General features: G+C 63.4%; 43 protein-coding genes (2 of these 43 only partly in view). 18 read left to right on the top strand and 25 right to left on the bottom strand.

Annotated elements, in window-relative coordinates; translation table 11 throughout:
- The 8 genes from ACIPO9_RS23460 to ppsA form a co-directional block, all read right to left on the bottom strand.
- Window positions 1–525, bottom strand: the 5' portion of a protein-coding gene (locus ACIPO9_RS23460) for an OmpA family protein (RefSeq protein ID WP_274133398.1). It extends 510 nt beyond the left edge of the window; only the first 525 of its 1,035 coding nucleotides appear in the window; the start codon lies at window positions 523–525; the stop codon falls past the left edge of the window.
- Window positions 526–632: 107 nt separating this feature from the next.
- Window positions 633–1,223, bottom strand: coding sequence for an RNA polymerase sigma factor SigX (gene sigX / locus ACIPO9_RS23455; protein ID WP_274133399.1), 591 nt, complete (start codon window positions 1,221–1,223; stop codon window positions 633–635).
- 87 nt (window positions 1,224–1,310) lie between these two features.
- Window positions 1,311–2,135: a mechanosensitive ion channel family protein gene (locus ACIPO9_RS23450; protein WP_274133401.1), complete on the bottom strand. Its 825-nt coding sequence runs from the start codon at window positions 2,133–2,135 to the stop codon at window positions 1,311–1,313.
- 2 nt (window positions 2,136–2,137) lie between these two features.
- The gene (locus ACIPO9_RS23445; protein ID WP_274133402.1) at window positions 2,138–2,389 is read right to left on the bottom strand and encodes a CrfX protein; all 252 of its coding nucleotides are present in this window, start codon (window positions 2,387–2,389) and stop codon (window positions 2,138–2,140) included.
- Between the two features lie 77 nt (window positions 2,390–2,466).
- Window positions 2,467–3,462, bottom strand: a complete 996-nt coding sequence (locus ACIPO9_RS23440) for a zinc transporter ZntB (protein WP_400783805.1) — start codon at window positions 3,460–3,462, stop codon at window positions 2,467–2,469.
- Window positions 3,463–3,499: 37 nt separating this feature from the next.
- Window positions 3,500–3,988, bottom strand: coding sequence for a ribonuclease E activity regulator RraA (gene rraA, locus ACIPO9_RS23435; RefSeq protein WP_274133404.1), 489 nt, complete (start codon window positions 3,986–3,988; stop codon window positions 3,500–3,502).
- A 222-nt stretch (window positions 3,989–4,210) separates the two neighbouring features.
- Window positions 4,211–5,203, bottom strand: coding sequence for an alpha/beta fold hydrolase (locus ACIPO9_RS23430; RefSeq protein ID WP_400783804.1), 993 nt, complete (start codon window positions 5,201–5,203; stop codon window positions 4,211–4,213).
- A 115-nt stretch (window positions 5,204–5,318) separates the two neighbouring features.
- Entirely contained in the window at window positions 5,319–7,694 is a 2,376-nt protein-coding gene (ppsA, locus tag ACIPO9_RS23425) for a phosphoenolpyruvate synthase (protein ID WP_400783802.1), read from the bottom strand.
- A gap of 198 nt (window positions 7,695–7,892) precedes the next feature.
- On the opposite strand from ppsA, the gene ACIPO9_RS23420 reads away from it, so the two are divergent.
- The gene (locus ACIPO9_RS23420) at window positions 7,893–8,711 is read left to right on the top strand and encodes a pyruvate, water dikinase regulatory protein (RefSeq protein ID WP_274133407.1); all 819 of its coding nucleotides are present in this window, start codon (window positions 7,893–7,895) and stop codon (window positions 8,709–8,711) included.
- A 147-nt stretch (window positions 8,712–8,858) separates the two neighbouring features.
- Here the strand turns inward: ACIPO9_RS23420 and prpF are convergent, their stop codons facing one another.
- The 5 genes from prpF to ACIPO9_RS23395 all read right to left on the bottom strand — a co-directional run bounded on the left by prpF (window position 8,859) and on the right by ACIPO9_RS23395 (window position 15,836).
- Window positions 8,859–10,049 carry a 2-methylaconitate cis-trans isomerase PrpF gene (gene prpF, locus ACIPO9_RS23415; RefSeq protein WP_400783800.1) on the bottom strand — a complete coding sequence of 397 codons (1,191 nt, stop codon included), beginning with the start codon at window positions 10,047–10,049 and terminating at the stop codon, window positions 8,859–8,861.
- A gap of 127 nt (window positions 10,050–10,176) precedes the next feature.
- A complete protein-coding gene (acnD, locus tag ACIPO9_RS23410; protein WP_400783797.1) occupies window positions 10,177–12,768 on the bottom strand; it encodes a Fe/S-dependent 2-methylisocitrate dehydratase AcnD in 2,592 nt (863 codons plus the stop codon).
- A 163-nt stretch (window positions 12,769–12,931) separates the two neighbouring features.
- Window positions 12,932–14,059 (bottom strand): 2-methylcitrate synthase, encoded by a 1,128-nt coding sequence (gene prpC / locus ACIPO9_RS23405; RefSeq protein ID WP_400783795.1) that lies wholly within the window; start codon window positions 14,057–14,059, stop codon window positions 12,932–12,934.
- Window positions 14,060–14,226: 167 nt separating this feature from the next.
- Window positions 14,227–15,117: a methylisocitrate lyase gene (gene prpB / locus ACIPO9_RS23400; RefSeq protein WP_274136729.1), complete on the bottom strand. Its 891-nt coding sequence runs from the start codon at window positions 15,115–15,117 to the stop codon at window positions 14,227–14,229.
- Entirely contained in the window at window positions 15,114–15,836 is a 723-nt protein-coding gene (locus ACIPO9_RS23395) for a GntR family transcriptional regulator (RefSeq protein ID WP_400783793.1), read from the bottom strand. Before ACIPO9_RS23395 ends, prpB begins: the two co-directional genes overlap by 4 nt.
- A 265-nt stretch (window positions 15,837–16,101) precedes the next feature.
- On the opposite strand from ACIPO9_RS23395, the gene ACIPO9_RS23390 reads away from it, so the two are divergent.
- From ACIPO9_RS23390 to pabB, 4 genes are all read left to right on the top strand, one after another.
- Window positions 16,102–16,647: an ATP-dependent zinc protease gene (locus ACIPO9_RS23390; protein WP_400783791.1), complete on the top strand. Its 546-nt coding sequence runs from the start codon at window positions 16,102–16,104 to the stop codon at window positions 16,645–16,647.
- 4 nt (window positions 16,648–16,651) lie between these two features.
- Window positions 16,652–18,202, top strand: a complete 1,551-nt coding sequence (locus tag ACIPO9_RS23385; protein WP_274136732.1) for an inactive transglutaminase family protein — start codon at window positions 16,652–16,654, stop codon at window positions 18,200–18,202.
- On the top strand, window positions 18,202–19,170 hold the full coding sequence (locus tag ACIPO9_RS23380) for an alpha-L-glutamate ligase-like protein (protein WP_274136737.1): 969 nt from the start codon (window positions 18,202–18,204) through the stop codon (window positions 19,168–19,170). Before ACIPO9_RS23385 ends, ACIPO9_RS23380 begins: the two co-directional genes overlap by 1 nt.
- A gap of 204 nt (window positions 19,171–19,374) precedes the next feature.
- Window positions 19,375–20,721, top strand: coding sequence for an aminodeoxychorismate synthase component I (gene pabB / locus ACIPO9_RS23375; RefSeq protein WP_400783788.1), 1,347 nt, complete (start codon window positions 19,375–19,377; stop codon window positions 20,719–20,721).
- A 97-nt stretch (window positions 20,722–20,818) separates the two neighbouring features.
- On the opposite strand, the gene thrH is transcribed toward pabB, so the two are convergent.
- Window positions 20,819–21,436 (bottom strand): bifunctional phosphoserine phosphatase/homoserine phosphotransferase ThrH, encoded by a 618-nt coding sequence (gene thrH / locus ACIPO9_RS23370; protein WP_400783786.1) that lies wholly within the window; start codon window positions 21,434–21,436, stop codon window positions 20,819–20,821.
- A 169-nt stretch (window positions 21,437–21,605) separates the two neighbouring features.
- Between thrH and ACIPO9_RS23365 the strand changes: the two genes are divergently transcribed.
- A complete protein-coding gene (locus tag ACIPO9_RS23365) occupies window positions 21,606–22,340 on the top strand; it encodes a phosphoadenylyl-sulfate reductase (RefSeq protein ID WP_274136735.1) in 735 nt (244 codons plus the stop codon).
- A gap of 116 nt (window positions 22,341–22,456) precedes the next feature.
- On the opposite strand, the gene cysB is transcribed toward ACIPO9_RS23365, so the two are convergent.
- The 5 genes from cysB to ACIPO9_RS23340 form a co-directional block, all read right to left on the bottom strand.
- Entirely contained in the window at window positions 22,457–23,431 is a 975-nt protein-coding gene (gene cysB, locus ACIPO9_RS23360) for an HTH-type transcriptional regulator CysB (protein WP_062382408.1), read from the bottom strand.
- Between the two features lie 157 nt (window positions 23,432–23,588).
- On the bottom strand, window positions 23,589–24,089 hold the full coding sequence (locus ACIPO9_RS23355) for a universal stress protein (RefSeq protein WP_274136807.1): 501 nt from the start codon (window positions 24,087–24,089) through the stop codon (window positions 23,589–23,591).
- Between the two features lie 96 nt (window positions 24,090–24,185).
- Window positions 24,186–25,088: a 5'-nucleotidase gene (locus tag ACIPO9_RS23350; RefSeq protein WP_400611153.1), complete on the bottom strand. Its 903-nt coding sequence runs from the start codon at window positions 25,086–25,088 to the stop codon at window positions 24,186–24,188.
- Between the two features lie 39 nt (window positions 25,089–25,127).
- Window positions 25,128–26,087, bottom strand: coding sequence for a putative 2-dehydropantoate 2-reductase (locus ACIPO9_RS23345; RefSeq protein ID WP_400783783.1), 960 nt, complete (start codon window positions 26,085–26,087; stop codon window positions 25,128–25,130).
- 26 nt (window positions 26,088–26,113) lie between these two features.
- Window positions 26,114–26,449, bottom strand: a complete 336-nt coding sequence (locus ACIPO9_RS23340; RefSeq protein ID WP_274136805.1) for a thioredoxin family protein — start codon at window positions 26,447–26,449, stop codon at window positions 26,114–26,116.
- 256 nt (window positions 26,450–26,705) lie between these two features.
- On the opposite strand from ACIPO9_RS23340, the gene ACIPO9_RS23335 reads away from it, so the two are divergent.
- On the top strand, window positions 26,706–27,782 hold the full coding sequence (locus tag ACIPO9_RS23335) for a 3-deoxy-7-phosphoheptulonate synthase (protein ID WP_274136803.1): 1,077 nt from the start codon (window positions 26,706–26,708) through the stop codon (window positions 27,780–27,782).
- Window positions 27,783–27,855: 73 nt separating this feature from the next.
- On the opposite strand, the gene ACIPO9_RS23330 is transcribed toward ACIPO9_RS23335, so the two are convergent.
- The gene (locus tag ACIPO9_RS23330; protein WP_274136801.1) at window positions 27,856–28,137 is read right to left on the bottom strand and encodes a GNAT family N-acetyltransferase; all 282 of its coding nucleotides are present in this window, start codon (window positions 28,135–28,137) and stop codon (window positions 27,856–27,858) included.
- A 683-nt stretch (window positions 28,138–28,820) separates the two neighbouring features.
- Between ACIPO9_RS23330 and oprI the strand changes: the two genes are divergently transcribed.
- Window positions 28,821–29,072, top strand: coding sequence for an outer membrane lipoprotei OprI (gene oprI / locus ACIPO9_RS23325; protein WP_025113130.1), 252 nt, complete (start codon window positions 28,821–28,823; stop codon window positions 29,070–29,072).
- Window positions 29,073–29,677: 605 nt separating this feature from the next.
- Here oprI and ACIPO9_RS23320 read toward each other — a convergent pair.
- The 3 genes from ACIPO9_RS23320 to ACIPO9_RS23310 form a co-directional block, all read right to left on the bottom strand.
- Entirely contained in the window at window positions 29,678–30,646 is a 969-nt protein-coding gene (locus tag ACIPO9_RS23320) for a L,D-transpeptidase family protein (RefSeq protein WP_400609823.1), read from the bottom strand.
- Between the two features lie 151 nt (window positions 30,647–30,797).
- Window positions 30,798–31,091, bottom strand: a complete 294-nt coding sequence (locus tag ACIPO9_RS23315) for a hypothetical protein (RefSeq protein WP_274129943.1) — start codon at window positions 31,089–31,091, stop codon at window positions 30,798–30,800.
- Window positions 31,092–31,433: 342 nt separating this feature from the next.
- Window positions 31,434–32,039, bottom strand: a complete 606-nt coding sequence (locus ACIPO9_RS23310; protein ID WP_274129944.1) for an arylesterase — start codon at window positions 32,037–32,039, stop codon at window positions 31,434–31,436.
- A 10-nt stretch (window positions 32,040–32,049) separates the two neighbouring features.
- Between ACIPO9_RS23310 and ACIPO9_RS23305 the strand changes: the two genes are divergently transcribed.
- The 4 genes from ACIPO9_RS23305 (at window position 32,050) to ACIPO9_RS23290 (ending at window position 36,542) form a co-directional block, all read left to right on the top strand.
- Window positions 32,050–32,733, top strand: coding sequence for an ABC transporter ATP-binding protein (locus tag ACIPO9_RS23305; protein ID WP_274129945.1), 684 nt, complete (start codon window positions 32,050–32,052; stop codon window positions 32,731–32,733).
- On the top strand, window positions 32,733–35,243 hold the full coding sequence (locus tag ACIPO9_RS23300) for an ABC transporter permease (RefSeq protein ID WP_400783780.1): 2,511 nt from the start codon (window positions 32,733–32,735) through the stop codon (window positions 35,241–35,243). Before ACIPO9_RS23305 ends, ACIPO9_RS23300 begins: the two co-directional genes overlap by 1 nt.
- Before the next feature lie 80 nt (window positions 35,244–35,323).
- Window positions 35,324–35,803 (top strand): transcription elongation factor GreB, encoded by a 480-nt coding sequence (greB, locus tag ACIPO9_RS23295; RefSeq protein ID WP_274129947.1) that lies wholly within the window; start codon window positions 35,324–35,326, stop codon window positions 35,801–35,803.
- A gap of 46 nt (window positions 35,804–35,849) precedes the next feature.
- Window positions 35,850–36,542 carry an IclR family transcriptional regulator gene (locus ACIPO9_RS23290; RefSeq protein WP_274129948.1) on the top strand — a complete coding sequence of 231 codons (693 nt, stop codon included), beginning with the start codon at window positions 35,850–35,852 and terminating at the stop codon, window positions 36,540–36,542.
- A 40-nt stretch (window positions 36,543–36,582) separates the two neighbouring features.
- Here ACIPO9_RS23290 and ACIPO9_RS23285 read toward each other — a convergent pair whose 3' ends face one another.
- Both ACIPO9_RS23285 and ACIPO9_RS23280 read right to left on the bottom strand, forming a co-directional pair.
- Window positions 36,583–37,908, bottom strand: coding sequence for an MFS transporter (locus tag ACIPO9_RS23285; RefSeq protein ID WP_400783778.1), 1,326 nt, complete (start codon window positions 37,906–37,908; stop codon window positions 36,583–36,585).
- A gap of 75 nt (window positions 37,909–37,983) precedes the next feature.
- On the bottom strand, window positions 37,984–38,961 hold the full coding sequence (locus ACIPO9_RS23280; protein ID WP_400609832.1) for a hydroxyacid dehydrogenase: 978 nt from the start codon (window positions 38,959–38,961) through the stop codon (window positions 37,984–37,986).
- A 211-nt stretch (window positions 38,962–39,172) separates the two neighbouring features.
- Here ACIPO9_RS23280 and ACIPO9_RS23275 point away from each other — a divergent pair, with 211 nt between their 5' ends.
- The 6 genes from ACIPO9_RS23275 to ACIPO9_RS23250 all read left to right on the top strand — a co-directional run.
- Window positions 39,173–39,850: an RraA family protein gene (locus ACIPO9_RS23275; protein ID WP_400609834.1), complete on the top strand. Its 678-nt coding sequence runs from the start codon at window positions 39,173–39,175 to the stop codon at window positions 39,848–39,850.
- 83 nt (window positions 39,851–39,933) lie between these two features.
- The gene (locus ACIPO9_RS23270; RefSeq protein ID WP_400783775.1) at window positions 39,934–40,854 is read left to right on the top strand and encodes an SMP-30/gluconolactonase/LRE family protein; all 921 of its coding nucleotides are present in this window, start codon (window positions 39,934–39,936) and stop codon (window positions 40,852–40,854) included.
- A 48-nt stretch (window positions 40,855–40,902) separates the two neighbouring features.
- Window positions 40,903–42,246, top strand: a complete 1,344-nt coding sequence (locus ACIPO9_RS23265) for an MFS transporter (protein WP_400783772.1) — start codon at window positions 40,903–40,905, stop codon at window positions 42,244–42,246.
- A 472-nt stretch (window positions 42,247–42,718) separates the two neighbouring features.
- On the top strand, window positions 42,719–55,747 hold the full coding sequence (locus ACIPO9_RS23260; RefSeq protein ID WP_400783769.1) for a BapA/Bap/LapF family large adhesin: 13,029 nt from the start codon (window positions 42,719–42,721) through the stop codon (window positions 55,745–55,747).
- Window positions 55,748–55,814: 67 nt separating this feature from the next.
- Window positions 55,815–57,266 (top strand): TolC family outer membrane protein, encoded by a 1,452-nt coding sequence (locus ACIPO9_RS23255; RefSeq protein ID WP_400783767.1) that lies wholly within the window; start codon window positions 55,815–55,817, stop codon window positions 57,264–57,266.
- Window positions 57,263–57,671, top strand: partial view of a type I secretion system permease/ATPase gene (locus tag ACIPO9_RS23250; protein WP_274129956.1) — the 5' portion only. Its footprint extends 1,751 nt past the window's final position; 409 of the gene's 2,160 nt are visible here — the first part of the coding sequence; the start codon lies at window positions 57,263–57,265; the stop codon falls past the right edge of the window. The genes ACIPO9_RS23255 and ACIPO9_RS23250 overlap by 4 nt, the downstream gene beginning before the upstream one ends.

Raw genomic sequence — 57,671 nt, 5'->3', positions numbered from 1 at the left:
GTTCACACCGATACCGACGCTAGGAGCCCACTCGGTGTCGCCCTTGTCGATGTTGTACTGAGCTTCAACGCCAGCACGGGCGTAGAAGTTGTCGGTGAAGTACAGCTTGGCACCGCCGCCCAGGTTGGCGAAGGTGGAGCGGTCACGACCGCCACGGCCGTTCTGGCCGATGCTCTGGTCGGAGAAACCAGCCGAGACGTACGGACGCAGCATGTCGCCCGGGTTGTTGAAGTGGTACAGAGCGTCCAGAGCGGTGTTCGCGCCCTTGATGTTACGACCGTCGTCGCTGCGAACGTTGTGTACTTCGTCGTAGCCCAGACGCAATTCAACGTCGTCGGTCAGGAAGTAGCCAACAGAACCGCCGAACAGGTTGCCGTTATTTTTGAAATTACGAGCGCTGTCGAACTGTTCTTTCTTGGCGAAGCCTTCGATTTCGACTGCGCCTTGGCCTTGTGCCAGCGCGCCGAACGAAGTTGCGGCAACAATAGTACCAATGGCCAAGCCCAAGGTGTTTTTCAGTTTCATCCGTTAAATCCCCATCTGGTGATTGTGAAGCAGTCCCCCTAATCGAGAGACAACTCATCGGCAAGTCTATCAGAACTTGCCTGCCCGTTAGAGATATTTGCTCCGAGTTAAGTTTCGGTAACGCCCGCAAATTTCTCACGTAATTTATCAAGTGCCCGTTTGTAGCGCATTTTCGTGGCACTCAGGCCCATGTGCATTATGTCTGCGATCTCCTGAAATTCCAGCTCTGCGACAAATCGAAGCACCAGAATCTCCCGGTCGATCGGGTTCACATGCACAAGCCAGCGATCGAGCCCACCCTTCTCTTCGGGTTTCGGCGTCTTGTCTTCCGACGCCTCCTCCAGAGGATCCAGGCTAAGGGCGTCCATCAACCGACGCTTTCGCCGCTCCTTTCGATACTGCGTGATGCATTCGTTGTAGGTGATGCTGTAGAGCCAGGTCTTGAACTTCGATTTTCCCTCGAAATTCTTCAAGCCATACAACACCTTAAGCATCACCTCCTGACAGACATCGTCAGCATCGCGATCGTTCCCTAAATAGCGCGCGCAGACGTTAAAAAGTGTCCGCTGGTAGCGCCGCATCAGCTCCTCGTACGCCCGAGTGACGTGAAACAGCTCGGCGTGCGAGCGCGCCACCAACTCCTCGTCGGAGAGCTCGCGGGGGTCGTAACGCAGTGAGTGCGATTGGGGCTTATTCAAAACAGGTCGTGCCGACAGTCAGTAAAATGTCCGCCAGATCCCGGCGTCCGGGATTTTGGGGCGGCATACATTAGCAGATTTGCCGGTTCAGCGGCTGCTCACTCGCTGCTCGAGCAGGATCCGGTTCGACAACGACACCAGTTCCCCCTCGTCAGTCAGCAGCGTGGTCTTCACCGTGCCAATCTCTTCGATCTGCCCTTCGACCTCTCCAATACGCACTTGTTGCCCTACCTGATACAGCTCCCGCACATAAATTCCTGCCAGGATCTGGCTCGCGATTTCGCGACTGCCAAGCCCCATGGCCAACGCAACTGCCAGACCAACGGTAATCAATCCAATCACGATCACATGGTTCAGCAGGTCGGTTTTGACCTCCAGCTGGCTGATCGCCACCGAAATGCTGATGATGATCACCAGCCATTGAGCGATGCGCCCCAGGCCTGCGGCGTAATCGAGCCCGACGCCTTCGGCCGCGCCACGCACAACGCCGTTGACCAGTTGCGCCAGCAAGACGCCCACCAGCAGCACCAAGGCTGCGCCGAACACCTTCGGCAAGTACAGCGCCAGCATGTCCAGTGTCGCCGAGACCCGCTCAAGGCCGAGGGATTCTGCCGCCGACACCAGGAAAATCAAGAGCACAAACCAATACACGATCTTTCCGATCAGCGTCGAAATCGGGACCTGGATCCCTGCGCGACTGATCAGTTTGGTCAGGCCCGTACCGCCCATCAGGCGATCCAGGCCCAGCTTGGCCAACAGCTTGGACAGCAGGGTATCGAGCAGCTTGGCCACCACGAAACCCAACAGAACAACCACCAGAGCGCCGAACAGGTTCGGGATGAAGTTCGCGACTTTGGTCCACAACGCAGTCATTGCGGTGACCAGGCTCTGTGTCCAGAGATCCAATTCCATATTCAATCAGCCTTGTTTTCTGTAGTGCCGGCAACCGTCGCCTTGCGACGCGAAACAGGTGAAACGTGAGCAGAGCCGTTGTTCACGGCAATCATCAATGCCTGGGTGCAGCGCCCGAGCAGACCGAACAGATCCCCTGCCCCGACCTGGCGATTGGCGGTCTTGAGGACGCGCCCCAGGACTGCGTCATCATCCCGGCTGGCGGACGATGAATTGAGCATGTCGCGCAGTGATTCTTCAAACGGGTCGTGCATAGGCACCTCACGTAATGTCACAGACAGACGCAGGCAATTTTGCACAAGTCACACATCCGCACGCCAATTTTCATCCGTCACATCCAGCGCAGACGCTTGAACCACCAGATCTGACCCCCCCCCAGGACGATCATCACCAGGCACGCGATCATGAAACCCCAGGGGCTGTCGGCACCCGGCATACCGCCAACGTTGATGCCCAGCAGACCGGTAATGAAGCTCATCGGCAGGAAGATCCCGGTGATGATGCCGAATCGGTACATGGTCCGGTTCATGCGCTCGTTGAGGCGTCTGTCTTCGGCCTCGAGCACCAGCCCGACGCGCTCGCGGGTCAGTTCCAGCTCTTCGAGGTAGCGGGTCAGGCTGTTGTTCAATTCGTTCCAATAGTCCGAGTCGTCTTCGACGAACCAGGGCAAGCGGCTGCGGGTCAATTGCGCGTAGATTTCCCGCTGCGGCGCCAGGAATCGACGCATGCCTGCCGCCCTTCGACGGATGTGCACCATGTTGCCGTGCTCGGGCATATACCGTTCGTCGGCATCTATGCGATCTTCCATGTCATCGACCAGTTCGGTCAGCTCGCTGACCACTGCCTGCACCTTGTCGGTGAGCAGTTGCGCCAGGTAGACCAGCAGCTCGGAAGCGGTTTTCGGCCCCTTGCCCGCGTTCAACAGGTCGATCAGTTCGTCGGTCGCCCGCAGCGAGCGCAGACGCAGGGAAATCACCCGCTGGGCCGCGGCAAAGATGCGCACCGAGACCATGTCTTCCGGTTCAGCGCCCGGATTGAGGTTGACGCCGCGCAGGAACAACAGCATTTCATCGTCCGGCAGCGGCAGCAGCCGTGGCCGGGTGTTTTCCTCAAGCATGAGGTCGCAGACGAATTCACTCAGGCCGCTGGCCGTGCGCAGCCAGGTCTGAGTCTGCGGATGGCTGCGATCCCAGTGGAGCCACACGCTTTCCGTGGGCGCCAGTTGCAGGCTGTCGAGCTCGGTCCGAGCGATTGAACGCGCCCCGCCCTTCCCGTCCAGTACCAGGGCGTGTACCAGCCCCCACTGCGCGTTTGTTTCGTCGAACATCAGTTGTCCTTGCTTTCCTCGATGACGAAAAGGCCGGTCAGTCCGGCATTTTCAGAGGGCTTCTGGATACGATGATGCCGTTGTTGTCGGCATACACATACTCGCCCGGGCGAAAGGTCACGCCACCGAAGGCCACGACCACGTTCAGATCGCCAAGGCCGCGTTTCTCGGTCTTGAGCGGGTGACTGGCCAGGGCCTGCACACCCAGGTCGGTTTGCGCCAGAACGTCAACGTCACGCACGCAGCCATAGATGACCATGCCTTCCCAGCCATTCTTGGCCGCTTTCTCGGCCAGCATGTCCCCGAGCAACGCACAACGCAGCGAACCGCCACCATCCACGACAAGCACCTTGCCCTTGCCGTTCTGGTCGGCCTGCTCGCGCACCTTCGAGTTATCCTCGAAACATTTGAGCGTGACGATTTCCCCGCCAAACGAATCACGACCACCAAAATTGCTGAACATCGGTTCGACGACCTGAACCAGTTCAGGGTAGGCGTCACACAAATCCGGAGTGATGTAATGCATGCTGAACTCCTGTCAAAGGCTGGGTGTTCAAGGAAGACCTGCATCATGCAGGTTAATGTGGCACGCACGTCTGACCGCGCTCACCACCACAATGCTTCCTTATATAGAACAAAAACCTGACCGACGAGTATTGCCCTGCCTTGAAATCCGGGTACTGCTCATCAACTGGCGGCTAGCTTAGCGTCAAGTGATGGGCATAGGAATGGCCGCGAGGGCTCTATATCAGGGAGTTGCCACCGTGTTCAGCGTTGATTCAGGCTCAGTGGCACCCACCTGCCGGTTCAACCAGTCCGCGACCTGCGGCCAGACCTGCGCCTGTGCGCCTTTGCTGACCAGCATCTGCACGTGGCCGAAGTCTTCGGCAAAACCCTGCTCACGTCCAAGGCACCAGAACTCCTTGCGCTCGCCGCCGAACTGCTCGAAGAGTTCACGACAGGCCCACTCAGGGTCCTGGTGATCGCCTGCACCGGCGACACACAGCAACGGCACGTCCACATGACGCAGGCCTGACCACCAGTCGTCCTTCTTGTCACCAAAACGGCCGAACAGGCTCTGCCAGCCGATGGCTTCGAGCACGACCCCCATGGGCTCGTCTTCGGGGCCGCGCTTGAAACGCGCACCGGACACATGATCGAAACGCTTGAGCAGCAAGCGCGTACTCCACTGCACGGGCGGCACTTTCAGCGGCCAGTAGGTGCGGCTGACCTGGCTGCCGAACAACGCTGCCGAGGCCACCAGGCCCGCGTCGAAGTAGTGCCCGCCCAACGCTGCGGCAAGGGTGGTGCCGCCCAGCGAATGGCCGATCCAGTGCGGCGCCTGCCCGCTCTGTTCACGAACGAATGCACCAATGGCCGGCAGGTCATACCTTGCGTAGTCAGCCACGCGATTGTGTCGATAGGCTTCATTACGCGCCGACAAACCGTGACCGCGCATTTCTGCAATCCACACGTCGAAACCGGCCCGGGCCAGGTAGGCACCCAGGCCGATGCCCTTGGGCGAGTACCAGAAACGCCGGTTGGAGAAGCTGCCATGCAGCAGGATCACCGGCACGCCGCGCACGTCGGGGTTGGCGACCAGGCCCAGGCGAGTCACGGCCAGCTCGACGGTGAAGTCCATGCTGTTGCCGGGTTTGAGGCGGTACACGTCCTCGATCAGGTCGCCACGCCGCTCGGCGCTGATCAAGGCCACAGGAAAGAGATTGCTGCTGCTTTGCATAGAACTCGTGCTTGATTCTGAATTGGCGCGAAAACGGCCCATGAAAAAAGGGCGGACTCATCAAGGCCGCCCTTCCCAAGAGAACCGGCCCGCCGAAACGGGCCCGCATCTTACATCATTTTGGCGCTTCTTCTTCAGAGAGGAAGAACCAGGTTTCCAGTACCGAGTCCGGGTTCAGGGAAACGCTCTCGATGCCCTGCTCCATCAGCCAGCGCGCCAGATCCGGGTGGTCGGACGGGCCCTGGCCGCAGATGCCGATGTACTTGCCAGCCTTGTTACAGGCCTGGATGGCATTGGACAACAGCTTCTTGACCGCAGGGTTACGCTCGTCGAACAGGTGCGCGATGATGCCCGAGTCACGGTCCAGGCCCAGGGTCAGCTGGGTCAGGTCGTTGGAACCGATGGAGAAACCGTCGAAGAACTCGAGGAACTCATCGGCCAGCAAGGCGTTGGACGGCAGCTCGCACATCATGATGACGCGCAGGCCGTTGTCGCCACGGGCCAGGCCGTTTTCGGCGAGCAAGTCGACCACCTGGCTCGCTTCGCCCAGGGTGCGTACGAACGGCACCATGATCTCGACGTTGGTCAGGCCCATCTCGTTGCGCACGCGCTTGAGGGCACGGCATTCCAGCTCGAAGCAGTCGCGGAAGTTTTCGCTGATGTAACGCGAAGCACCACGGAAGCCCAGCATCGGGTTCTCTTCTTCAGGCTCGTACAGCTTGCCGCCGATCAGGTTGGCGTACTCGTTGGACTTGAAGTCCGACAGGCGCACGATGACCTTTTTCGGGTAGAAAGCCGCCGCCAGGGTGCTGATACCCTCGACCAGCTTCTCGACGTAGAAACCGACCGGGTCGTTGTAACCGGCGATACGCTTGTCGACGCTTTCCTTGATGTCCAGCGGCAGGTTCGGGTAGTTCAGCAGCGCTTTGGGGTGCACGCCGATCATGCGGTTGATGATGAACTCCAGACGCGCCAGGCCGATACCAGCGTTCGGCAACTGGGCGAAATCGAATGCGCGGTCGGGGTTGCCGACGTTCATCATGATCTTGAACGGCAGTTCCGGCATGGCATCGACGGAGTTCTGCTTGATGTCGAAGCCCAGCTCGCCTTCGAAGATGTAGCCGGTGTCGCCTTCGGCACAGGAAACGGTCACGCCCTGGCCATCCTTCAACAGCTCGGTGGCGTTGCCGCAACCGACCACTGCCGGGATACCCAGCTCGCGGGCGATGATCGCCGCGTGGCAGGTACGGCCGCCACGGTTGGTGACGATGGCGCTGGCGCGTTTCATCACCGGTTCCCAGTCAGGGTCGGTCATGTCGGAGACCAGCACGTCGCCTGGCTGGACCTTGTCCATCTCGGACACGTCCTTGATGATCCGCACCTTGCCCGCGCCGATGCGCTGGCCAATGGCACGGCCTTCGGCCAGAACGGTGCCTTTCTCTTTAAGCAGGTAGCGCTCCATGACGTTGGCGGAGCTGCGGCTCTTCACGGTTTCAGGACGCGCCTGAACGATGTAGAGCTTGCCGTCGTCACCGTCCTTGGCCCACTCGATGTCCATCGGGCAGCCGTAGTGCTTCTCGATGATCATCGCCTGGCGGGCCAGGTTGCTGACTTCTTCATCGGACAGGCAGAAACGCGCGCGCTCGACGGCATCGACGTCGACGGTTTTCACCGAACGACCGGCCTTGGCCTCGTCGCCGTAGATCATCTTGATGGCCTTGCTGCCCAGGTTGCGGCGCAGGATCGCAGGACGACCGGCTTCAAGGGTGCCCTTGTGAACGTAGAACTCGTCCGGGTTGACCGCGCCTTGTACGACGGTTTCGCCCAGGCCGTAGGCGCCGGTGATGAAGACGACGTCACGAAAGCCCGATTCGGTGTCCAGGGTGAACATCACGCCAGCGGTTCCGGTCTCGGAACGCACCATGCGCTGCACGCCAGCCGACAACGCCACCAGCTTGTGGTCGAAACCCTGGTGCACACGGTAGGAAATGGCGCGGTCGTTGAACAGCGAGGCGAAGACTTCCTTCGCTGCGCGGATCACGTTGTCGACGCCACGGATGTTGAGGAAGGTTTCCTGCTGACCGGCAAAAGAAGCGTCAGGCAGGTCTTCTGCGGTGGCGGAAGAACGCACGGCCACGGCGACGTCCGGATTGCCAGCCGACAGGGTCGCGAAGGCTGCGCGGATTTCGGCGTTGAGCTGCTCGGGGAATTCAGCCTCCATGATCCACTGACGAATCTGCGCGCCGGTCTTGGCCAGGGCGTTGACGTCGTCGACGTTCAGGGCATCGAGTGCTTTGTGAATCTGATCATTGAGGCCGCTTTGCTCAAGAAAATCACGGTAGGCCTGAGCTGTAGTGGCGAAGCCACCAGGGACGGACACGCCTGCGCCCGCCAGGTTGCTGATCATCTCTCCGAGGGATGCGTTCTTGCCCCCCACGTGCTCAACATCATGTTTGCCGAGCTTATCGAGGGAAACTACGTACTCTACCAAGGTGATCTCTCCACTAACCAATTTGTTGTTGGGAAAAGCGTTGGTGCGTAAATCACAGAAAAACCGATTCAGCGCACTTGAAGCCTGGGTTTGGAAAATCTGCATCTTGAAAAAACGGGTAGAATGCGGCCAGGTCATGGCGCGCAAGCCGGCCTATCATATCCAAGAATCGTCACCAGCTTAAGGCCCAAGGCGCAAATGAAACGATCCGCTTTCTTTATCTCCGACGGCACCGGCATTACTGCCGAGACACTAGGCCAGAGTCTGCTAGCGCAATTTGAAACCATAACGTTCAACAAGTTCACCAGGCCCTATATCGACAGCGTCGAGAAAGCCCGGGCCATGGTTGCGCAAATCAACAAGGCCGCGGAGAAGGACGAGGCGCGTCCGATCATCTTCGACACCATCGTCAACCAGGACATCCGCGAGATCCTGGCCACGTCCGACGGCTTCATGATCGACATCTTTTCGACCTTCCTGGCCCCGCTGGAACAGGAGCTTAGTTCACACTCCTCCTACTCGGTGGGCAAATCGCATTCCATCGGCCATAACTCCAATTACATGGAGCGGATCGAGGCGGTGAACTTCGCGCTGGACAACGACGACGGCGCCCGGACCCATTATTACGACAAGGCCGATATCATCCTGGTGGGCGTTTCGCGCTGCGGGAAGACACCTACCTGTCTGTACATGGCAATGCAATTCGGGATTCGGGCGGCCAACTATCCGCTGACCGAAGAAGACATGGAACGCCTGCAGTTGCCCGCCGCACTCAAACAGCACCGCAGCAAGTTGTTCGGCCTGACCATCGACCCGGACCGACTGACTGCGATCCGCCATGAACGCAAGCCCAACAGCCGTTATTCGAGCTTTGCCCAGTGCGAGTTCGAAGTGCGGGAAGTGGAGAATCTGTTCCGCCGCGAGAACATTCCGAATATTAATTCCACGCACTTTTCGGTCGAGGAAATCTCGGCGAAAGTGTTGGTGGAGAAAGGGGTTGAGCGGCGGTTCAAGTAACACCGCATGAATGATCGGGAACTCCGGATCCCACGCAAACCCTTGTAGGAGCGCGCTTGCCCGCGACGGCGTCGGGTCAGGCCACATCACTGTTTGTGGCAGACCGCCGTCGCGGGCGAGCGCGCTCCTACAGTGGTACCGGACAGATTAGAAACTGTCACCCGGCACGCGCACCCAACCTTCCATCAACACCCGCGCGCTGCGGCTCATGATGGCTTTCTTCACCTGCCATTCCCCCACGACCAGCACCGCCTCGGCGCCCACGCGCAGGGTTCCCGATGGGTGGCCGAAACGCACCGCGCTGCGTTCACCGCCGCCGGCCGCCAGGTTGACCAGGGTCCCCGGAATCGCCGCCGCCGTGCCAATGGCCACCGCGGCCGTGCCCATCATGGCGTGGTGCAGCTTGCCCATGGACATGGCACGCACCAGAAGATCGGTGTCGCCTGACGACACGCGCTTGCCGCTCGAAGACACGTAGGCCTCGGGTTTTGCGACAAAAGCGACCTTAGGCGTGTGCTGGCGCCTGGCGGCCTCATCGACATGGGCAATCAGACCCATGCGCACAGCACCATGGGCGCGAATGGTTTCGAACATGCTCAAGGCCTTCGGATCACTGTTGATCGCGTCCTGCAATTCAGTGCCGGTGTAGCCGATGTCCCGGGCATTGACGAAGATGGTCGGGATGCCGGCATTGATCATGGTCGCCTTGAACGTGCCGACACCCGGCACCTCCAGCTCATCCACCAGATTGCCCGTGGGGAACATCGAGCCGCCTGCGCCCTCCTCTTCGGCTGCCGGGTCCATGAACTCCAGTTGTACCTCAGCGGCCGGAAAGGTCACGCCATCGAGTTCGAAGTCGCCGGTTTCCTGCACCTGCCCGTCGGTCATCGGCACGTGGGCGATGATGGTCTTGCCTATGTTGGCCTGCCAGATGCGCACCACCGCCATGCCGTCGCGAGGGATCAGGCTGGGGTCGACCAGGCCGTTGCTGATGGCGAACGGCCCGACCGCTGCGGACAGGTTGCCGCAGTTGCCGCTCCAGTCCACGAACGGCGTGTCTATGGAAACCTGACCGAACAGGTAATCCACGTCGTGGTCGGGCCGGGTGCTTTTCGACAGGATCACCGTCTTGCTGGTGCTCGACGTCGCGCCGCCCATGCCGTCGATCTGCTTGGCGTAGGGGTCGGGACTGCCGATGACGCGCAGCAACAGGGCGTCACGGACAGCGCCCGGAACCTGCGCCGCTTCGGGCAGGTCCTGCAGACGGAAAAACACGCCCTTGCTGGTGCCGCCGCGCATGTAGGTCGCGGGGATCTTGATTTGTGCGGTGTGGGCCATTGGATCGCATCCTTTATGTAACGTCTAACACATCCCGTAGCAGCACGGCTTGCCGGCGGGGGCGTCCGCAAAATCGCCCCCGCCGGCAAGCCGTGCTGCTACGGGAATTCACCCGCGCAACTGAATCTCACGCCACCGAGGATTCCAGGAAATCCTGGGCGAAGCGTTGCAACACGCCGCCCGCTTCGTAGATCGAGACCTCTTCACCCGTATCCAGGCGGCAGGTGACCGGCACTTCCAGGCGCTCGCCGTTGCCGCGATGGATCACCAGGGTCAGCGTTGCACGGGGCGTGCGCTCACCGATCACGTCGAAGGTTTCAGTGCCATCGATGCCCAGCGTGGTGCGATCGGTGCCCGGCTTGAACTCCAGCGGCAACACGCCCATGCCCACCAGGTTGGTGCGGTGAATGCGCTCGAAACCTTCGGCAACGATCGCCTCGACGCCTGCCAGACGCACGCCCTTGGCCGCCCAGTCCCGAGACGAGCCCTGCCCGTAGTCGGCGCCAGCCACGATAATCAGCGGCTGCTTGCGCTCCATGTAGGTCTCGATGGCTTCCCACATGCGGGTGACCTTGCCTTCCGGCTCGATCCGCGCCAGCGAACCCTGTTTCACCTTGCCGTTCTCCTGCACCATCTCGTTGAACAGTTTCGGGTTGGCAAAGGTCGCGCGCTGGGCGGTCAGGTGATCGCCACGGTGAGTGGCGTAGGAGTTGAAGTCCTCTTCGGGCAGGCCCATCTTCGCCAGGTACTCACCCGCCGCGCTGTCGAGCATGATCGCGTTGGACGGCGACAGGTGATCGGTGGTGATGTTGTCCGGCAGCACGGCCAGCGGGCGCATGCCCTTGAGGGTACGTTCGCCGGCCAGTGCGCCTTCCCAGTACGGCGGGCGACGGATGTAGGTGCTCATCGGACGCCATTCGTACAGCGGCTCGACCTTGGGACCGGTGTCCTCATGGATAGCGAACATCGGAATGTAGACCTGACGGAATTGCTCGGGCTTGACCGACGCCTTGACCACCGCGTCGATTTCCTCGTCGCTGGGCCAGATGTCTTTGAGGCGGATTTCTTCGCCATTGGCGCTGATACCCAGCACATCTTTCTCGATATCGAAGCGAATGGTTCCGGCGATGGCGTAGGCCACCACCAGCGGCGGCGAGGCGAGAAACGCCTGCTTGGCGTAGGGATGGATGCGTCCGTCGAAGTTGCGGTTGCCCGACAGCACGGCCGTGGCGTAAAGATCGCGGTCGATGATTTCCTGCTGGATCACCGGATCCAGCGCACCGGACATGCCGTTGCAGGTGGTGCAGGCGAACGCCACGACGCCAAAGCCCAATTGCTCAAGCTCGGAGGTCAGCCCCGCTTCGTCCAGGTACAGCGCCACGGTTTTCGAGCCCGGCGCCAGCGAGGACTTGACCCACGGCTTGCGGGTCAGTCCCAGCTTGTTGGCATTGCGCGCCAGCAGCCCGGCCGCGATGACGTTGCGCGGGTTGCTGGTGTTGGTGCAACTGGTGATGGCCGCGATAATCACTGCGCCATCCGGCATCTCGCCGGGGGTCTCCTGCCAGGCACCGGCGATGCCTTTGCTCGCCAGGTCCGCCGTGGCCACTCGGGCGTGGGGGTTCGACGGCCCGGCCATGTTGCGCACGACGCTGGACAGGTCAAAGCTCAGCACCCGCTCGTATTCGGCCGTGGTCAGGCTGTCGCCCCACAGGCCGGTGTGTCTGGCGAAGGCTTCCACCAGTTTGACCTGCTGATCGTCGCGCCCGGTCAGGGTCAGGTAGTCGATGGTCTGCTGGTCGATGGCGAACATCGCAGCGGTGGCGCCGTACTCCGGGGCCATGTTGGAGATGGTCGCGCGGTCGCCCAGGGTCAATGCACGGGCACCTTCACCGTAGAACTCAAGGTAGGCACCCACGACCTTCTGCTTGCGCAGGTATTCGGTCAGCGCCAGCACCACGTCGGTGGCGGTGATGCCAGGCTGCGGGCGGCCCGTCAGCTCGACGCCGATGATGTCCGGCAGGCGCATCCACGAGGCGCGGCCCAGCATGACGTTTTCCGCTTCCAGGCCGCCGACGCCAATGGCGATCACGCCCAGCGCATCGACGTGAGGGGTGTGGCTGTCGGTGCCGACCAGAGTGTCCGGGAAGGCCACGCCATCGAGGGTCTGGATCACCGGCGACATCCGCTCCAGGTTGATCTGGTGCATGATGCCGTTGCCCGGCGGGATCACTTCGACGTTCTTGAACGCCTGCTTGGTCCAGTTGATGAAATGAAAACGGTCCTCGTTGCGGCGATCTTCGATGGCGCGGTTCTTGGCGAACGCGTCAGGGTCGAAACCGCCGCACTCGACGGCCAGCGAGTGGTCGACGATCAGTTGCACCGGCACCACCGGATTGACCTGCGCCGGGTCGCCGCCCATGTCGGCAATCGCATCACGCAGGCCCGCCAGGTCGACCAGTGCGGTCTGGCCGAGGATGTCGTGACACACCACGCGCGCTGGAAACCAGGGAAAGTCGAGGTCGCGCTTGCGCTCGATCAATTGCGTGAGTGAAGCCTTGAGCGTTGCCGGGTCGCAGCGACGCACCAGGTTTTCTGCCAGCACCCGGGAGGTGTACGGCAGGGTGGCGTAGGCGCCAGGCTTGATCGCATCGACAGCCTCACGGGCGTCGAAAAAGTCGAGCGAGGTGCCGGGCAGCTGCTTGCGATATTCAGTGTTCATTGTCAGGACTCGGTCACGGTGTGTTTCAAAGGGCAGCGGCTGATTCCGGTTTCTGTGTAGGAGCGCGCTTGCCCGCGACTGGGACGTGCCTGTGACAACAATGTGTCTGACACACCGCGGTCGCGGGCAAGCGCGCTCCTACGGGAGTCGCCAGCCCCACCACTCAGCGTTGTTCGATTGGCACGAACTTGCGCTGTTCGACGCCGATGTACTCGGCGCTCGGGCGGATGATGCGGTTGTTGGCGCGCTGTTCGAACACGTGGGACGCCCAGCCGGTCAGGCGCGAGCAGACGAAGATCGGCGTGAACAGCTTGGTCGGGATGCCCATGAAGTGGTACGCCGAGGCATGGTAGAAGTCGGCGTTGGGGAACAGCTTCTTCTGCTCCCACATGGTGTTGTCGATGGCCTCGGAGACCGGGAACAGCACCTTGTCGCCTACTTCGTCCGCGAGTTTTTTCGACCAGCCCTTGATGACCTCGTTGCGCGGGTCGTTGTCTTTGTAGATCGCGTGGCCGAAGCCCATGATCTTGTCCTTGCGCGCCAGCATCTCCAGGGTGCCCTTGACCGCATCGTCGGCCGAGGAGAATTTCTGGATCATTTCCATGGCCGCTTCGTTGGCGCCGCCGTGCAACGGACCACGCAGGGTGCCGATGGCAGCGGTGATGCACGAGAACAGGTCCGACAGCGTCGAGGCGCAGACCCGGGCGGTGAAGGTCGAGGCGTTGAATTCGTGCTCTGCATAGAGAATCAGCGACACGTCCATGACCTTGCGGTGCAAGTCGCTTGGGGTCTTGTCCAGCAGCAGCTTGAGGAAGTGCCCGCCAATCGAGGTTTCATCGGTCACGCAATCGATGCGCTTGCCCTCGTGGCTGAAGCGATACCAGTAGCACATGATCGCCGGGAACGCGGCCAGCAGGCGGTCGGTGGAATCGCGCTGTTGCTCGAAGCTGGCTTCGGGCTCCAGGTTGCCGAGCATCGAACAGCCCGTGCGCATCACGTCCATCGGGTGGGCGTCGGCAGGAATGCGCTCCAGCACCTCTTTCAACGCTTGCGGCAGATCACGCAGGCCCTGCAGCTTTTTCAGGTAAGTGTCCAGTTGAGCCTGGGTCGGCAATTCGCCGTACAACAGCAGGTAGGCCACTTCTTCGAAACGCGCATCGGCAGCCAGCTCACGCACGTCATAGCCACGGTAGGTCAAGCCGGCACCGGCCTGGCCCACGGTCGACAGCGCGGTCTGTCCGGCGACCTGCCCACGCAGGCCCGCGCCACTCAATACTTTTCCTTCAGCCATTGCTCTCTCCAAATCTTGTCGTTTTAAGGAAATCGGCAATTCGGTGTTGCATCAGTCGATCACTGTAGGAGCGCGCTTGCCCGCGACGCGATCTGCCTGTGAAAAAGGCCTGTCTGACACACCGCAGTCGCGGGCAAGCGCGCTCCTACAAAGCCAGTCGAATGCGCTCAGCCCTTCTTCTGCGCAAACAGCGCATCCAGTTTCTGTTCGAAAGCGTGGTAATCGATGCGTTCATACAACTCCATGCGGGTCTGCATGGTGTCGACCACGTTCTTCTGCGTACCGTCTCGACGGATCGCGGTGTAGACATTCTCCGCCGCCTTGTTCATTGCGCGGAACGCCGACAGCGGGTACAGCACCAGCGACACATCGGCCGAAGCGAGCTCGTCAGTGGTGAACAAAGGCGTGGAGCCGAATTCAGTGATGTTGGCCAGGATCGGCGCCTTGACCCTTGAGGCGAACAGCTTGTACATCTCAAGTTCGGTAATGGCTTCCGGGAACACCATGTCGGCGCCCGCCTCAATGCACGCCGCCGCGCGGTCCAGTGCTGACTCCAGGCCTTCCACCGCCAGCGCATCGGTGCGCGCCATGATCACGAAGCTGTCATCGGTGCGCGCATCCACCGCTGCCTTGATGCGATCGACCATCTCCTGCTGCGAAACGATTTCCTTGCCCGGGCGATGGCCGCAGCGCTTGGCGCCCACCTGATCCTCGATGTGCATGGCCGCCGCGCCGAACTTGATCATCGACTTCACGGTGCGCGCGACGTTGAACGCCGAAGCGCCGAAACCGGTGTCCACATCCACCAGCAGTGGCAGGTCACACACGTCCGTGATGCGGCGCACGTCCGTCAGCACGTCATCAAGACCAGTGATACCCAGGTCCGGAACGCCCAGGGAGCCCGCCGCCACCCCACCACCGGACAGGTAGATGGCCTTGAAGCCCGCACGTTGGGCCAGCAGCGCGTGGTTGGCATTGATGGCCCCGACCACTTGCAACGGATGCTCGCTCGCGACGGCGTCACGGAAGCGTTGGCCGGGAGTCGTTCTTGAAGTCATTGTTCACCTCGGGCAGTAGCAGCTTGATGATCCTGCGCTTGATAGCGCTGTTCGATATTGCGTTTGGAGGCGCCGATGTGCCGGCGCATCAACAGTTCAGCCAGTTCGCCGTCGCGGTCGGCGATGGCGTCAAGAATCCTGTGGTGTTCGCTGAAGGCCTGGCGTGGCCGGTTGGGCGTGGTGGAAAACTGGATGCGGTACATGCGCACCAGTTGATACAGCTCGCCGCAGAGCATCTGCGTCAGGGTGCTGTTGCGCGCGCCCTGGATGATCCGGTAATGGAAGTCGAAGTCGCCTTCCTGCTGGTAATAACCGACGCCGGCCTGAAACGCCGAATCGCGCTCGTGGGTTTCCAGCACGTTACGCAGTTCCTGGATTTCCTCGACCGTCATGCGCTCGGCGGCCAGACGGCAGGCCATGCCCTCGAGGGATTCACGAATCTCGTAGAGTTCCACCAGCTCCGCATGGCTGAGCGAAACCACCCGCGCACCGACGTGAGGCACACGAACCAGCAGGCGCTGGCCCTCCAGGCGGTGGATGGCTTCGCGCAGCGGACCCCGGCTGATGCCATAGGTGCGCGCCAGTTCCGGCTCGGAAATCTTGCTGCCGGGGGCAATATCACCCCGGACGATGGCCGCCTGAATACGCCGAAAGACGTTCTCGGACAGGGTTTCCGAATCGACCTGAGCAAGGGTGGCAGAATCCGTCGAATCCAACATTGTCGACACCTTTGAAAGCAATGAGGCCAAATCTAGTCATTTACGCTATTTGCGTCAAAGACAATTTAGAGACTGTCGACAATCGTCTAATAACCTCCCCTTCTGAAAACCTCGGCGTCCACACGTCCGGCAAAGCCCTTTGCTGGCGCCATAAAACCTTCATGCTAGAATGCCGACCGCATTTACCCGCCGTTACAGACGTTCCAGGCTGGTCGCGGCCCACGCCTTTTCAACCCCTTTGCATGCCTTCACCGCGCCAGGACCTATGAGCCGCAATCCTCTACTCTTTCTGCTGTGCCTTCTGTCAGGCTTTCTGTTCAGCGACCTGTGCCTGGCCGCCGGCAAGACCGTCTACGGGCTGAACGAATACGCAGAGCTCGCCGGGATCGACCTGCAAGTGGCGGCCAAACTGGACACCGGCGCCAAGACCGCCTCGCTCAGCGCCCGCGACATCAAGCGTTTCAAGCGCGATGGCGAATCCTGGGTGCGCTTCTACCTGGCCATCGACGACGCCCACGAACACCCCATCGAGCGGCCGCTGGCGCGGGTCAGCAAGATCAAGCGCAGGGCCGGCGATCTGGATCCGGACGATGAAAAGAAGTACACCTCGCGGCCCGTCATCAGCCTGGATGTGTGCATGGGTGCAGCTTCTCGCACCATAGAAGTGAACTTGACCGACCGAAGTGCATTCCAATACCCGCTTTTGATTGGCTCCGAAGCGCTCAAGCGCTTCGATGCGCTGGTCGATCCAAGCCTTAAATATGCTGCAGGCAAACCGGCCTGCATCACCGATGCTCAAACCGCAGAGTAACTACATGCGCTCTCTAACCCTCCATCTGAAGATCCTGATCGCGACCCTGGTCACCCTGGGCATCGCGATCACGGCCTATCAGATACTGGCGCTCGGCATCCCGGTGACCGAAGACGAAACGGACGACCTGTGGAACATCGACGCCAAGGTCGAGTTCGTCGCCAACCCCAAGGATTCGGTCAAGGTGCAGATGTACGTACCGCCGCTCTCGCGCGACTACATCAGCCTCAATGAAAGCTTCATCTCCAACAATTACGGGGTCAACGTCAACCGTGCCGACGGCAACCGCAAGGTCACCTGGTCCGCCCGCCGCGCCACTGGCAACCAGACCCTCTACTACCGTCTGGTGCTGACCAAGCGCTACAGCGGCGAAAAAGCCAAGGTCAAAGGCCCGATCTTCCGTGACAGCATCGCCGTCGAAGGCCCGGAGAAAATCGCCGCCGACGCCCTGCTCGCGCCGATCCGCCAGCACTCGGCGGACGTCGAGACGTTCGTCAGCGAAGCCATCAAGCGTGTCAACAACCTGTCCGATGACAACGTCAAGCTGCTGCTGGCCGGCGATCCGTCGGTGCAGAACAAGGCGCGGGTCACGGAAATCCTGCTGTCCATCGCCCACGTGCCGGTGGAGAAAGTGCACACCATTCGCCTGGTGGCCGACCAGCCGCAGACCCCGGAACTCTGGCTGCGCAGCTTCAACGGCAAGGACTGGCTGTATTTCAACCCGGAAACCGGCGAGGCGGGCCTGCCCCAGGACCGGCTGCTGTGGTGGATCGGTGACGACAACCTGATCACCGTCGAGGGCGGCAAGAAGGCCATGGTCAGCTTCACCCTGAACAACAGCGAGATGAACGCCATCCGCCTGGCCAAGCTAACCGACGAAAGCACCGACGCCGACTTCCTCGAATACTCGCTCTACGGCCTGCCGCTGCAGACCCAGCAGACCTTCATGATCATGGTGATGATCCCCATCGGCGTGCTGGTGATCCTGATCCTGCGCAACCTGATCGGCCTGCAGACCCTGGGCACCTTCACCCCGGTGCTGATCGCCCTGGCCTTCCGCGAGACGCAACTGGGCTTCGGCATCGTGCTGTTCACCATCATCACGGCACTGGGGCTGTCGCTGCGTTCCTACCTTGAGCACCTCAAGCTGCAAATGTTGCCGCGCCTTTCGGTGGTGCTGACCTTCGTGGTGGTGCTGATCGCCGCCATCAGCCTGTTCAGCCACAAACTGGGGCTGGAGCGCGGGCTGTCGGTGGCGCTGTTCCCGATGGTGATCCTGACCATGACCATCGAACGCCTGTCGATCACCTGGGAAGAGCGCGGCGGCAGCCACGCCATGAAAGTCGCGGTCGGCACCCTGTTCGCCGCGTCACTGGCGCACATAATCATGAGCGTGCCGGAGTTCATCTACTTCGTGTTCACCTTCCCGGCGATCCTGCTGATCCTGGTGGGCTTCATGCTGGCGATGGGACGTTATCGCGGCTACCGCCTGACCGAGCTGATCCGTTTCAAGGCCTTCATCAAGGAAGACGCCGAACGGGAAAACGTCAAATGATCGGCTGGTGGAAGACCTGGAAGGCGCTGGAAGCCAAGGGCATCATGGGCATCAACCGGCGCAACGCCGACTACGTGCTCAAGTACAACAAGCGCAGCCTGTACCCCATCGTCGATGACAAGATCATCACCAAGGAACGGGCCATCGCCGCCGGCATTCACGTGCCGGAAATGTACGGAATCATTTCCACCGAAAAAGAAATCGAAAAGCTCGACGAGATCATCGGCGGGCGCAACGACTTCGTCATCAAGCCGGCCCAGGGCGCGGGCGGCGACGGCATCCTGGTGGTCGCCGACCGCTTCGAAGGCCGTTACCGCACGGTGTCCGGACGCATCATCAGCCATGAGGAGATCGAGCATCAGATCTCCAGCATCCTCACCGGCCTGTATTCCCTGGGCGGCCACCGGGATCGTGCGCTGATCGAATACCGCGTCACCCCGGACCAGATCTTCAAGAGCATCAGCTACGAAGGCGTGCCCGATATCCGCATCATCGTGTTGATGGGCTACCCGGTCATGGCCATGCTGCGCCTGCCGACCCGCCAGTCCGGCGGCAAGGCGAACCTGCACCAAGGCGCCATCGGCGTGGGCGTCGACCTGGCCACGGGCCTGACCCTGCGTGGCACCTGGCTGAACAACATCATCAGCAAACACCCCGACACCACCAATGCCGTGGACGGCGTGCAACTGCCCAACTGGGACGGTTTCATGAAGCTGGCCGCCGAATGCTACGAGCTGTGCGGCCTGGGCTACATCGGCGTGGACATGGTGCTGGATCAGGAACGCGGCCCGCTGATCCTCGAACTCAACGCCCGCCCCGGCCTGAACATCCAGATCGCCAACGACTGCGGCCTGACCCACCGCACCACGGCGGTGGAGCAACGCCTGGAAGAACTGGCCGCCGAGGGACGCCACGACAGCCCACAAGAGAGGGTCAGGTTCGTGCAAGAGCTGTTCGGCCACGTTTAACACTCTCCACATTCCCCGTAGCAGCGCGGCTTGCCGGCGGGAGCGGTGAATCAGTCACAGGTGTGCCGTCTGACACGACGCCCCCGCCGGCAAGCCGTGCTGCTACGGTCGGCGTGGATATGCCGAATTCCGACACCCCTCTAGGAGCCAGCCCCCCGGAGGACTACAATCGCCGTCCGCGCGCCACGACTGTCTTTTCCTGCCATGCCAATCTGTTCCGTATACCCGCTCGCCTACCACGCCGACCCGACCGGGTACTTCTCCCTCGTTCGCCACGCCCCCGGCGCCGTGCTGCTGGACAGCGGCCGCCCCGAGGCGGATCGCGGACAGTTCGACATCCTCAGTGCCTGGCCGCTGGAAACCCTGGCACCTGCGGCCGACGAAACCGGCGCTGCATTCCTCCAGCGCCTGCGCGACAGCCTTGCCCGACTTGGCGATGCGCAACTGCCCGAACACAGCCCCCTGCCCTTTGCCGGCGGCCTGATCGGTTATCTGGCCTACGATTTCGGACGCTTGCTCGAACCCCTTCCTGCACAGGCAGCGGATGACCTGCACCTGCCAACGGCACGCCTGGGCCTTTACTGCTGGGCAATGGTCAGCGATCACCAGATGCGCAGCAGCCAGTTGGTGTTCCATCCGGCGCTGGCCGACGACGAACGCAAGCGCCTGATCGAACTGTTCGCGCAGCCACTGCCCACGGCAGACGATGCCAGCTTCCACCTGAGCGCCCCCTTCGCAACCGACATCAATGCCCGGCAGTATCAACAGGCCATCGAACGCATTCACGCCTACATCCAGGCCGGCGACTGCTATCAGGTCAACTTCGCCCAGCGTTTTCGCGCCCAATACCGTGGCGATCCGTGGGCGGCGTATCAGGCCCTGCGCGTCGCCTGCCCGACGCCGTTCGCCGGTTACCTGAGCCTGGCTGACGGCGATGCCATCCTGAGCCTGTCGCCGGAGCGTTTCGTCAAAGTCAGCCAGCGCCAGGTAGAGACCCGGCCAATCAAGGGCACCCGCCCGCGCGGGAAAACGCCAGCCGAGGATGCCGCCTATGCCGAGGAACTGCTGGCGAGCCCGAAAGACCGTGCGGAAAACCTGATGATCGTTGACCTGTTGCGCAACGATCTGGGCCGCACCTGCCGCACAGGATCGGTCAGGGTGCCGCAACTGTTTGGCCTGGAAAGCTACCCCAACGTGCACCATCTGGTCAGCGTGGTGACCGGCGAGCTGGCCGCCGACAAGGACGCGCTGGACCTGCTGGGCGGCTCCTTCCCCGGGGGCTCGATCACCGGCGCGCCGAAGATCCGCTCGATGCAGATCATCGACGAACTCGAACCCAGCCGTCGCTCGCTGTACTGCGGCTCGCTGCTGTACCTGGACGTGCGCGGCGAGATGGACAGCTCGATCGCCATCCGCAGCCTGCTGGCCCAGGCCGGGCAGATTTCCTGCTGGGGCGGCGGCGGGATCGTCGCCGATTCCCAGTGGGAAGCCGAGTACCAGGAAACCTTCACCAAAGTGCGGGTGCTGATGCAGACGCTTGAGGCGTTGTAGCAGCACGGCTTGCCGGCGGGGGCGGTGTGGCTGTGACGACAATTTCGCCTGACACACCGCCCCGCCGGCAAGCCGTGCTGCTACGGACAGCGTCCAGTTACAACTTCAACACCCGATTCGACGCCTTGATGAACTCGCGCTTGAGCTCATCGAACGTGTGCACTGCCGGAAACTGGGGAAACTCGCAAATCACGTTGTCCGGCGCATGGAACAGAATCCCTGCATCGGCTTCGCCCAGCATGCTGGTGTCGTTGTAGGAATCCCCGGCGGCGATCACGCGGTAGTAGAGGCTCTTGAAGGCCAGCACCGACTGGCGCTTGGGGTCCTTCTGGCGCAGCTGGTAATCGGTCACCCTGCCGGCCTCATCCGTCACCAGCCGATGACACAGCAGGGTCGGGAAGCCCAACTGGCGCATCAAGGGCTGTGAAAACTCGTAGAAGGTGTCGGAGAGGATCACCACCTGAAAGCGTTCACGCAACCAGTTGACGAACTCCACGGCGCCATCAAGGGGCTTGAGGGTCGCGATCACTTCCTGGATGTCGGCGAGCTTGAGCCCGTGCTCGTCGAGAATACGCAGCCGCTGCTTCATCAACACATCGTAATCAGGAATGTCGCGGGTGGTAGCACGCAACGACTTGATGCCGGTTTTCTCGGCGAACGCGATCCAGATTTCCGGAACCAGCACCCCTTCGAGGTCAAGACAGGCAATTTCCACAGTTCACTCCTTGTGCGCCTCATGGAGGCGATGGGTCGGCAAGCTGCACTCTAACCAGCCTGCACCGTCCTGCGCAAACGCAGGTTTTGCGGCAATCGGCTGAAGGTTTTTGTTACCATCTGCGCCATTACGAGCGCCTAAGCGCCACTCTTGATTAGGAAGCCGCCTGATGAGTCATCCTTTCAATGTCGAGGAAATCGCCTCGGCCTACGCCAACAAGTCCCCCCAGGACATCCTCAAGTTCGCCTTCGAGCAGTTTGGCGACGAATTGTGGATTTCCTTCAGTGGCGCCGAAGACGTGGTGCTGGTCGACATGGCGTGGAAGATCAACAAGAACGTCAAGGTGTTCAGCCTGGACACCGGCCGCCTGCACCCGGAAACCTATCGCTTCATCGATCAGGTGCGCGAGCAGTACAAGATCGACATCGACATCGTGTCGCCGGACCGCGAGAAGCTTGAGCCTTTCGTCAAGGAAAAGGGCCTGTTCAGCTTCTACAAGGATGGCCACGGCGAATGCTGCGGCGTGCGCAAGATCGAGCCGCTGCGACGCAAGCTCAAGGACGTGAAAGCCTGGGCCACCGGCCAGCGCCGCGATCAGAGCCCGGGCACCCGCAACAACGTGGCGGTGGCCGAGATCGACGGCGCGTTCTCCACGCCCGAGCGCACGCTGTACAAGTTCAACCCGCTGGCGCAGATGAGCAGCGCCGAGGTGTGGAACTACATCCGCATGCTGGAGCTGCCGTACAACAGCCTGCACGAGCGCGGCTTCATCAGCATCGGCTGCGAACCCTGCACCCGCCCGGTGCTGCCAAACCAGCACGAACGCGAAGGCCGCTGGTGGTGGGAAGAAGCCACGCAGAAGGAATGCGGCCTGCATGCCGGCAACCTGATCTCGAAAGCCTGATGCAACCTCTGAAGGAGCGCGCTTGCCCGCGACAGCGTAGTGTCAGGCAACACAGAGTCATCAGACTCGACGCCGTCGCGGGCAAGCGCGCTCCTACAGAAATCAGGCTCCGGGGATCAATGCTCGGGCAGCACCACGCCGTCGAACAGCTCTTCGAGCTCCTGCTTGTTGTGGCACTGGATCGCCTTGGCCATGACGTCGCGGGTCAGGTGCGGGGCGAATTTCTCGATGAAGTCGCACATGAAGCCTCGCAGGAAAGTGCCGCGACGGAAGCCGATCTTGGTGATGCTCGCCTCGAACAGCTCGCTGGCATCGAGCACCACCAGGTCGCTGTCCAGCTTCGGATCGACCGCCATCTTGGCCACGATGCCCACACCCAGACCCAGGCGCACATACGTCTTGATAACGTCGGCGTCGGCGGCGGTGAACACCACTTTCGGGGTCAGCCCACGGTGGCTGAAGGCTTCGTCCAGCTTGGAGCGGCCGGTGAAACCGAACACGTAGGTGACGATCGGGTATTCGGCGAGGATTTCCAGCGTGAGCTTGGGCAGCTTGGTCAGCGGATGGCCCTGGGGCACCACCACGCAGCGGTTCCAGGTGTAGCACGGCATCATCACCAGATCGCCGAACAGCTCCAGCGCTTCGGTGGCGATGGCGAAATCCACGGTGCCATCAGCGGCCATCTCGGCGATCTGCATCGGCGAGCCCTGATGCATGTGCAGCGCCACGTCAGGGTACTGCTTGATGAAATTGCTGATCACCGGCGGCAGCGCATAACGTGCCTGGGTGTGGGTGGTCGCGATGGAGAGCGTGCCTTTCTTCTCGTTGGAGAATTCCTGGGCGATCTGCTTGATGCTCTCGACCTTGCGCAGGATTTCCCCCGCAGTGGTAATGATCCGCTCCCCCGCCGGCGTGACACGTGTGAGGTGCTTGCCGCTGCGTGCAAAAACCTCGACCCCCAGTTCGTCTTCCAGCAAACGGATCTGCTTGCTGATGCCCGGCTGCGAGGTGTAAAGGCTCTGCGCCGTCGCCGAAACGTTGAGGTCGTGGTGCGCCACTTCCCAGATGTAGCGCAATTGCTGAAGCTTCATATGTATCCCTCAAAGCCGGAAGACGCCACGGGCATCACGACGGTATATAACTGGATTAATGGTCAAGAAGGCAAAGTTAGAACTTTTTATAAATTTTAGCCAGCATTTTCAGAGTCTGATGGCACGCAGCCTCTATCTCGCCCCCGGCCTGTCCTCCTCAGGCCCACGAGCCACTGCGGTTCTGCACCATCGGGACCATATAAACAGGTACATGGGAAAGCTGTAGAATTCGCGCAGCCGTGCGGCCGATCGGCGTATCCCCCTCTGCACCGTGGCTGTGACTGCCCACCACCAGCAGATCGACCTCCAGCCGTTGCGCCTGTTCCAGGATCACTTTGGACGGATCCCCCTGGACCACCCGCACGCTGCGAATCAGCGCAAGATCCTGATTGCCCTCCCCCAACTCATCACGAAAACCGGCGAGCACGGACGACTCGATGCCTTCGATCACGTTGTTGATGCCTTCACTGTGCAGCTCGCGCAACACGTCCTCTGCCAGGTAGCTCTGCAGTACGGATTCGGCGAACAGCCCCATCGGCTCGACGACGTGCACCACATGCAACTCGGCCCCGAATGAGCGCGCCAGCGCCAGTGCATGCTGCAGGACAAAAGGCGCGTAGAGACCGAGGTCCGTGGCATACAGCATCGAGCGAATCATGTGACCTCCTGCCAGCCTTCAAAGGCCCAGACACAGATCAGCTTAGCAGCGCCGGGACGAATCGGCGGGCTTGATACAAGTTTCCGGTCTAAAGGTTCAGGGTTTTAGCTCGTTGCTGATGCCATGGGGGACATGGCCGGTGGCCACGACTTCCCGGGCACGCTCACAATGCCCCGGCTGATCGTCGAAGAACACGTCGGCGGCGAAGGCCTCCAGAAAAGCCGACTTGTCCAGACCGCCCAGAAAGAGCGACTCGTCCAGCCGGATATTCCATTCACGCAGGGTGCGGATGACGCGCTCATGGGCTGGGGCCGAGCGGGCGGTGACCAATGCGGTGCGGATCGGGCAGGACTCCTCGGGGAACTCGCGCTGGAGCAGGTTAAGCGCGGCAAGAAACGGCTTGAACGGCCCGCCGGGCAGGGGTTGACGCGCCGCCTCGCGCTCGCTGGCCTGAAACGCCTCAAGACCGCCCGACTGATAGACCCGTTCGGATTCGTCCGAGAACAGCACTGCGTCACCGTCGAAGGCAATTCGCAACTCAGCACTGGCTGCACGACGAGCGCCGCCGGACAGAATGGTCGCGGCGGCGAAACCGGCATCCAGTGCGCTGCGCACGTCTTCAGCGTGAGTGGACAGAAACAGATGGCTGCCAAACGCCGCCAGATACGGAAACGGGCTGCGGCCACCGACGAAGGCGGCGCGGGAGATGTCCAGGCCATAGTGCTGAATCGAGTTGAACACCCGAAGCCCGGTGTCGGCGCTGTTGCGCGACACCAGAATCACCTCGACCCGTGCCTGGGTCAGGCTGGTATTGAGGCTCAGCAGTTTTTCCACCAGCAGGAAGGCATCCCCGGGCTCAAGCACTTCGTCTTCATGGTCGATCTGGTACTGGCGATAGGCAGCCACGCCGTCCCGTTCATAGATCGCGTGGCTTTCCCGCAGATCGAACAGCGCCCGCGAGGAAATCGCCAGAACCAGCTTGTTACTTGCGCTTTTCATGGTCAGATCGTTGGCCATGGTGTCCCCCAAGGTGCCTGGCTATCGGCGATTCTGCCGATCGATAAACGCCAGCGCGTGGTACAAGGCCCGAATCTTGGGCATGTCGCAGCCCGCCGCCAGCGCGGCCGCCAGCGGTTTTGCGTAGATGGCGTCAAGCTCCAGCGGGCGCTTTTCGGTGAAGTCATGGTGCATGCTGGGGCGGTAGTCCGGCATCTGCTCGGTGACCTTGAACAACTGCGCCGCGTAACCTTCAGGCAGCACATGCCCACAGGCCTCGGCGCCCTGCACCACTTCGGCCATCAGCCCCTGGATCAGTTCGCGGCTGTCCGGGTCGGCCATCAGCGGCGTGGTGCTGGCGTTGAGCAATACCGAAAGCCCGTTGTAAGGCACATTCCACACCAGCTTCTGCCAGCGGGCCTTGCCCAGATTGGCCATGGCCACCGACTCGATCCCCGCGGCGTGGAACAGCGCGGCGCCCTGCTCCACGATTCCGAGGCTCGCGGCATCGCTTGGGGCCGGGCCACTGTGGTAACCGATGTTCACCGCGCCGAACGCCTGATGGGTGATCTGGCCGGGCCCTGTGCGATGCACGCAGATGAAACACAGGCCGCCCAGCACATGCAGCGAATCGGGCAGTACCGCACGCAGTTCATCTTCGACCGCCAGGCCATTCTGCAGCATCAACACCTTGGCCCCTGGCGCAGCCGCCTGCACGATGGCCGGGGCCACACCGCCGGTACCGGTGGATTTGGCGGCCACCAGCAGCCAGTCACAGGGCGGCATGTCGGCCGCCGAGGAGTAGGCCTGGACGTTCTCCAGGCTCAAGGCCCCGTGGACCTGGCTGTCTATGTGCAGGCCGTTCTGCGACACCGCGCTGAACTCGCTGCGCAGCAGGAAATGCACGTCGAAGCCGGCGCGCGCCAGCATCAGGCCATAAAAACCGCCAATGGCGCCGGTGCCGATAATGCCGATGCGGGGCGTGTGGAGGGTTTCGCTCATGGCTCTCTCAACTCAAGGCTATGGATTCATGGCAAGTCGTCAGGCGCGCGGACCAGCGCCTGATCCAGGCCAGCGATGATGGCTGGGGCAGAAAGCTGGCTGCGCAAGGCGCCGTAGAATTCGCCGTCACGCACGACGAACACGGAAGGCAGGTGAAACACCCCGTAACGCTGCACCGCGCCGCCGTTTTCTTCGGCGTCGATCCAGCACAGGCGCTCGACGGGCAATGATTGTTCCGGCAAATGCTGTCGGGCCCAGCGGCAACTGGAACAACCGGCGCCGGTGAAGATAAGCAGCGATGTGCCGGGCAGGGTCAGCAGTTGTCGATCGACATCGAAGTCTGTCAGTTGCAGTTGATCCACGCCAATCTCCCCAGGTCTTGCGCACACTATATCCGCACTGCCCGCCCGCTCCGCAAGCCAAAGCGCGGCCCGGTGCGCGCCTGGGCAGGCAAACGGTTGCCATAAGCCCGCTGCATCGGACGAAAGCTTGAGTTTACCCATTGTCGAAGTACGGGTTAACGCGCTAAGGTTCGGCACCCCGCTGCCCTCAATCACGCTAGGCTCCGCCGCACGGGGACCGTTGGCGGCCAGCACCCGTGACCTGATGAGTAACACGATGGCTGATTTACCGATTGACGACCTTAACGTCGCCTCCAACGAGACACTGATCACGCCGGATCAGCTCAAGCGCGAAATCCCGCTCACCGCCGCCGCACAGGCCACCGTGAGCAAGGGTCGCGAAGTGATCCGCAACATCCTCGATGGCAAGGACCACCGCCTGTTCATCGTGATCGGCCCCTGCTCGATCCACGATATCAAGGCCGCTCACGAATATGCCGAGCGCCTCAAGGCCCTGGCCGCCGAGCTGTCGGACACCCTGTATCTGGTGATGCGCGTCTATTTCGAAAAGCCGCGCACCACGGTCGGCTGGAAGGGCCTGATCAACGACCCGTACCTGGACGACTCCTTCAAGATCCAGGACGGTCTGCACATCGGCCGCCAGCTGCTGCTGGACCTGGCTGAAAAAGGCCTGCCGACCGCCACCGAAGCGCTGGACCCGATCTCCCCGCAGTACCTGCAGGACCTGATCAGCTGGTCGGCCATCGGCGCACGCACCACCGAATCCCAGACCCACCGCGAGATGGCCTCGGGACTTTCTTCGGCAGTCGGCTTCAAGAACGGCACCGACGGCGGCCTGACCGTTGCCATCAACGCCCTGCAATCGGTTTCCAGCCCGCACCGCTTCCTGGGTATCAACCAGGAAGGTGGCGTGTCCATCGTCACCACCAAGGGCAACGCCTACGGTCACGTGGTGCTGCGCGGCGGCAACGGCAAGCCCAACTATGACTCGGTCAGCGTCGCCCTGTGCGAACAGGCCCTGGCCAAGGCCAAGGTCAAGCCGAACATCATGGTCGACGCCAGCCACGCCAACTCCAACAAGGACCCGGCGCTGCAACCTCTGGTCATGGAAAACGTCGCAAACCAGATTCTGGAAGGCAACGAGTCGATCATTGGCCTGATGGTCGAAAGCCACCTGAAATGGGGCGCGCAGTCGATTCCGAAGGACCTCGCGGACCTGGAATACGGTGTTTCGATCACCGACGCCTGCATCGACTGGGAAACCACCGAGAAGACCCTGCGCAGCATGCATGCCAAGCTCAAGGACGTGTTGCCCAAGCGCAAGCGCGGCTGATTTCACAGTTCTTGAAACGACAACGCCGAGCGAATGCTCGGCGTTTTTCATGATAGTGCTTTTCAGATCTTCTTCAGATCTTCGCGGCCTGGCGCTGGTGACGTTCCATGTAGCGTTCGACGTAGGAGCAGGAAGGAATCACGGTGTAGCCCATGCTCTCGGCGTAATCGAGGGCCACTTCGGTCAAGGCCGCCGCGATGCCGCGCCCGCGCAAGGCGTTGGGCACGAAGGTACGATAGATGTCCAGGGTCTGCTTCCCCAGATCCATGTACGTCAGGTAAGCCCGGTGACCGTCGATGTTGATTTCGAACTGGTGGCCGGTCTTGTCATGGTGAATGGACAGCGCCTCGCTCATCACTACTCCTCGCGGGTCTTGGATTTTGACCCCTACCTTACCGATGTTTGTCCGGCGAAGGAACCTCTTCAGTCAGGGCCAACGCACCTCTGCGTTCGCGCACTGCCTGCTACGCCACCCCGTGCCTGGTCTGGACACCGAGAACGAGCCTTGCTGATCTCAAACAAACGAGCACCTGCAAATAGTAGGCACCATTGTGGAATCTGCTCAAGTGAATCCGCAGTAAAAGCCCGCCCGCGTATCCGGCGTGATGGCACAACGAAGGCCCCGGATCGCCGGAGAATGCCTGTTAAGACGGCATCCATGGGGCAAAGTCACGTCAACGCAACAAAAATCGAGCATCCTCGCCGATCATCGTCTATACAAAAAAGGTTGCAACGTGGCTCAACGTCTCCTGGCCACCGCCTGGACGAAGTACTTTCGACCCACTGATGACATCGGGAGCCTGTCGGCACAACCGTCCGCCCCCGTCCTGCTGACAAGCGTAATTGCCTGACAGCATGAGGCTTTTTCCGGATAAAAAGCGTGAGGAGTCGCACGGAAGGCTTTCAAAGCTAAGAATTTTATGCGGTTCTTGCGCTTAGTCCGTTTACTTACTACAAACAATGGGTAGTATGTACGCCGGTCATTTTCTCATTTTCGAGAGATGATTAATTTGATAGAAGTCCTTTAAGGGGAACACGATGAACAACGTTCTGAAATTCTCTGCTCTGGCCCTGGCCGCAGTTCTGGCTACCGGTTGCAGCAGCGCATCCAAAGAAACCGAAGCTCGTCTGACTGCTACTGAAGACGCAGCTGCTCGTGCACAAGCTCGTGCTGACGAAGCCTACCGCAAGGCTGACGAAGCTCTGGCTGCTGCTCAGAAAGCTCAGCAAACTGCCGACGAAGCCAACGAGCGTGCTCTGCGCATGCTGGACAAGGCTAGCCGCAAGTAATAATCCCTCGGGATTATTGATAAGCCGATCCGGTTCCGGGTCGGCTTTTTTATTGCCTGCAGTTTGAGGATGCACGCGTCATCCCGGGCCTGCGGCACGGACCGACCCAGGCACAAACACCGCAGATCCCGTAGCAGCACGGCTTGCCGGCGGGGGCGATTTCGAGGACGCCCCCGCCGGCAAGCCGTGCTGCTACGGGACGGTGGCGTGCTTTAGATTTTGATCTGGCTTTTGATCTTCATGCGCGATGGCACAGGCGCCGCAGAATGCGACGTCAAGGCGCCAGGCCGAGCGCAGGTGTCGTGGAGGGGGATGAGCGGCATGGATGCCGCGAAAGCCGTGCGGGCCAGGGACGGCCCATCACGGCGTGCCCCCGGAACGGCGCCGGAGCGAGGGAAGTCCGAAGGACCCCAGCCTGTCGCAGGGCTTTTTTGGTTACTTTTTCAGCTCTTGGAAAAAGTGACCCGCCGTAAGGGCGGAAGGCGCACTCAGCACCACCCCAAACAACGGATATACACCCAATGAATGCCGCCCCCAGCGACGCAGAGCGTCACTCAAGGCATTCCCACGCAGAGCGTGGGAACGATCAGAGGGCGACAGAACGCTTACTGCAGGGTAACAGGCGCCCCGCCGACAACAGGAGCCGCATTCCCCGGCACCGCGATCTCGACCGGCATACCGTCCTCGGCAGCCACCACATCCCGCACCTCATCCCAATTGATGCGCAGACTGTTGGCCAGATCCTCACGCTTGAGCAGCGCATTGATCACCGCCGTATGCTTGTCCACCACCGAAGGATTGCCACTCTCGTCCAGCGGCGTATGCGCCTCGAGATAGACCTTGCCACCGCTCACACCAAACTTGTACGGCTCGGAAATGATCCGCACAGGCGTGCCGACCGGCACCATCCCCGCCATCTCCAGCACGTTGTTGTTGTACATGCGGAAGCACCCGTGGCTGGTACGCATGCCGATACCGAACTTCTTGTTCGAACCGTGGATCAGGTAACCCGGAATACCCAGGCCGAACTTGAACGGCCCCAGCGGGTTATCCGGGCCGGCCGGCACCACGTTAGGCAGGATGTCTCCGTCGGCCGCGTGCTCGGCCTTGACCGATGCCGGTGGCGTCCAGGTCGGGTTAGGGGTCTTGGCGGTCACCTTGGTGGTGGAGATCGGCGACCCCCAGCCCTCGCGGCCGATACCCAGCGGGAAGGTGTACACCACGTTCTTGCCCTTCGGGTAGTAGTACAGACGGTACTCGGCCAGGTTGATGACGATGCCTTCACGCGGGCCTGGCGGCAGGATGAAACGGGTTGGCAGGATCACCTGGGTGCCCGCGCCCGGCAGCCAGGCGTCGACGCCCGGGTTGGCGGCGATCATTTCCAGATAGCCCAGGTCGTACTTGGTGCCCAGGTCCGCGAAGGTGTCTTCGTATTTGGCGGTGACGGTCTGCACCTGGCCGATGATGTCCTCGCCGGGAGGAGGCAACGGGAACTCCAGGGCGGAGACAGGGCCGGCCGCACACAGTGCAGCAAGCGACAGACAGCGGGCGAAAGCTGGAATGCGCGACAACATCCGGGGAATCCTTGGGTAACGGAAGGCTTGAATGGCCGAGATTGTACACGCCCGCCCGCCCCTTCGGGAGTAGGCGCGACGGCTTGCAAGGCTGCACGTTCACCTGCGGTTCAGGTGACGTCGAATCGGGGGCTCGGCCAGGAGGAATATTTCAGACCGTCTGGTCCAGTTCCGGCCAAATGGGCTGCCAGCCCCGGCGCTGGGCGTCGATGATCGCGCGGCACAGCGGGCACAGTCGCTCGTCGCTGTAGATCGCCTGCTCGACCGCCGACCAGCGCGGCTGGGCAGGCAGGAGCGAGCCGCACAGGGTGCGGTCGGCCGAACCGGCCAGTTCCAGTTGCCGGGCGGCCAGATGCACACGAACTTCCTGGCACGCGAACAGGTCGAGCTGCTCATCGGGCTCGATCAATTGATAGGCAAACAGGGACCAGGCAGGACGGCGCATCGGGGGCTCCAGATCGGGGGCGCAACCTTAGCCGAAAGCCCCGGTCCAGAAAAGGGCTGGAGGCCTTTATTTTTCGGGGTTGGGGTGTTTTCTGGGTTGGCTTGGGATTGCGACTCTGGTGCCCTTCGGGCCTTGTCGCGGGCAAGCGCGCTCCTACATTTGTTGCAACGTGCCGAGGTCTGAAAGATCGCCTTGTCCGCTCTGGCATTCCAACCCAACCTCAAGTGAACCCAAAGGCTACCAACCCGGTCCATCAGGCCATGGCACGTTGCAACAAATGTAGGAGCGCGCTTGCCCGCGACCAGGCCCGAAGGGCAACAACGCAAGAATCCAGAGCCAACCCTAAAGCAACGCCTTCAACTGCGGCCAGACGTTATCCAGCAACCTGGGCTGCGCATTCGCCGCCGGGTGTAACCCATCCGCCTGGGTCAACTCAGGCACCCCGCCCACCCCTTCAAGCATGAACGGCACCAGCGCCACCTTCTTCTGCTCGGCCAGGTCCACATACACCTGCTTGAACGCCTGGGTGTAACGCGCGCCGTAATTGGGCGGGATCTGCATGCCCAAGAGCAGCACCTTGGCACCGGCGGCGCGAGCGCTGTCGATCATCGATGCAAGATTTTGTTTCAATTGTTCAGGTGGCTGCCCACGCAGGCCGTCATTACCACCCAGTTCGAGGATCACCAGGTCCGGCTTGTGCTCGGAAAGCAGCGCCGGCAGCCGCGCCTGGCCGCCACCACTGGTATCGCCGCTGACCGAGGCATTGACCACTTTATCCTTGTAGCCCTGCTCTGCCAGGCGCTTTTCCAGCAGGCTGACCCAACCGACGCGGGTATCCAGGCCGAAAGCCGCGCTGATACTATCCCCAACGATCAGCACCGTACCTGCTGTCGCTGCCTGACACACAAGCAGCAAACCCAGGCCAGCACTCAATAACCACGCACGCATCGGATTCTCCATGAGCGAAAGTATTCTCAGTGCCCGGAACCTGAACAAAGTGGTCCCCAGCACCGAAGGTGACCTGACCATCCTGCACGAACTCTCGCTGGAACTGAACAAGGGCGATACCCTGGCCATAGTCGGAGCCTCCGGCTCGGGCAAGTCGACCCTCCTGGGTCTGCTGGCCGGGCTGGATCTGCCGAGCACAGGTTCGGTCACCCTTTCAGGGCGCAACCTCAGCGAACTCGACGAAGACCAGCGCGCCCGCGTGCGCGCCGAACACGTAGGCTTCGTGTTCCAGTCGTTCCAGTTGCTCGACAGCCTCAATGCCCTGGAAAACGTCATGCTGCCCATGGAGCTGGAAGGCCGCAAAGACGCCCGCGAGCAGGCCCGGCACCTGCTGGAACGGGTAGGCCTGGGCCAGCGCCTGACCCACACCCCGCGCCAGCTCTCTGGCGGCGAGCAGCAACGAGTGGCGATTGCCCGCGCCTTCGCCGCCGACCCCGACGTGCTGTTCGCCGACGAACCCACCGGCAACCTCGACAGCCACACCGGCGAGCGCATCAGTGACCTGCTGTTCGAACTGAACCAGGAGCGCAACACCACGCTGGTGCTGGTCACCCATGATGAACGCCTGGCCCACCGCTGCCGGCGTCTGATCCGTCTTGAAGGTGGCCGCCTGGTCACCCCCATGGAGCCTTGATGGCACGTCTGCCGTTCGCCCGCCTGCTCAGCCTCGCCGCCCGCCAACTGTTGCGCGATGCCCGCGCCGGGGAGCTGCGCGTGCTGTTTTTCGCACTGGTGGTCGCCGTGGCCGCCAGTACCGCCATTGGTTATTTCGGCTCGCGCCTGAACAGCGCCATGCTGCTGCGGGCCACCGAATTCCTGGGTGCCGACCTGATCCTCAGTGGCTCCACGCCGGCCAAGCCCGAGCAGATCGAGGCTGGCAAGGCGCTCAGGCTGGACCACTCGCAGATCGTGATTTTCTCCAGCGTGGTCGCCACCGACAACGGCATCCAGCTGGCCAGCGTCAAGGCGGTGGATGCCGCCTACCCGCTCAGAGGCGAGCTGAAGAGTGCCGATGCGCCTTACCAGCCCGAAACCAGCGGCGGTGAGCCCGGCCCCGGAGAGGCCTGGGCCGAAGCGCGAGTGCTGGTCGCCTTGAACCTCAAGGTCGGCGACAGCATCGACGTCGGCTCCACCAGCCTGAAACTCACCCGCGTGCTCACCTACGAGCCCGACCGCGCTGGCAATTTCTACAGCCTGACGCCCCGGGTGATGATCAACATGGCCGACCTTGAGGCCACCAAGGTGGTGCAGCCGGGCAGCCGCGTCAGCTTCCGCGACCTGTGGCGCGGCACGCCGCAGGATCTGGCGGCATATCGCAAGGCTATCGAGCCTGCACTTGCCGCCAACCAGAAGATCGACGACGCCCGTGACGGCAACCAGCAGATCGGTGGCGCGCTGGGCAAGGCCGAGCGTTACCTGAACATGGCGAGCCTGGTGGCAGTGTTGCTGGCCGGTGTGGCCGTGGCCCTGTCGGCGGCGCGCTTTGCGGTCCGCCGTTTCGACGCCAGTGCGCTGCTGCGCTGCCTGGGGCTGTCACGCAACGAGGCACTGGTGCTGTTCAGCCTGCAACTGGCCATGCTCGGCATCGCCGCAAGCGTCACCGGCGCCCTGCTCGGCTGGTTTGCGCAACTGGGGCTGTTCTACTTGCTGGAAAACCTGCTCCCCGCAGCCGTTCCACCTGGAGGCTGGCTGCCGGCAGTGGCAGGCATCGGTACGGGCCTTGTGGCACTGGCGGGGTTTGCCCTCCCGCCACTGGCAGCGCTTGGGCGTGTGCCGCCACTGCGGGTATTGCGCCGCGACATGCTGCCGATCCCGGCCAGCAGCTGGCTGGTGTACGGCGCGGCGCTGCTGGCGCTGGGCCTGATCATGTGGCGCCTGAGCCTGGACCTGATCCTCACCTTCGCCCTGCTCGGCGGTGGCCTGGTCGCAGCGCTGGTCCTGGGTGGCATCCTGCTGCTGGCGTTGCAAAGCCTGCGCCGCCTGCTGGCAGGCGCGTCACTGCCGTGGCGGCTGGGCCTGGGCCAGTTGCTGCGTCACCCCATGGCAGCTGCCGGGCAATCCCTGGCCTTTGGCCTGATCCTGCTGTCGATGGGGCTGATCGCCCTGCTGCGCGGCGAGTTGCTCGACACCTGGCAAAACCAGTTGCCGAAGGACGCCCCCAACTACTTCGCGCTGAATATCCTGCCCGCCGAGCGCGACAACTTCGGCGAGCGCATGAGCCGTCTTTCGACCCACGCCGCGCCGCTGTACCCGATGATTCCGGGAAGGCTGATGAGCATCAATGGCGAGCCGGTGACCAAGTTCGTCACCAAGGACTCCCGTGGTGAAAACGCCACCCAGCGCGACCTCAACCTGACCTGGGCGGCCAACTTGCCGGAAGGCAACACCATCACCGAGGGCCAGTGGTGGAACAATGAACAGGCGCCGGCTGAAGGCATACCGGGCGTCTCGGTGGAAACCAAGCTGGCGAAAAGCCTGGAGATCAAGCTGGGGGACACCCTGAGTTTTGTGATCGGCGGCGCGACCCACGAGGTCAAGGTCACGAGCCTGCGAGACATCAACTGGGACACCTTCCAGCCCAACTTCTTCATGATCTTCCAGCCCGGCACCCTCAAGGATGTGCCGACCACCTACCTCACCAGCTTCTATCTGGCCCCCGGCAACGACCAGCGAATCGTCGAGCTGTCCCGCGCCTTCCCGGCCGTGACCATCCTGCAAGTGGAGGCGCTGCTGGAGCAACTGCGCAGCATCCTAGATCAGGTGACCCTGGCGGTGCAGTACGTGCTGCTGTTCGTGCTCGCCGCAGGCCTTGCGGTGTTGTTCTCCGGCTTGCAGGCCACGCTGGACGAACGCATCCGCCAGGGTGCATTGCTGCGGGCCCTGGGTGCCAACCGCGCCCTGCTGACCCGAGCCCGGCGCATCGAGTTCGGCCTGCTGGGTGCGGTGAGCGGCGTGCTGGCGGCACTGGGCTGCGAGCTGGTGAGTTTCGTGCTGTACCGCTACGCCTTTTCCCTGCAGTGGCATCCGCACCCCTGGCTGTTGCTGCTGCCGCTGATCGGCGCGTTGCTGGTCGGCGCCGCAGGCGTGTTCGGCACTCGCCGCGCGCTAAACGCCAGCCCCTTGACGGTGCTGCGCGAAGGCTGACGAGGCTTGACCCTGACGATGCCGACAGCAAAGATGTCGGCATCGTGCATGGAGCACTCCCTTCACCACCGAGAAGTCCTTTGAGCACCAACATCTGTACCCGTGAAGGCCACACCGCCCTCAAGCAAGAACTCGATCACCTGTGGCGCGTCTACCGTCCGGAAATCACCCAGAAGGTCGCATGGGCGGCTTCCCTGGGCGATCGCAGCGAGAACGCGGACTACCAGTACAACAAGAAGCTCTTGCGCGAAATCGACCGCCGCGTGCGCTATCTGCGCAAGCGTCTGGAAGACATGCGCGTGGTCGATTACGCCCCGGAACAGGAAGGCCGGGTGTTCTTCGGTGCGTGGGTCGAGATCGAAAACGAAGACGGCCAAACCAAGCGCTTTCGCATCGTCGGCTACGACGAAATCTATGGCCGCATGGACTACATCTCCATCGACTCGCCCATGGCCCGCGCCCTGCTGAAAAAGCAGGTGGACGAGGAATTCTCGGTGCAGACGCCGACCGGAGAGGCACTCTGGTACGTGCTGAGCATCACCTACGAAAAACCCGCTTGAAATTGAACGCCGCCAGTCCACGCGCGGCGTTACCGAGGAGCAATTGATGGTCAAGACCAAACCGCGTCCCGCCGTGAACGGGGTGGCATCCGCCGACAGAGTGCTGACCGTGCTGACGGCTTTCCGCACCGGCGATACCGCACTGACCCTGGTGGAACTGGCCGAGCGCACCGACCTGATCAAGAGCACGATCATGCGGCTGATGGTCTCGCTGGAGACGTTCGGATTCGTCAATCGCCTGGCGGACGGTCGCTACACTCTGGCCAGTGAAGTGATGCGCCTGAACGCGGTGTATCAGGAGTCGCTGGACCTCGAAAAACACGTCCTGCCACGCCTGCACCGGCTGTGCGACGAAACCGGAGAAACCGCCTCGTTCTACGTGCGCCACGGCGCCTACCGCATGTGCCAGTACCGGGTGAACTCCCCGCACCGTCTGCGCCTGCACCTGCAGCCCGGCGACATCCGCCCCATGGACGGTGCCGCCAGTGCCGAGGCGCTGCGTTGCAGCTTCGCACGGGCCGCCGAGCATCCCGAACCGTTTTATTCGGCCGGGATCACAGACCCTCACTCGGCGTCCATGGCCATGCCGATCTTCGGTGCGCAGCAGGAGTTGATGGGTGCGATCGTGGTGTCCGGACCTGCCGGCCGCCTGAACGCCGAGCGCGCCGACTCGCTGCGGGCGGTGTTCATGGAAGTGGCAGAAGATCTGACGCGCAGCCTGGGTGGGCGGATCCAGTAAGGATCCCCCGCCCAGCCTGGCCAGTGGCGAGAAGAAAGGGTCAGCCGACGCTGGCCGGGTTGGCACCCTGAGCCTGATTGCGCTGATGCTTGCGGCCCAGCACCAGCACCATGGTGCCGGCGGCCAGGTTCAGCAACGCCAGCGGAATCAGCCCCAGGGCGTAGCTGCCGGTGGCGCCATGAATCGCGCCGTAGACGTTGACCATCAGGCCGCCGCCAAACAGGTTGGCCCAGGCGCCGATCACCGCCAGCCCCGCCGCCGCCGTGCTGCTGGACATCCAGCTCGACGCCAGCGCCCAGAACGGCCCCTTCATCGAATACGCACCGATCAACACCATCGACAACAACACCACGGTGGCGACCAGCGATGAGGTCACCAGCGCCAGCAGCAGACCTGCCGCGATCAGGAACAGCGTGGCTGCAGTGTGCCAGCGCCGCTCGTTGCGACGGTCGGAACTGCGCCCCCACAGGATCATGAACAACGACGCCAGACCGTAAGGAATCGCATTGATCAGGCCGATCTGCAGGCTGTCCAGATCGAAGGTCTTGAGCAGTTGCGGCGCCCACACGCTCATGGTGCTGCCGGCCGCCGAAGCGCCGGTGTAGATGAGCACCATCGCCCAGATGTCCTTGTGCTTGAGCAGTTGCCACAGCGAGATATGACCGATCTGGGTTTTCTGCGCACGTTCCTGGGCCAGCCGGTTCACCAGCCACTCGCGCTGATCGTCCGCCAGCCATTTGGCCTGATCGGGGCGATCGGTCAGCACGAACAGGCAGGCGATCCCCAGCAGCACCGCCGGAATGCCTTCCAGAATGAACAGCCAGTGCCAGCCGCGCATGCCAAACATGCCGTCCAGCGTCAGCAGATAACCCGAGAGTGGCGAGCCGAGGAAGTTCGCCCCCGGAATCGCCACCATGAAGATCGCGACCATCCGCGCACGGTAGGCCGATGGCAACCAGTAGGTCAGGTACAGCAGCACGCCGGGGAAGAACCCCGCCTCGGCCGCACCCAGCAGAAACCGCATGATGTACAGCGAGTTCGCGCCTTCGACAAACGCGGTGCCGGCCGACACCAGACCCCAGGTAATCATGATCCGCGCAATCCAGACTCGCGCGCCGAAACGCTGCAGCGCCAGGTTGCTCGGCACCTCGACCAGGAAGTACGAGACGAAAAACAGGCTGCTGGCCAGACCGAACACCGCCGGGGTCAGGCCCAGGTCATGGTTCATCTGCAGCGAAGCCATGCCGATGTTGCCGCGATCGATGATCGCGATCAGGTAACACACGATCAGGAACGGCAGCAGGCGCCACGCCACGCGGCGCATCGTTGCCTGCTCCAGTTCACTGACCTCTGCTTTCACATTCATGGGGTTCTCCTGTGCTTATTGTTGTGGAGATGACGCCGGCTTGCCAGCTCGCCGTCCCGGGACGGCGAGCGGCGTTCATTCGTCGATCAACTGGCGATTGACCACACAGCGCGGATCCAGCGCGTGGCCATCCAGGGCATCGAGAATCTGCTGCACGGCGACCAGGCCAACACGTTCACGGGCCTCCAGGGTGTTGGCGCCCACGTGGGGAGTGGCCACCAGGTTCACCAGGCCCCACAGCGGGCTGTCGGCCGGTGGCGGCTCGGGGTTGAAGGTGTCGAGCCCTGCGCCGCCGATCTGCCCGCTGGACAGGGCCTGAACCAGGGCTGCGGTGTCGATCAGCTCGCCACGGGCAGTGTTGATGAGCAGGCTGCCGGGCCGCATCAGCGCGAATTGCTCGGTGCTGAACAGGTTGCGGTTGGCGTCCGTCAGCGGGCAATGCAGGCTGATCACATCGCATTCTTGCAGCAGACGCTCGAAGTTCTCCTCACGGCTCACATGATCGCGCGCCGGCAGTTGCTTGAGATAGGGGTCATACACCTTGACCTGCATGCGCAGCGGCGCGACCAGGTCCATCAGCACGCTGCCGATGGCGCCCAGCCCCACCAGGCCCAGGGTCTTGCCGAACAGTTCGGTGCCATTGGCAGTGGCCTTGTCCCAGTGCCCGGCTCGCACCCGTGCGTCCAGCCAGGCGGTGCGCCGGGCGACACTGAACATCAGGGCGAAGGCGTGCTCGGCCACCGATTGCGCATTGGCACCCACTGCAATGGTGACCGGCACCTTACGCTCGGCCGCAGCCTTGATGTCGATGGTGTCGTAGCCCACGCCGTGCTTGGCAATGATCTTGAGGTTCGCGCTGGCGTCGATCATCTCCCGCGTCAGCTTGCCGGTGCGCACCACGATGGCGTCTGGCTGCTCGGCCTTGAGGGTTTCGACCATCTGCTCGGCGGGCATGTAGGGCGTGGTGGGAATCACGGTGACGCCTCTGGAGGCAGCCAGCGCCATTGCATCGGGAGCCAGCGCGAGGCCGGTCAGGAGGATTTTGCGAGTCATGGTGTCACCTTGTTTTTATGGCTGGCCCTCAGCGGGCCTGAAAACACCCTATCACAATGAAACGCCGTTGCAATATTAAAAATTTGACTGCTTTACCGCCCATCAAATTCGTCATCAAAGACCGTTGATATTCGAATTATGAAATGCAATTCTATTTTCAGACCCGGCGATCACAGCCGGTGGCATAGCACAATTTCAAGAGAGAATGCCCATGACAATCGGATTTCGAGTGTTGCAAGCCCAGCGCAAAGTGAGCCCGGAGTGGGTCGCACGGTTTCGTGAAGTGCCCGTGGCCAATGTCAGCGACTCGATGAACCGCATGACCGCAGGCGGCGCCAACCTGCGTCCGATGCACCGCGCCGGCGTGCTGGCAGGCCCTGCCTTGACGGTCAAGGCGCGCCCTGGCGACAACCTGATGCTGCATTACGCAATCGACATCGCAGAGCCGGGCGACGTGATCGTCGTCGATGCCGGCGGCGACCTGAGCAACGCCCTGATCGGCGAGATGATGGTGGCCTACGCGGTCAAGCGCGGCGTGGCCGGCATCGTCATCAACGGCGCGATCCGCGATGCCGCCAACATTGGTGCCGGCGACTTCCCGCTGTTCGCCGCTGGCGTGTCCCATCGCGGCCCGTACAAGGACGGTCCGGGCGAGGTCAACGTACCCATTGCCATTGCCGGAATGGTCATCGAGCCAGGGGATCTGGTGATCGGCGACGACGACGGCCTGCTCTGCGTGCCCTATGACGAGGTGGCGGCTGTGTACGACCGCGCCCACGCCAAGCACGCGGCCGAGGTCAAGCAGCTGGAGCAGATCGCCCGCGGTGAAAACGACCGCAGCTGGGTCCTCAAATCCCTCCAGCAGAAAGGTTGCGCCCTGCCGCAATGACGGCCGCCACGGGGTGTCTGCCTGGCACCCCGTGATGCATCGCCACCTTCCCGCCACGCCCCTTGATTGCAGCAGGAGCCGCCATGAGCTTCTTTCCCGCACCACAGATCGTCGAAACCACCGTATTCACCCGCTTGCCCGAGCACTTTCGCAAGCCGCGCCGCACGGCCTGGGCAGACGGCAACCGCCAGGGCCAGTTGATCGATTCGTTCCTGGAAGGGCCGTCGTTCGACCGCGACGGCAACCTGTACGTCACCGACATTCCCTACGGGCGGATTTTCCGCATTTCTCCCGCAGGCGAGTGGACGCTGGTCTGTGAGTACGATGGCTGGCCCAACGGCCTGAAGATCCACCGCGACGGCCGCATTTTCATCACCGATTACAAACGCGGAATCATGGTGCTGGACGCCGCCACCGGACACATTCAGCCGTTTCTCGAATCGGCCGGCTCCGAAGGTTTCAAGGGCGTCAACGACCTGGTGTTCGCGCCCAACGGCGACATGTACTTCACCGATCAGGGCCAGACCGGGCTGCAGGATCCCACCGGACGCGTCTACAAACTCGACGCTACGGGCAACCTGACGTGCCTGCTCAACACCGTGCCCAGCCCCAACGGCATCGTCTACGACCCCAAGCTCAATCACCTGCTGATCGCCGTGACCCGCGCCCAGCAGATCTGGCGCATTCCGCTGGGAAACGGCTCGATCATCAGCAAAGTCGGGGTGTTCGCCCAACTGCATGGCGGCCTGGGCGGTCCGGACGGCCTGGCGCTGGACGCCGAAAGCAACCTGTACATCGCCCACACCGGCTTCGGCTCGGTCTGGCGGCTGTCCAGGGTTGGCGAGCCACTGCAGCGCATCGTTTCGTGCGAAGGCATCAGCAACACCAACCTGGCCTTCGGCGGTGCAGACGGCAAAACACTGTTCATTACCGAATCGCACACCGGCTCCATCCTGCAAGTCCGTACGCCCGTGCCGGGACTGGCCATGTATTCCCATAGCTGACCACCGGCACCGCAGTCCCCCATAACAACGACAAGAAGAAGTGACGCCATGACCCGAGAAAACCCGGCCCTCCCCGGCCTGTCCGATGCCGAGGGTGAAAAGCTGCTGCGCCGCGTGATGCTGCGCATCCTGCCTTTCATCTTCGCCTGCTATGTCATCAGCTACCTGGACCGCACCAACGTGGGCTTCGCCGCCATCAGCATGAACAAGGACCTGGGCCTGACCGCCACGATGTTCGGCTGGGCGGCCGGCCTGTTCTTCTTTGGCTATTTCATTTTCGAGATCCCCAGCAACCTGTTGATGCAGCGTTTCGGCGCACGTATCTGGATTGCCAGGATCATGATCACCTGGGGCCTGATTTCCATCGGCACCGCCTTCGCCACAGGCCCCGTGAGCTTCAGCATCATGCGCTTCCTGCTGGGCCTGGCCGAGGCCGGTTTCACGCCCGGCGTGTACCTGTATTTCACCTACTGGTTTCCCGGAAAGTGGCGGGCAAAAGCCACCGCTACCTTCCTCTTGGGCATTCCCGTGGCCAACATCTTCGGATCGCCCCTGTCCGGCTGGCTGCTGGACATGCATGGCATCCTGGGCCTGAAGAACTGGCAGTTCCTGCTGGTGGCCGAAGCCCTGCCCGCAGTGCTGTTGGGGATTGCCTGCCTGTTCGTGCTGGTGGACTCCCCGGCCAAGGCGCGCTGGATGAGCGAGCGGGAAAAAACCTGGCTGTCCGAGCGGCTGAGCAGCGAGCAGGCGGCCATCGGTGCCTCCCATGGCAACACCTTGCGCGGCGCGCTGACCAACCCGAAGGTCTTCGTGCTGGCGGCGATCAACTTCTGCTGCATCGTCGGCTCCATCGGCATCGGACTGTGGATGCCGCAGATCATCAAGAGCCTGGGAATGCAGAACAGCACCGTCGGCCTGGTCGCGGCGCTGCCCTATGTGTTGGGCGCCATCAGCATGACGCTCTGGGCACGCCTGGCCAACCGCAGCAAGCAGCGCCTGCCGTACGTGGTCAGCGCCCTGGCTTTCGCCGCGCTGGCGCTGGTGAGTGCGGCGCTGATCGACGCGCCGGTGCTGAAGATCGCAAGCCTGGCCTGCGCGGTGGCCGGCATCCTGTGTTTCCAGGCAACGTTCTGGGCCATCCCCTCGACCTTCCTCACGGGCCGCGCGGCAGCGGGCGGGCTGGCGCTGATCGTGTCCATCGGCAATCTGGGCGGCTTTGTCGGGCCGTTCATGATCGGGCTGATCAAGGACGCCACCCAGTCCTATTCAGGCCCCTTCTATGCCGTGGCGTCGATCCTGATGATCGGCACCTGCCTGATGCTGTGGCTGGGTGACCCGGCGCGGCGCAAGCCTGTATCTACCCCGCCGCTTCAACCCACTGCAACGAACTGATCCTGACCCTATGATCGCCTCCACCTGGAGGCGGTCGACTTTTGCCAGACTCGAAACTGATCGAATTCCCGCCCGCCTCTGTTTTTTCCAGCCGCTGTCCGACCATCACGCCGCTTCACACGCACCCTCGTTTGAAGGGTTTCGACATTATTTCTGAAATATCAGACCGCTGGTGATTACGCGAACATCGGCACGCTTTCTTTTCCATTCAGGGGGTTAGCGCCCTCAATCCGAATGGATACACCCGTACGTCAAAACCCGTGCATTGAACTCGCGTGGATCCAATCTAACGTTTGGTGATCCATGCACATATCGAGGTCACGGGTGCGTCCCGCCTCGCCAACCAGTTAACAAGTAGAACAGGTCTGACTCGCGCTCCGTATGGATCCTGGACGGCATGAACGGCACACCCACGCCCAAGGAATTGTCGCGTAGTTGTTTTTTGTGAAAGCGAAGCAAAAGGATTTTGGAAATGGAAAACGTCGTTGTCGCTGACAAAGCAACCTCTCAGATTGATGCCCATGCCTGGGGCGATCTGCAGCTCAAAAACCCCGCTGTAGTCCAAATGCCCGTATCCCCCGACAAGGTGGCTTCCGTGAGCCGCAGCGGTCAGGATCTGGTCGTCAATCTGAAGAATGGCGAGCACATCAAGGTTGCCAACTTTTTCACCCCCGGCCCTGACGGGGTCGCCAGCGACATGGTTTTCCAGGGCGAGGACGGCGCCCTCTGGCAAGCGCAGTACAACGCGCAAGCGTTCGAAGGATTCACCTTCGAAGAGATTTCCTCGATTGACGAACTGATCGCCGGCACCGGCGTGGTCAGTGGCGCCACCTCGGCCTGGGCCATTGCCGGCCTGGGCCTGCTGGGCGCCGGCGGCGCGGCGGCCGTGTCGGGTGGCGGCGGCGGTGGTGGCGGTGGCGGAAGCGGCACACCGGGCGACACCACGGCGCCCGATGCCCCGACCAGCCTGCTGGTTTCCGCCAACGGCCTGATGTTGAGCGGGCTAGGCGAGGCCGGTGCGCGGGTCACGGTACGTGATGCCTCCGGCAACATTCTGGGCAGCGGCACCGTGGGCAGCGATGGGCGTTTCGAAATCCCCCTCAATGCGCCACAAACCAACGGCCAGAACCTCAACGTCACCCTCACCGACGCCGCCGGCAATACTTCGGCGCCGGGTACGGCCACCGCAGGCGACACCACCGCACCGGATGCACCGTCCAACCTGCAGGTGGACGGGACCGGCACGCATCTCTCCGGTACCGGTGAACCGGGCGCGACCATCCAGGTGCGCGCACCCGACGGCACCCTGATCGCCAGCGGCGTGGTGGCAGGCGATGGCACGTTCAACCTCACGCTCAACCCGCCGCAAGCCAACGGCCAGACCCTGACCGTCACGGCCACCGACCCTGCTGGCAATACCTCGGCGTCCGGCACTGCTACTGCAGGCGACACCACTGCACCGGAAGCACCGGCCAACCTGCTGGTGGACGGGACCGGCACACACCTGATCGGTACCGGCGAACCCGGCGCGACCATCCAGGTGCGCGCTGCGGACGGCACTCTGCTCGGCAGCGGCGTGGTAGCAGCCGATGGCACGTTCAACCTCACCCTGAGCCCCGCGCAAGCCAACGGCCAGACCCTGACCGTGACGGCCACCGACGCAGCGGGCAATACCTCGACGCCAGGTACGGCCACCGCAGGCGATACCACCTCACCGGATGCACCGGCCAACCTGCTGGTGGACGCGACCGGCACACACCTGACCGGTACCGGCGAACCCGGCGCGACCATTCAGGTGCGCGCTGCTGACGGCACCCTGCTCGGCAGCGGCGTGGTTGCGGCCGATGGCACGTTCAACCTCACGCTCGACCCCGCGCAAGTCGACGGGCAGACCCTGAGCGTGACCGCCACCGATGCGGCAGGCAATGTCTCGGGCGCGGCACAGGCCCTTGCACCGGACATCGACAATCCCGGCACCCCTGACCAGACGCCACCCGATGCCCCGACTGACCTGGCCATCAGCAACAGCGGCACGCTGCTCACCGGCCACGGCGAAGTGGGCGCCCGGGTGACGGTGATCGATGCCAATGGCAACGTGCTGGGCACCGCTGTCGTCGGCGCCGACGGCTCGTTCCAGGTGACCCTGTCCCCTGCCCAGGTCAACGGTGAGGTGCTGCAGGTCAGCCTCACTGACGCCGCCAACAACACCTCGCCCAATGTCGCGGTCCAGGCCCATGACACCACGCCACCCGTGGCGCCCAGCGACCTGTCGATTTCCGCAGACGGCCTGGCCCTGACCGGCATCGCCCACCCCGGCGTGCGGATCCTGATTCGCAATGCTTCGGGTACCGTCATCGGCGTCGGCCGGGCCGACGTCAACGGCCACTTCAGCGTGACCCTCAGTTCGCCGCAGATCAACGGCGAGCACCTGGACGTCGTGACCACCGACGCTGCTGGCAACAGCTCTGCGCCGGTCGAGGTCACCGCACCCGATACCGTGCCACCAGGACAGGTCACCGATGTGGTGATCAGTGCCGACGGCACGCAGATCTCCGGCAAAGGCGAACCGCTGGCGACGATCACCATTACCAGCGGCGGCGTCACGGTGACCACCGTGGTGGCGGCCAACGGCACGTTCCAGACCACCCTCTCGCCAGCCGTCCATCCGGGCGATGTGGTGCAGATCACCCAGAGCGACGCCCAGGGCAACCACCTGCCGCCTGTTTCGGTCATCGCCCCTGACGCGGTCGGCCCCGCTACTCCCGGCGATCTGGCGCTCAGCCCCGATGGCACGCACCTGACCGGTACCGGCACCCCTGGCAGCCTGATCGAAGTGCGCGACGCCAACGGCACGGTCATCGCCAGCGCCACCGTGGCGGCCAACGGCACCTTCGACGTGACCTTCAATCCGCCACAGATCACCGGCGCCACGCTGGACGTGGTGGCCGTCAGCGGCGGCGAGGACTCCGTGAGCGTTCCCGTCGTCACGCCGGACGCCACCCCGCCCGCCATCGTCAGCGACCTTGCGGTCAGCAACAACGGCCTGACCCTGACAGGACGCGGAGAGCCAGGCGCCACCGTTACCGTCAAAGATGACCAGGGCAACGTGCTCGGCACCGCAGTGGTTGGCCAGACGGGCAGTTTCAGCGCCACCCTGTCGAGCGCACAGACCAACGGCCAGACCTTGAGCGTGCTGCAGACCGACGCCGCTGGCAATGCGTCACCCATCACGACGGTCAATGCCGCCGATCTGGACGGCCCGCTGCAACCGACCAATCTCAGCATCGGCAGTAACGGCACCGTGCTCAGCGGCCTGGGTGAAGCAGGCTCGCGCATCACGGTGCGCGACAGCAACGGCAATGTGCTCGGCACTGCGGTCGTCGCCGCCGACGGGCACTTCAACGTGACCTTGAGCAGCCCGCAGAACAACGGCCAGACCCTGTCCATCAGCGCTGTCGACGGCGCAGGCAACGCAGCGCCAGTCCTGCCCTACGTCACTCCCGACACCCAGGCGCCAGCGCCGCTGACCGGGCTTGCGCTGGACAGCCAGGGCCGGGTATTGACCGGTAACGGTGAAGCAGGCGCGAGCATCACAGTTCGCAGCCCGTCCGGGGCGATCATCGGCACAGGCACGGTGGGCAGCGATGGCCACTTCACCCTGACGCTGACCACCGCACAGGTGGATTCGCAAGTCCTGCAAGTGACCCAGGCCGACCCTGCGGGCAACGTTTCGCAGCCTTCGCCTGTGACCGCACCCGATCTGACAGTGCCTGACAGCGTCACCAATGTGACGATCTCCGCCAATGGCCAGGTGGTGACCGGTAATGGCCAGATCGGTGCGACCGTCACGGTGAACGATGCATCGGGCAACAGCCTGGGCACGGCGGTGGTCGGCGCCAACGGGCGTTTCGAGGTCAACCTGTCCTCGGCCCAGATCAATGGCCAGAACCTCAGCGTCACCCAGGCAGACGGCTCGCCAGGCACCTCGACACCGGTGCCGGTGATTGCGCCGGATCTGCAGGCGCCGGTCGCGCCGACCCAGTTGACCCTCAACGCAGCCGGCAACGAGCTTTCCGGCGTTGGTGAACCGGGCGCCACGGTTCATGTGTATGGGCCGAACGGTGCACTGCTTGGCACTGCCGTGGTCGATGGCACAGGCGCCTTCACGGTTTCACTTTCGGGCGTGTTCAATGACGGCCAGGTGCTGGTGGTCAACCAGACCGACGCCGCGCAGCATGTTTCGCCCAATGCCTCCCTCACCGCTCCCGACACCACCCCGCCGCCAGGCCTGACTGGCGTGGGCATCAGCAGCAACGGCGCGACCGTCACCGGCAACGGCCAGGCGGGCGATACCGTGACCGTCAAGGACGCCAGCGGCACCGTTCTGGGCACCGCCGTGGTGGCTGCCAACGGCACCTTCAGTGTGACCCTGACCCCAGCCCAACTCGACGGCCAGGTCTTGAGCGTGACCCAGACCGACGCCAGCACCCTGCCCTCGCCGGTGACCAACGTCACGGCTCCCGATGTCACCGCCCCGGCAGTGCCGAGCGGCCTGAGCGTCGATGACACCGGGACCATCGTGTCGGGTACGGCTCAAATCGGCAGCACCGTGCAGGTGTTCGACGCCAACGGTCAGTCACTGGGCACCGTTGTCGTAGGTCAAAGCGGGACATTCACCTTGACGCTGCCTACACCGCTGACCAACGGTGAAGCGCTGCAGGTGGTCGCCACCGACGGCACCAACACATCGGTGCCTGCGCCGGTCAACGCACCGGACACCACGCCTCCACCACCCGTCGGCAACCTGGCGATCAACCCGACCGGCACCAGCGTGTCCGGCACCGGCGAGGCTGGCACCACCATCACGGTCCAGACCAGCACCGGCACCATCCTGGGCACCGGCACCGTGGGCAGCAACGGCGTGTTTGTGGTGACCCTGACCACGCCTGCCGCCAATGGCAGCAGCCTGCAAGTCATCAGCACCGACGCCGCCGGCAATGACTCGACACCTTCGCCACTCACAGGCCCCGATGGCACCCAAGTGGCGACCCCGAGCAGCCTGGTCCTGAGCTCCGATGGCTTCACCCTGACCGGCGCCGGCACGCCGGGCAGCACCATCACTATCACCGGCAACGACGGCAGCCCGCTGGGGACCGGTGTGGTCAACAGCGCGGGCCGCTTCAACATCCGCATGGCCTTCGCGCAGATCAACGCGCAGACCCTGCACGTCACTGCCAGCGATGCCGATGGCCACACCTCGGTGCCAGGCACCATCGTCGCCGCCGACAACACGCCGCCCGATGCCCTGACCCAACTGACCATCAATGGCAACGGCACCGTGGTCTCCGGCAGGGGTGAGGCTGGCGCGACGGTGAGCATTACCAATGCCGCGGGCACCGTCCTCGGCACCGGCGTGGTGGCCAGCGACGGCAGCTTCAACGTGACCTTGAACGCAGCGCAGATCGATGCCCAGGCGCTGACCGCCACCCAACGCGATCCGGCAGGCAACCCTTCGCAACCGGCCACCGTGAACGCGCCGGACCTCACCGCACCGGCCGCCGCCACCGGGGTGACCATCAACAACGTCGGCACCGTGGTCAGCGGCCAGGGCGAAGCGGGCGCGACTGTGACCGTGCGTGATGCGGCCGGCAACGTGCTGGCGACCGGCACAGTCGATCAGAGCGGCAATTTCCAGGTGACCCTGCCCAGCGCCCAGAACACCGGCGCGCCGTTGCACGTCACCCTCACCGACGCTGCGGGCAACACCTCTGCGGACACCCCGCTCAATACCGTCGACAAGACCCCGCCCGCCGCTGTGCAGGTGGGTGTGATCAGCCCCGACGGCAGCACCGTCAGCGGCACCGGCGAGGCAGGCGCCACGGTCAAGGTGACCGACGCCAACGGCACTCTGCTGGGCAGCGCGGTGGTCGGCAGTGACGGCAATTTCATCGTCACCCTCAACCCGGCCCCCAACAATGGCCAGACCCTGGACATCAGCCAGACCGACCCGAGCGGCAACGTCTCGCCATCGGTCACCGTCGATGCCCCGGACATCACCCCGCCTGCCGCGCTCACCCAGGTGTCGGTCAATGCCGACGGCGCCACGGTGATCGGCCATGGTGAACCCGGTGCGACCGTCACCGTGCGCAGCGCCGATGGCACCCTGCTCGGCACGGGCCTGGTGGCGAGCAACGGCTCGTTCAGCCTGACCCTCAATCCACCGCAGCTCAACGCCCAGGTGCTGACCGTTACCCAGGAAGATCCACCCGGCAACGTGTCCACCGCCGTGACCGTGATCTCGGTTGACCACACCGCCCCCGACAGCCCACTGGGGCTGACCCTGAACCCGGCCGGCCTGCAACTGAGCGGTACCGCCGAAGCGGGCAGTACGGTGACCGTGCGCGATGCGGCGGGCAATGTGCTGGGCACCGGTACGACGGCAGCGGACGGTACATTCCAGTTGGTGCTGAATAGTCCTCAGCTCAACGGACAAAACCTCAGCGTCACCGCCACCGATGCCGCGGGCAACGTCTCGCCTGCCGCCGCGTTCCAGGCCGGTGACAGCACCCCGCCTGCCGCCGTGGCCAACCTTGCGATCAGCGCCGACGGCGTGACCCTGGCCGGCAGCGGCGAAGTCGGCGCCACGGTCGTGGTGCGCGATGCCAGCGGCAATCAGCTGGGTACGGGCACGGTCGGCAGCAACGGCAACTTCAGCCTGACCCTGACCCCGGCAGCCGGTGCGGGCACCAGTGTCACCGTCATTCAGACCGACGCCGCCGGCAACGCTTCGCCCAGCGCCACGGTCACCGCGCCAGGCTCGCTGGCCGAACCGGCACCGACGCAACTGTCACTCAGTGCCGACGGCCTGACCCTCACCGGCACCGCCCACGTCGGCAGCACGGTCACCGTGCGCAGCGCTTCAGGGACGGTCCTGGGCACGGCACTGGTGGGCAGCGACGGCACCTTTAGCGTCACCCTCGGCGCCGCGCAGCTCAATGGTGAACACCTCTCGGCCAGCGCCACCTCCAGCGACGGCATCAACTCGCTGTCCACCGCCTACACCGCGGCGGACGTCACCGCACCTTCGGCCCTGAGCAACCTGGTGCTGGCCGCCGATGGCCTGGCACTGACCGGGCGTGGCGAGGCCGGAGCCACCGTGACGGTGACCGGCGTCGGAGGCGTGACCCTGGGCACGGCGGTGGTTGCCGCCAACGGCACCTTCAGCCTCAGCCTCAACGCCGCCCAGACGGCAGGACAACAACTGCACCTGAGCCAGACTGACCCCAGCGGCAATGAATCACCCAGCGTCAACCTCATCGCACCGGACCTCGTGGCGCCTCTCGCACCAGCGGCCCTTGCGATCACCAGCGACGGCACGGTGCTGTCCGGGACCGGCGAAGCGGGTGCCACAGTCAATGTCTACAACCCGTCCGGTGCCCTGGTGGGCACCGGCAGCGTGCGCATCGACGGCAGCTTCTCGATCACCCTGACCACGCCGCAGAACAACGGCCAACTGCTGTCGGTCACCCTGACCGACGCCTCGGGCAACACCTCTCTGCCCGGCAGTCTGACCACGGTGGACACCACCGCACCACTGGCCCTGACCCAACTGGCAATCTCCAGCGACGGCCAGACCCTGACCGGCCACGGTGAGGCTGGCGCGCGGGTGACCGTGACCGACAGCAGCGGCAACGTGCTGGGCAACGTCCTGGTGGGCAGCACCGGCACCTTCACGCTGGTGTTGACCAACCCGCTGACCAACGCTCAGGTCCTGACCCTGGTCCAGACCGATGCGGCGGGCAACGTGTCGCCTGTTGCGAGCCTGGTGGCACCTGACACCACCGCACCCGATCAACTGAACAACGTCGCCATCAACGCTTCGGGGCTGCTGGTCACCGGGACCGGTGAGGCCGGCGCGACTGTCACCGTCAAGGATGCGGCGGGCAATGTGCTGGGCACCAGCGTGGTTCTGGCCAACGGCTCGTTCAGCGTCACCCTCAACGCGCCTCAGCTCAACCATCAGGTCCTGAGCGTTCAGCAGGCCGACCCACCGGGCAACATCAGCGCGCCGGTGACTGTCACCGCGCCTGACCTGACCCCGCCACAAACGGCCACCAACCTGCTGCTCAACGCCACCGGCAGCACCCTGACCGGTAACGGCGAGCCCGACGCGATTATCCGCGTGACCCTGGCCAACGGCACCGTGATCGGCACCGGCAGCGTCGGCGCCAACGGCAGCTTCCTGATCAACCTGACCCAGGCCCAGCACAACGGCGAGCAAGTGTTCGTGGTGCTGACCGATGCCGCAGGCAATGCGTCGGTCGCAGGGACCCTGATCGCGCCCGATACCACGCCGCCTGCCGCAGTCGCGCAACTGGCCGTGGACAACACCGGGCTGATCCTCACCGGTACCGGTGAAGCCGGTGCGCAACTGCTGGTGACCAATGCCGCCGGCTTCACCCTGGGCACCGGCACTGTCGGCGCCGACGGGCGCTTTACCGTCACCCTGACCCAGGCACAACTGAACGGCGAAGTGCTCAGCGTGGTGCAGCGCGATGGGGCGGGCAACCCTTCCCTGCCCGCGACGGTCACCGCCATCGACCACACGCCACCGGCGCCACCTGCGGTCACTGCCTTGACCTCGGACGGCCTGACCCTGACCGGCACCGGCGAAATCGGCGCGCTGGTGCGGGTAACCAGCGCCAGCGGCGCCGTACTGGGCACCGCCACGGTGGGCGCGGACGGCACCTTCAGCGTCTCGCTGTCGAGCCCGCAACTCAATGGCCAGGTGCTCAGCCTGACCCAGACCGACGTCGCGACCAACCGCTCGGACGTCGCCACCTACACGGTGGCCGACGTCACCGATCCACTGCCCGTGACCGGCCTGGCTGTCAGCCAGAACGGTCTGGTGCTCACCGGTAACGGCGAGGCCGGTGCACACATCACCGTGACCAGCAGCACCGGCACGCTGCTGGGTTCCGGGACCGTGAACGCCAACGGCACCTTCAGCGTCTCGCTCAGCAGCGCCCAGCTCAACGGGCAGGTGCTGACGGTGGTGCAGGTAGACACGGCGAACAACGACTCGACGCCCGTCCCGGTCACTGCACCGGACACCACGCCGCCGCTCATTCCGGCCGGTGCGGTGCTGAGCGCCGGAGGCACCATCCTTTCCGGGACCGCCGAAGCCAACAGCACCGTCACCGTCACTTCCGCCGCCGGCGTGGTGTTGGGTACCGGGCAGGCCAACGCCAGCGGCCAGTTCCAGATCACCCTGAGCTCTGCGCAGACCAACGGCCAGTTGCTCTCTGTGGTCGCCACCGACGGTGCGAACAACCACTCGCCGGTCCTGGTGGTCACGGCGCCCGACACCACCGCTCCGGCGCTGGTGACGAACCTGACCATCAACGCCGCCCATACCCAACTGGTCGGCCGGGGTGAAGCAGGCGCCACCGTGGTCGTGACCCAGGCGGGTCTGACGGTCGGTACCGGCGTCGTCGCAGCCGACGGCACCTTTACCATCAACCTGACCAGCACCATCCCATCCACCCAAGTGCTCAACGTGGTGCAGACGGACGCCAGCGACAACCATTCGCTGGGCGTGAACTTCACCGTGCCTTCACTGCTGCCACCGGATGCGCCGACGCAACTGGCGCTCTCGGGCGGTGGCCTGACACTCACCGGCGCAGCCGCAGCCGGGACCACCATCACCGTCTATGGCGCGGGGGGCGCCGTGCTTGGCACAGGCACCACCGGAGCCGGCGGCACTTTCACAGTGACGCTCTCCTCGGCGCAGGCCAACGGCCAGAGCCTGCAGGTGACCGCCACCGCAACCACGGGTGAAATCTCCCTGCCGACCGGGTTGATCGCACCGGACACCACGCCACCGGCACCGCTCACCGAGCTTGCCATCAACGCCACCGGCACCCTGGTGACCGGCCGTGGTGAAGTCGGCGCGACCGTGACCATCAATGCACCGGGCGGGGCCGTACTGGGCACCGCCGTGGTGGGCGCCAACGGCACGTTCAGCGCACTGCTGACAACGCCGCAGGCCAACGGGCAGATTCTCAGCGCCCATCAGTCGGACGTCGCGGGCAACGCATCGACGTCCCTCAACATCACGGCTCCGGACATCACCGCTCCGGTTGCGCCGACTTCGCTTGGCATCAATGCCGCAGGGCTGGTGCTCAGCGGCCTGGGCGAAGCCGGTGCCACCGTGACCGTCCGCGGCGCCAGCGGCGTGCTCGGCACTGCACTGGTGGCCGCCAACGGTACGTTCTCGGTCACCCTCAGTGCCGCGCAGCTCAACGGCCAGGCCCTGACCGTGACCCAGGCGGACGTCGCCGGAAACGTCTCCACCGGTACGGCCTTCACCGCCCCCGACACCACCCCACCCGCAGCGCTGAGCAACCTTTCGCTCAACGCCGCCGGGCTTCTGGTGGCGGGTACGGGCGAGGCCGGTGCCACGGTCAAGGTCACCAACGCGGCAGGCACGGTGCTCGGCACAGGGGTAGTCAACGCTTCAGGCACCTTCGCGATTACCCTGAACAGCGCCCAGCTCAACGGCCAGGTGCTGAACATCCAGCAGAGCGATCCTGCGGGCAACCTGTCCCCTGTCGGCCACCTCACCGCTGCGGATATCCAGGCGCCGCTGGTGCCGACGTCTCTGGCGCTGGCCGCCAACGGCCTGACCCTCACCGGTGCCGGCGAAGCCGGTGCCACGGTGAACGTATACAGCGCAACCGGAGTGCTGCTGGGGACTGGCCAGGTCGGCGTGACCGGCACCTTCAACGTGACACTCAACACCGCGCAGCTCGACGGCCAGGCCCTGACCGTGCGACTGGTGGATGCGGCCAACAACGTCTCGGCGGCAGGCACCCTGACCGCGCCGGACACCACGGCACCGGGCGCCCCGACCGGCGTGGCAGTGAATGCCACCGGCACACTGCTGACCGGTACCGGCGTTGCGGGCTCCACCGTCAGCGTGCGCACCGCCGCAGGGCTGGTACTTGGCACTGCAACGGTGGCCGCCAACGGCACCTTCTCCGTGGCATTGAACACGCCGCAGATCAACAACGAAGTGCTGAACGTGACCCAGGCCGACGCGGCCGGAAACGTGTCGACGGTGGCCAGCGCAACGGCCCCCGACCTCACGCCTCCGGTTGCCGCCACCACCCTGGTGGTCAGCGGCGATGGCCTGAGCCTGAGCGGGAACGGTGAAGCCGGTGCGACCGTCACGGTCAAATCCGCCACCGGCGTGGTGCTGGGCACCGGCACTGTCGGCGGCACCGGCGTGTTCAGCGTCACCTTGAACGCGGCGCAGATCAACGGCGAAAAACTGGTGGTCAGCCTGACCGACCTGCGGGGCAACGTCTCGGTGGGCGCCAACGTCACTGCACCGGACATCGACGCCAATGCGCCGGTGACCGCGAGCGACAACCTGGCCGTCGCGACGGTCAACATCACACCTGCGACCGTGGTGCAGAACTACACCGACTCGTTCTCCACCCTGCTCGCAGGCTTCACCAAGACCTACAGCTTCACCGTGGCCAGCGGCACCACCATCGACCCGACGCTGACACTGACCACGTCCAGCCTGCTCAACCTGCTCAACGGCATCAACTACACGCTGCAAGTGAAGAATGCCAGCGGCACCTGGGTCACCCTGGACGTCAACGGCAATGGCGGCCTGCTCGACCTCCTGGGCCTGGGCACCACCGGGCTGCAAGTGAAGATGGCCAACCTGCTCAGCGGCGATTACCGCCTGGTGGTGTCCAGCTCCGGCGTGGGCCTGGTGACCACGGTCAACACCCAGCTGGAACTGGATATTCACAGCCTGACCCAGTTCAACGGCACCGCAGGCACTCCGACTACCGGCAACGTCATCACCGACGTCGGCACCAATGGCCAGGTGGACCAGACCGGGCCGGACAACGGTGCCATGCTGCAGATCATGAAAGGCGGCAGCTACGTCGCGGCAGGCGCAGGCACCACGGTGCAAGGCCTGTACGGCACGCTGACCATCGACTCCAGCGGCCACTACAGCTACACCAGCAACGGCAGCGTAGGCAGTGTCGGCAAGGTCGATGTGTTCAGCTACCAGCTGGTGCACCCTAACGGCCTGAGCAGCACCGCCAACCTCTACGTGCGCATCGACAGCCCGCAGGCCACGGAGATCTGGAACGACAGCAGCCTGGCAAGCCCGGCACTGCTGGTGGACGCCACCGATGACATCGCCCATTCGAGCATCACCCTGGCGAACAAGGTGGATACTTCGACCACCGGCGGCAGCTTCGGCATCGTTCTGGGTGCTGGCAGTGGCTCCTACAACACCACCGTCGCCGCCAACGCCACCGGCAACCTCAACGTCGTGCTGCATGCGAGCAACCTGCTCAATCTGCTGGGCGGCCTGACGGTCGGGCTGTACAAGCTCAACACCACCAGCGGCCAGTATGAACTGGTCAAATCCTACGCAGGCAATGCGTTGCTCAGCATTGGCGGCGGCGACTATGGCATCAATTTCACCGGGCAGGCCGCCGGGAGTTACCAGGTCAGAGTCGCCGTCAGCGGCGTCAGCCTCCTGACCACCGTCACCACGACCGTCACCAACACCGCCACCTACAGCAACCAGTTCGTGGTCGGCAGCTACACGCCGGTTTCGGGCAACCTGCTGACCGACACCGCAGGCGGCGGCGTCGATGTACTGGGCTCGCCCTATACCGTGCTCAGTGTGTTGCTGGCCGGCACTTACGTCACCCCGGGCTACAACGGCACCACCCTCACCGGGACCTACGGCTCACTGCTGGTGCATGCCGACGGCAGCTACATCTACACCTTGAACGCCGGGTCGACCAGTGCGGTGGTCGGGCATCAGGACACATTCACCTATCAACTGACGCACCCTAACGGCACCACCGACACCGCCACCCTGGTCGTCACCCTGGACCAGGCCAGTGCCGTGACCGCCACCACGTTCTCGAGCCTGAGCGCGGTGGAGGATCACAGCGCGCTCGTGGCCGTCGGACCTGCCTCCAGCGCCGAGCTGATCCAGGGCACCGCCGGCAACGACACGCTGGACGGCTCCCACGGCGGCGCCGTCACCCTCAACGGTGGCGCGGGCAACGACACGCTGATCATCGCCGACCAGCACTTCGCCTCGGTCGATGGCGGCACAGGCACCGACACGCTGTTGTGGGCCGGCGGCGATGCGGCGATCAACCTGGGGGATCTGCAAAGCCGCATCCACAACATCGAGATCCTGGACCTGAACACCACCAGCGCCGTGTCGCTGACCCTGAACCTGTCCGACGTGCTGGCGATCACTTCATCGGACAACAACACGCTGGTCATCAAGGGGGACAGCAAGGACAGCGTGCACATGACCGACACCTGGACTGCCGATACCGGAACCCACCAAATCGATGGAATCGGCTATACCCAATACACCCCAACGGAGGATCCGAACCACCATTTGTGGGTACAGAACGGCATACACGTGGTGTGACGCAAGGCAGCCAGCAAACCGACAGTAAGGGAATCATGTGAAGTCTGTTCGCCGCAGGAAATGGTCGATGGTCGTGCTGACCATCGGCCTGTGTCAGGGAAACATCATCGGGGCGTGGGGCGAGGACTACATCGATCCGGCTCTGCGCAGCATCAGCCCTTCCCGGCTGCAGAGCCAGCCGGAGAAGGACCGCAGGAAACAGCCGGGCAACCCCGGCAAGACGCCCGCCTATCCACAGATTCCGGGCAGCGACGCCAGTGTGCCCGGGTCCGGAACAGGGGAAACCCTGGGCCTGCAGCAGGCCGTGCGACTGGCCGTGGACTGGCACCCCAGCATCGCCGAAGCCGTCGGCACGCTGTACCAGCAAGCCGAGGGCATCAACGTCGCCGAGGCCGGTTACTACCCGCAGATTTCCGGCGGAATCAAGGGAGGTTACAGCAGTGGTTACGGCAGCGACGCCGGCAGCCAGTCGGTGAGCATTTCCCTCAAGCAGATGCTGTACGACTTCGGCAAGGTCGACAACGCCGTGCAGGCAGCGCGGGCCAAGGCAGCGCGCAGCCAGGCGAGCATCCTGCTGGCCATCGACCAGGTGGGACGCGACACCGCGTTCGCCTACATCGAGGTGCAGCGCTACCAGCACCTGCTGGAGATCGCCCGCGAGCAGATCCACGGCGTCGGCGAAATCGTCGAGCTGGCCAAGCAGCGCAGTGACATGGGCGCCAGTACCCGCTCGGACGTGGTGCAGGCGCAATCCCGGGTCGATGGCGCGATTGCCACCCTGCAGGAATACAAATCGCAGTACGCGCGCTGGGAGATGACCCTGGCCAACCTGCTGGGCCGCCAGACCACCCCACAGGTCAACGACGGCTTCGACCCTTCGCTGAACCAGTCCTGCAATGCCCCGATCATCACCGATGCACTGCCTGCGGTGCTGCAGGCAGTTGCACAGCGTACCCAGGCCCAGGCCGAACTGGCGCAGTCCAAGGCCGAGGCCTATCCGACACTGTCTCTTGAGCCTTCGCTCAATCAGTACCTGGACAACAATTACGACAACCAGAACCCGGCCGTGGACCGCACCCAGGCGGCGATCTTTCTCAACCTGGAAGTGCCGATCTACCAGGGCGGCGCCATCAGCGCCCGCAGCCGCGCGGCAGGCTACGCGCTGACCGCTGCCGACTCGGCCGAAGACGCGGCCAAGCTTCAGGCCCGCCAGGGCTTGAGCGAATCCCAGGCGCAGACCTCCGGCCTCACCCGCCGGCTCAACTCCCTGGAATCACGCCAGAACAGCATCACCGAGGCCCGCGAGCTGTACGGCAAGCAGTACCTGGATCTGGGCACCCGGCCCCTGCTCGACCTGCTCAACGCCGAGCAGGAAATCCACCAGTCGCGTTTCGACCTGGCCAACACCCAGGCCGACCTGCGCCGCCTGCAAATCGATTGCCTGTACAACAGCGGCGGCCTGCGCCGGGCATTCGCCATTGATCACAGCAGCATTCAGCACGTGGAGATCCTGCCATGACCGATGCCATCGTCATTCCCAGCGACAGCAGCGCAGACGGCAGCCGGCAGAACTTCGGGCCCTGGCTGGACGCCGTGCTCAAGGTCGCGCGGCACTACCGGCTGGACGTCTCCCCGGAAAGCATTCGCCTGGCCTCCCTGCAAAACGAAGGGCGGGTCGAGGAAGTGGTTCGGCACATGGCGCGCCAGGCCGGCCTGAGCGTCAAGTTCGCAAGCTACGACCGCAAGAGCTTAAGCCGCTGGCGCACGCCGCTGGTGGTGCAACTGCGCGATGGGCAGGTCGGGGTGATCGAAAGTGTCAGCGAGCAAGGCGAACTGGGCATCGCCTTCAGCGGCGACCAGGGCCTGCAGAGCCGCATGGACCCCGCGACCCTGGCCGAACAGGCGCTGCGCACGGTGATCCTGC

This window comes from Pseudomonas sp. NPDC090203 (assembly GCF_044746765.1).
Lineage (GTDB): Bacteria > Pseudomonadota > Gammaproteobacteria > Pseudomonadales > Pseudomonadaceae > Aquipseudomonas > Aquipseudomonas putida_AD.
This window is presented reverse-complemented; position numbering and strand designations above follow the sequence as displayed.

Bases quoted from the DNA above. Each gene is read 5' to 3' on its own strand.
- acnD (WP_400783797.1), bottom strand. From the start codon at position 12,768: ATGAACACTGAATATCGCAAGCAGCTGCCCGGCACCTCGCTCGACTTT.
- ACIPO9_RS23385 (WP_274136732.1), top strand. From the start codon at position 16,652: ATGCGCTCTCTAACCCTCCATCTGAAGATCCTGATCGCGACCCTGGTC.
- ACIPO9_RS23255 (WP_400783767.1), top strand. From the start codon at position 55,815: ATGGTCGTGCTGACCATCGGCCTGTGTCAGGGAAACATCATCGGGGCG.
- ACIPO9_RS23350 (WP_400611153.1), bottom strand. From the start codon at position 25,088: ATGAAAAGCGCAAGTAACAAGCTGGTTCTGGCGATTTCCTCGCGGGCG.
- ACIPO9_RS23440 (WP_400783805.1), bottom strand. From the start codon at position 3,462: ATGTTCGACGAAACAAACGCGCAGTGGGGGCTGGTACACGCCCTGGTA.
- ACIPO9_RS23345 (WP_400783783.1), bottom strand. From the start codon at position 26,087: ATGAGCGAAACCCTCCACACGCCCCGCATCGGCATTATCGGCACCGGC.
- ACIPO9_RS23275 (WP_400609834.1), top strand. From the start codon at position 39,173: ATGACAATCGGATTTCGAGTGTTGCAAGCCCAGCGCAAAGTGAGCCCG.
- prpB (WP_274136729.1), bottom strand. From the start codon at position 15,117: ATGACTTCAAGAACGACTCCCGGCCAACGCTTCCGTGACGCCGTCGCG.
- ACIPO9_RS23260 (WP_400783769.1), top strand. From the start codon at position 42,719: ATGGAAAACGTCGTTGTCGCTGACAAAGCAACCTCTCAGATTGATGCC.
- ACIPO9_RS23320 (WP_400609823.1), bottom strand. From the start codon at position 30,646: ATGTTGTCGCGCATTCCAGCTTTCGCCCGCTGTCTGTCGCTTGCTGCA.
- ACIPO9_RS23430 (WP_400783804.1), bottom strand. From the start codon at position 5,203: ATGCAAAGCAGCAGCAATCTCTTTCCTGTGGCCTTGATCAGCGCCGAG.
- prpF (WP_400783800.1), bottom strand. From the start codon at position 10,049: ATGGCCCACACCGCACAAATCAAGATCCCCGCGACCTACATGCGCGGC.
- ACIPO9_RS23280 (WP_400609832.1), bottom strand. From the start codon at position 38,961: ATGACTCGCAAAATCCTCCTGACCGGCCTCGCGCTGGCTCCCGATGCA.
- ACIPO9_RS23395 (WP_400783793.1), bottom strand. From the start codon at position 15,836: ATGTTGGATTCGACGGATTCTGCCACCCTTGCTCAGGTCGATTCGGAA.
- ACIPO9_RS23390 (WP_400783791.1), top strand. From the start codon at position 16,102: ATGAGCCGCAATCCTCTACTCTTTCTGCTGTGCCTTCTGTCAGGCTTT.
- ACIPO9_RS23300 (WP_400783780.1), top strand. From the start codon at position 32,733: ATGGCACGTCTGCCGTTCGCCCGCCTGCTCAGCCTCGCCGCCCGCCAA.
- prpC (WP_400783795.1), bottom strand. From the start codon at position 14,059: ATGGCTGAAGGAAAAGTATTGAGTGGCGCGGGCCTGCGTGGGCAGGTC.
- ACIPO9_RS23305 (WP_274129945.1), top strand. From the start codon at position 32,050: ATGAGCGAAAGTATTCTCAGTGCCCGGAACCTGAACAAAGTGGTCCCC.
- ACIPO9_RS23290 (WP_274129948.1), top strand. From the start codon at position 35,850: ATGGTCAAGACCAAACCGCGTCCCGCCGTGAACGGGGTGGCATCCGCC.
- ACIPO9_RS23450 (WP_274133401.1), bottom strand. From the start codon at position 2,135: ATGGAATTGGATCTCTGGACACAGAGCCTGGTCACCGCAATGACTGCG.
- ACIPO9_RS23310 (WP_274129944.1), bottom strand. From the start codon at position 32,039: ATGCGTGCGTGGTTATTGAGTGCTGGCCTGGGTTTGCTGCTTGTGTGT.
- pabB (WP_400783788.1), top strand. From the start codon at position 19,375: ATGCCAATCTGTTCCGTATACCCGCTCGCCTACCACGCCGACCCGACC.
- cysB (WP_062382408.1), bottom strand. From the start codon at position 23,431: ATGAAGCTTCAGCAATTGCGCTACATCTGGGAAGTGGCGCACCACGAC.
- ACIPO9_RS23445 (WP_274133402.1), bottom strand. From the start codon at position 2,389: ATGCACGACCCGTTTGAAGAATCACTGCGCGACATGCTCAATTCATCG.
- ACIPO9_RS23270 (WP_400783775.1), top strand. From the start codon at position 39,934: ATGAGCTTCTTTCCCGCACCACAGATCGTCGAAACCACCGTATTCACC.
- rraA (WP_274133404.1), bottom strand. From the start codon at position 3,988: ATGCATTACATCACTCCGGATTTGTGTGACGCCTACCCTGAACTGGTT.
- ACIPO9_RS23335 (WP_274136803.1), top strand. From the start codon at position 26,706: ATGGCTGATTTACCGATTGACGACCTTAACGTCGCCTCCAACGAGACA.
- ACIPO9_RS23355 (WP_274136807.1), bottom strand. From the start codon at position 24,089: ATGATTCGCTCGATGCTGTATGCCACGGACCTCGGTCTCTACGCGCCT.
- ACIPO9_RS23420 (WP_274133407.1), top strand. From the start codon at position 7,893: ATGAAACGATCCGCTTTCTTTATCTCCGACGGCACCGGCATTACTGCC.
- ACIPO9_RS23365 (WP_274136735.1), top strand. From the start codon at position 21,606: ATGAGTCATCCTTTCAATGTCGAGGAAATCGCCTCGGCCTACGCCAAC.
- ACIPO9_RS23330 (WP_274136801.1), bottom strand. From the start codon at position 28,137: ATGAGCGAGGCGCTGTCCATTCACCATGACAAGACCGGCCACCAGTTC.
- oprI (WP_025113130.1), top strand. From the start codon at position 28,821: ATGAACAACGTTCTGAAATTCTCTGCTCTGGCCCTGGCCGCAGTTCTG.
- ACIPO9_RS23285 (WP_400783778.1), bottom strand. From the start codon at position 37,908: ATGAATGTGAAAGCAGAGGTCAGTGAACTGGAGCAGGCAACGATGCGC.
- ACIPO9_RS23315 (WP_274129943.1), bottom strand. From the start codon at position 31,091: ATGCGCCGTCCTGCCTGGTCCCTGTTTGCCTATCAATTGATCGAGCCC.
- ACIPO9_RS23265 (WP_400783772.1), top strand. From the start codon at position 40,903: ATGACCCGAGAAAACCCGGCCCTCCCCGGCCTGTCCGATGCCGAGGGT.